Source organism: Geomonas diazotrophica, assembly GCF_018919385.1.
GTDB classification, from domain to species: Bacteria; Desulfobacterota; Desulfuromonadia; order Geobacterales; family Geobacteraceae; genus Geomonas; species Geomonas diazotrophica.
Map to the genome: position 1 here is coordinate 115,344 of NZ_JAHLMF010000004.1, position 57,531 is coordinate 172,874.

At 61.9% G+C, this 57,531-nt stretch carries 49 protein-coding genes and 1 tRNA gene (2 of these 50 running past the window's edge); 20 read left to right on the top strand and 30 right to left on the bottom strand.

The annotated features are described in order from the left end of the window. The 7 genes from KOM00_RS05340 to secA all read right to left on the bottom strand — a co-directional run. Positions 1-291 carry the start of a prepilin peptidase gene (locus KOM00_RS05340; RefSeq protein ID WP_216497805.1) on the bottom strand. Its footprint begins 534 nt before the window's first position, so 291 of the gene's 825 nt are visible here — the first part of the coding sequence; the start codon lies at positions 289-291; the stop codon falls past the left edge of the window. Positions 292-414: 123 nt separating this feature from the next. Beyond that, positions 415-3,081, bottom strand: a complete 2,667-nt coding sequence (locus KOM00_RS05345) for a valine--tRNA ligase (protein ID WP_216497806.1) — start codon at positions 3,079-3,081, stop codon at positions 415-417. Positions 3,082-3,376: 295 nt separating this feature from the next. Continuing rightward, positions 3,377-4,657 (bottom strand): response regulator, encoded by a 1,281-nt coding sequence (locus KOM00_RS05350; protein ID WP_216497807.1) that lies wholly within the window; start codon positions 4,655-4,657, stop codon positions 3,377-3,379. Positions 4,658-4,894: 237 nt separating this feature from the next. Continuing rightward, the gene (locus KOM00_RS05355) at positions 4,895-6,043 is read right to left on the bottom strand and encodes a serine hydrolase domain-containing protein (protein ID WP_236026757.1); all 1,149 of its coding nucleotides are present in this window, start codon (positions 6,041-6,043) and stop codon (positions 4,895-4,897) included. Positions 6,044-6,109: 66 nt separating this feature from the next. Beyond that, positions 6,110-6,517, bottom strand: a complete 408-nt coding sequence (locus KOM00_RS05360; protein WP_216497809.1) for a DUF2914 domain-containing protein — start codon at positions 6,515-6,517, stop codon at positions 6,110-6,112. Between the two features lie 86 nt (positions 6,518-6,603). Then, positions 6,604-7,779 carry a bifunctional glutamate N-acetyltransferase/amino-acid acetyltransferase ArgJ gene (gene argJ / locus KOM00_RS05365; RefSeq protein WP_216497810.1) on the bottom strand — a complete coding sequence of 392 codons (1,176 nt, stop codon included), beginning with the start codon at positions 7,777-7,779 and terminating at the stop codon, positions 6,604-6,606. A 110-nt stretch (positions 7,780-7,889) separates the two neighbouring features. Beyond that, positions 7,890-10,769 carry a preprotein translocase subunit SecA gene (gene secA / locus KOM00_RS05370; RefSeq protein WP_216497811.1) on the bottom strand — a complete coding sequence of 960 codons (2,880 nt, stop codon included), beginning with the start codon at positions 10,767-10,769 and terminating at the stop codon, positions 7,890-7,892. A gap of 229 nt (positions 10,770-10,998) precedes the next feature. Between secA and mnmH the strand changes: the two genes are divergently transcribed. Beyond that, complete coding sequence (mnmH, locus tag KOM00_RS05375) at positions 10,999-12,024, top strand: tRNA 2-selenouridine(34) synthase MnmH (RefSeq protein ID WP_216497812.1); 1,026 nt, start codon at positions 10,999-11,001, stop codon at positions 12,022-12,024. Between the two features lie 270 nt (positions 12,025-12,294). Here mnmH and KOM00_RS05380 read toward each other — a convergent pair whose 3' ends face one another. Continuing rightward, entirely contained in the window at positions 12,295-13,200 is a 906-nt protein-coding gene (locus KOM00_RS05380) for a DUF2156 domain-containing protein (protein WP_216497813.1), read from the bottom strand. 237 nt (positions 13,201-13,437) lie between these two features. Between KOM00_RS05380 and KOM00_RS05385 the strand changes: the two genes are divergently transcribed. The 12 genes from KOM00_RS05385 (at position 13,438) to KOM00_RS05440 (ending at position 27,559) form a co-directional block, all read left to right on the top strand. Further along, a complete protein-coding gene (locus tag KOM00_RS05385) occupies positions 13,438-15,408 on the top strand; it encodes a cache domain-containing protein (protein WP_216497814.1) in 1,971 nt (656 codons plus the stop codon). Between the two features lie 39 nt (positions 15,409-15,447). Then, complete coding sequence (locus KOM00_RS05390) at positions 15,448-16,830, top strand: sigma-54-dependent transcriptional regulator (RefSeq protein WP_216497815.1); 1,383 nt, start codon at positions 15,448-15,450, stop codon at positions 16,828-16,830. Positions 16,831-17,206: 376 nt separating this feature from the next. After that, complete coding sequence (locus tag KOM00_RS05395) at positions 17,207-17,404, top strand: hypothetical protein (RefSeq protein ID WP_216497816.1); 198 nt, start codon at positions 17,207-17,209, stop codon at positions 17,402-17,404. A 72-nt stretch (positions 17,405-17,476) separates the two neighbouring features. After that, a complete protein-coding gene (locus tag KOM00_RS05400) occupies positions 17,477-17,728 on the top strand; it encodes a hypothetical protein (RefSeq protein ID WP_012529954.1) in 252 nt (83 codons plus the stop codon). Positions 17,729-17,760: 32 nt separating this feature from the next. Continuing rightward, on the top strand, positions 17,761-18,807 hold the full coding sequence (locus KOM00_RS05405; protein WP_216497817.1) for a hypothetical protein: 1,047 nt from the start codon (positions 17,761-17,763) through the stop codon (positions 18,805-18,807). Positions 18,808-19,687: 880 nt separating this feature from the next. Continuing rightward, positions 19,688-19,999, top strand: coding sequence for a DUF485 domain-containing protein (locus KOM00_RS05410; RefSeq protein ID WP_216497818.1), 312 nt, complete (start codon positions 19,688-19,690; stop codon positions 19,997-19,999). 16 nt (positions 20,000-20,015) lie between these two features. Further along, positions 20,016-22,010: a solute symporter family protein gene (locus KOM00_RS05415; protein WP_216497819.1), complete on the top strand. Its 1,995-nt coding sequence runs from the start codon at positions 20,016-20,018 to the stop codon at positions 22,008-22,010. Between the two features lie 206 nt (positions 22,011-22,216). Continuing rightward, positions 22,217-23,434, top strand: a complete 1,218-nt coding sequence (locus KOM00_RS05420) for a putative nucleotidyltransferase substrate binding domain-containing protein (protein WP_216497820.1) — start codon at positions 22,217-22,219, stop codon at positions 23,432-23,434. Positions 23,435-23,492: 58 nt separating this feature from the next. Next, positions 23,493-23,816: a DUF4212 domain-containing protein gene (locus KOM00_RS05425; RefSeq protein ID WP_216497821.1), complete on the top strand. Its 324-nt coding sequence runs from the start codon at positions 23,493-23,495 to the stop codon at positions 23,814-23,816. Further along, positions 23,809-25,329 carry a VC_2705 family sodium/solute symporter gene (locus KOM00_RS05430; protein WP_216497822.1) on the top strand — a complete coding sequence of 507 codons (1,521 nt, stop codon included), beginning with the start codon at positions 23,809-23,811 and terminating at the stop codon, positions 25,327-25,329. Before KOM00_RS05425 ends, KOM00_RS05430 begins: the two co-directional genes overlap by 8 nt. A 161-nt stretch (positions 25,330-25,490) precedes the next feature. Beyond that, the gene (locus KOM00_RS05435; protein WP_216497823.1) at positions 25,491-26,756 is read left to right on the top strand and encodes a putative nucleotidyltransferase substrate binding domain-containing protein; all 1,266 of its coding nucleotides are present in this window, start codon (positions 25,491-25,493) and stop codon (positions 26,754-26,756) included. 8 nt (positions 26,757-26,764) lie between these two features. Further along, positions 26,765-27,559 carry a sugar phosphate isomerase/epimerase family protein gene (locus tag KOM00_RS05440; protein WP_216497824.1) on the top strand — a complete coding sequence of 265 codons (795 nt, stop codon included), beginning with the start codon at positions 26,765-26,767 and terminating at the stop codon, positions 27,557-27,559. On the opposite strand, the gene KOM00_RS05445 is transcribed toward KOM00_RS05440, so the two are convergent. The 12 genes from KOM00_RS05445 to KOM00_RS05500 form a co-directional block, all read right to left on the bottom strand. Continuing rightward, positions 27,549-28,004 carry a universal stress protein gene (locus KOM00_RS05445; RefSeq protein WP_216497825.1) on the bottom strand — a complete coding sequence of 152 codons (456 nt, stop codon included), beginning with the start codon at positions 28,002-28,004 and terminating at the stop codon, positions 27,549-27,551. The genes KOM00_RS05440 and KOM00_RS05445 overlap by 11 nt on opposite strands. A 123-nt stretch (positions 28,005-28,127) precedes the next feature. Continuing rightward, the gene (locus KOM00_RS05450) at positions 28,128-28,940 is read right to left on the bottom strand and encodes an inositol monophosphatase family protein (RefSeq protein WP_216497826.1); all 813 of its coding nucleotides are present in this window, start codon (positions 28,938-28,940) and stop codon (positions 28,128-28,130) included. Continuing rightward, positions 28,930-29,373, bottom strand: a complete 444-nt coding sequence (locus KOM00_RS05455) for a ferritin family protein (protein WP_216497827.1) — start codon at positions 29,371-29,373, stop codon at positions 28,930-28,932. Before KOM00_RS05455 ends, KOM00_RS05450 begins: the two co-directional genes overlap by 11 nt. Positions 29,374-29,529: 156 nt before the next feature. Further along, positions 29,530-31,053 (bottom strand): ammonium transporter, encoded by a 1,524-nt coding sequence (locus tag KOM00_RS05460; protein WP_328758058.1) that lies wholly within the window; start codon positions 31,051-31,053, stop codon positions 29,530-29,532. Positions 31,054-31,105: 52 nt separating this feature from the next. Beyond that, positions 31,106-31,444 (bottom strand): P-II family nitrogen regulator, encoded by a 339-nt coding sequence (locus KOM00_RS05465; RefSeq protein WP_183346759.1) that lies wholly within the window; start codon positions 31,442-31,444, stop codon positions 31,106-31,108. Positions 31,445-31,945: 501 nt separating this feature from the next. Further along, positions 31,946-34,195, bottom strand: coding sequence for a putative bifunctional diguanylate cyclase/phosphodiesterase (locus tag KOM00_RS05470; RefSeq protein ID WP_236026759.1), 2,250 nt, complete (start codon positions 34,193-34,195; stop codon positions 31,946-31,948). Further along, positions 34,189-36,639: a response regulator gene (locus tag KOM00_RS05475; protein WP_216497828.1), complete on the bottom strand. Its 2,451-nt coding sequence runs from the start codon at positions 36,637-36,639 to the stop codon at positions 34,189-34,191. Before KOM00_RS05475 ends, KOM00_RS05470 begins: the two co-directional genes overlap by 7 nt. A 117-nt stretch (positions 36,640-36,756) precedes the next feature. Further along, a complete protein-coding gene (locus tag KOM00_RS05480; RefSeq protein WP_216497829.1) occupies positions 36,757-37,443 on the bottom strand; it encodes a type 1 glutamine amidotransferase in 687 nt (228 codons plus the stop codon). A gap of 148 nt (positions 37,444-37,591) precedes the next feature. After that, a complete protein-coding gene (locus KOM00_RS05485; protein ID WP_216497830.1) occupies positions 37,592-38,545 on the bottom strand; it encodes a CapA family protein in 954 nt (317 codons plus the stop codon). A 248-nt stretch (positions 38,546-38,793) separates the two neighbouring features. Continuing rightward, the gene (locus KOM00_RS05490; RefSeq protein WP_216497831.1) at positions 38,794-40,785 is read right to left on the bottom strand and encodes a heterodisulfide reductase-related iron-sulfur binding cluster; all 1,992 of its coding nucleotides are present in this window, start codon (positions 40,783-40,785) and stop codon (positions 38,794-38,796) included. 55 nt (positions 40,786-40,840) lie between these two features. Beyond that, positions 40,841-42,169, bottom strand: coding sequence for an electron transfer flavoprotein subunit alpha (locus KOM00_RS05495; protein WP_216497832.1), 1,329 nt, complete (start codon positions 42,167-42,169; stop codon positions 40,841-40,843). Positions 42,170-42,192: 23 nt separating this feature from the next. Then, positions 42,193-43,005, bottom strand: coding sequence for an electron transfer flavoprotein subunit beta/FixA family protein (locus KOM00_RS05500; protein WP_216497833.1), 813 nt, complete (start codon positions 43,003-43,005; stop codon positions 42,193-42,195). A 219-nt stretch (positions 43,006-43,224) separates the two neighbouring features. Between KOM00_RS05500 and KOM00_RS05505 the strand changes: the two genes are divergently transcribed. After that, on the top strand, positions 43,225-44,082 hold the full coding sequence (locus KOM00_RS05505; protein WP_216497834.1) for an energy transducer TonB: 858 nt from the start codon (positions 43,225-43,227) through the stop codon (positions 44,080-44,082). Here KOM00_RS05505 and galU read toward each other — a convergent pair. From galU to KOM00_RS05540, 7 genes are all read right to left on the bottom strand, one after another. Then, entirely contained in the window at positions 44,079-44,945 is an 867-nt protein-coding gene (galU, locus tag KOM00_RS05510) for a UTP--glucose-1-phosphate uridylyltransferase GalU (protein WP_216497835.1), read from the bottom strand. The genes KOM00_RS05505 and galU overlap by 4 nt on opposite strands. A gap of 280 nt (positions 44,946-45,225) precedes the next feature. Beyond that, the gene (gene folD / locus KOM00_RS05515; protein WP_216497836.1) at positions 45,226-46,071 is read right to left on the bottom strand and encodes a bifunctional methylenetetrahydrofolate dehydrogenase/methenyltetrahydrofolate cyclohydrolase FolD; all 846 of its coding nucleotides are present in this window, start codon (positions 46,069-46,071) and stop codon (positions 45,226-45,228) included. A 174-nt stretch (positions 46,072-46,245) separates the two neighbouring features. Next, entirely contained in the window at positions 46,246-46,485 is a 240-nt protein-coding gene (locus KOM00_RS05520) for an FmdB family zinc ribbon protein (protein WP_216497837.1), read from the bottom strand. An 85-nt stretch (positions 46,486-46,570) separates the two neighbouring features. After that, positions 46,571-47,029: a CBS domain-containing protein gene (locus tag KOM00_RS05525; protein WP_216497838.1), complete on the bottom strand. Its 459-nt coding sequence runs from the start codon at positions 47,027-47,029 to the stop codon at positions 46,571-46,573. After that, a complete protein-coding gene (locus KOM00_RS05530; RefSeq protein ID WP_216497839.1) occupies positions 47,026-47,337 on the bottom strand; it encodes a DUF167 domain-containing protein in 312 nt (103 codons plus the stop codon). Before KOM00_RS05530 ends, KOM00_RS05525 begins: the two co-directional genes overlap by 4 nt. Beyond that, positions 47,334-47,780 (bottom strand): DivIVA domain-containing protein, encoded by a 447-nt coding sequence (locus KOM00_RS05535; protein WP_216497840.1) that lies wholly within the window; start codon positions 47,778-47,780, stop codon positions 47,334-47,336. The genes KOM00_RS05530 and KOM00_RS05535 overlap by 4 nt, the downstream gene beginning before the upstream one ends. Beyond that, on the bottom strand, positions 47,777-48,109 hold the full coding sequence (locus tag KOM00_RS05540) for a YggT family protein (protein ID WP_216497841.1): 333 nt from the start codon (positions 48,107-48,109) through the stop codon (positions 47,777-47,779). Before KOM00_RS05540 ends, KOM00_RS05535 begins: the two co-directional genes overlap by 4 nt. Positions 48,110-48,353: 244 nt before the next feature. Here KOM00_RS05540 and KOM00_RS05545 point away from each other — a divergent pair. Continuing rightward, positions 48,354-48,451, top strand: a tRNA-Sec gene (locus KOM00_RS05545). A 154-nt stretch (positions 48,452-48,605) separates the two neighbouring features. Here the strand turns inward: KOM00_RS05545 and KOM00_RS05550 are convergent. Next, the gene (locus tag KOM00_RS05550) at positions 48,606-48,824 is read right to left on the bottom strand and encodes a VF530 family protein (RefSeq protein ID WP_216497842.1); all 219 of its coding nucleotides are present in this window, start codon (positions 48,822-48,824) and stop codon (positions 48,606-48,608) included. Positions 48,825-48,954: 130 nt separating this feature from the next. Between KOM00_RS05550 and KOM00_RS05555 the strand changes: the two genes are divergently transcribed. After that, positions 48,955-49,665 (top strand): fatty acid desaturase CarF family protein, encoded by a 711-nt coding sequence (locus tag KOM00_RS05555; RefSeq protein WP_216497843.1) that lies wholly within the window; start codon positions 48,955-48,957, stop codon positions 49,663-49,665. Between the two features lie 816 nt (positions 49,666-50,481). Here the strand turns inward: KOM00_RS05555 and KOM00_RS05560 are convergent. After that, entirely contained in the window at positions 50,482-50,913 is a 432-nt protein-coding gene (locus KOM00_RS05560; protein ID WP_216497844.1) for a hypothetical protein, read from the bottom strand. Between the two features lie 319 nt (positions 50,914-51,232). Continuing rightward, a complete protein-coding gene (locus KOM00_RS05565) occupies positions 51,233-53,047 on the bottom strand; it encodes an alpha-amylase family glycosyl hydrolase (RefSeq protein ID WP_216497845.1) in 1,815 nt (604 codons plus the stop codon). A 974-nt stretch (positions 53,048-54,021) separates the two neighbouring features. Here KOM00_RS05565 and KOM00_RS05570 point away from each other — a divergent pair. The 4 genes from KOM00_RS05570 to KOM00_RS05585 all read left to right on the top strand — a co-directional run. Beyond that, entirely contained in the window at positions 54,022-54,336 is a 315-nt protein-coding gene (locus tag KOM00_RS05570) for a BON domain-containing protein (RefSeq protein ID WP_216497846.1), read from the top strand. A 95-nt stretch (positions 54,337-54,431) separates the two neighbouring features. After that, positions 54,432-54,581, top strand: coding sequence for a lmo0937 family membrane protein (locus KOM00_RS05575; RefSeq protein ID WP_216497847.1), 150 nt, complete (start codon positions 54,432-54,434; stop codon positions 54,579-54,581). A 127-nt stretch (positions 54,582-54,708) separates the two neighbouring features. Further along, the gene (locus KOM00_RS05580) at positions 54,709-55,131 is read left to right on the top strand and encodes a hypothetical protein (protein WP_216497848.1); all 423 of its coding nucleotides are present in this window, start codon (positions 54,709-54,711) and stop codon (positions 55,129-55,131) included. 764 nt (positions 55,132-55,895) lie between these two features. Then, positions 55,896-57,531 carry the 5' portion of a sigma 54-interacting transcriptional regulator gene (locus tag KOM00_RS05585; protein WP_236026761.1) on the top strand. It continues 128 nt past the right edge of the window, so the window shows 1,636 of its 1,764 coding nt (coding positions 1-1,636); its start codon is at positions 55,896-55,898; its stop codon lies off the right edge, out of view.

Sequence of the window (57,531 nt, forward strand, 5' to 3'; positions counted from 1 at the left end):
GAAGAACTTGAAGAAAAGGGCCAGGGAAAGTAGGCCGTTCAGGAGCTCGACCAGCGGGTACTGGATCGAGATGCGTGCGCCGCAGGAGCGGCACTTTCCCCCGAGCAGCAGGTAGCTCAGGATCGGGATGTTGTCGTACCAGCGGATCTGGTAGTCGCACTTGGGGCAGTGCGACGGGGGTGACACCACCGACTCGTCGTGCGGCATCCGGCAGATGCAGACGTTCAGGAAGGAGCCTACCACGGCCCCCAGCAGGAAAGCGAATACGGCGTAGATGATGTAAGGAGTCAAGGAAACCTCTTAACGGCCGTTCTAGGTTCTACGTTCTAAGTTCTACGTGAAAAGCCCTCCTAACTGCTCCTGTGACAGCGGCAAGGACAACTTAGAACATAGAACGTAGAACCGGTTTTTGGTCTACTTGAGCCTCAGGATCTTCTCCAGGCTCTCCTGGAGGAGCTTCTTCTTGTTGCCGAACTCGGCGATCTTCTCGCGCTCCTTCTCGACCACGTCGGCGGGCGCACGCTCGATGAAGCTCGGGTTCTCCAGTTTCTTGGAGAGGAACTCGATGTCCTTCTCGATCTTGGCGATCTCCTTGTTGAGACGCTTCTCTTCTTCCTCGACGTTCACGAGCCCCTTGAGCGGCACGATGATCTCGACGTCGCCTGCCACCTGCAGCGAGGCCTCGGCGGGACGCTCGATCCCCTGCCCGATGGCAAGGTCGGAAAGACGGGCGAGGCTCATCACGTAGACCTCGTTCTTCTTGAGCAGCTTGAGGCTCGACTCGGACTTGCAGTCGAGGATGGCGGCGATCTGCTTGCTCGGGGCAACTTCCATCTCGCCCCTGATGTTCCTGATCCCCTTGATGACTTCCATCACCAGTTCCATCTCGACGGCGGCGGAGGCGTAGCCCGCCCACTCCTCGCGCGGGGTCGGGAAGTCGGAGATCATGATGGAATCGGCGGCGCCTTTCTTCTTGGGCAGGGCCTGCCAGATCTCCTCGGTGATGAAGGGCATGAACGGATGCAAAAGGCGCAGGAGGTTCTCCAACACCAGCCAGAGCACGTATTTCGCCGCCGCCTGGCGCTCGGCGTCACCCTTGTAGAGATCGTCCTTGGCCAACTCGATGTACCAGTCGCAGAACTCGCTCCAGGTGAAGCGGTACAACTCGCTGGCCGCCTCGTTGAAACGGAACCCGGTCAGCGCCGAGTCCAATGAACCTGCAGCCTCGTTGAGGCGGTACAGGATCCAGCGGTCCGCGTTGGAGAGCTTGAGCGACTCGACATCGACCTGATCCGGATCGAACCCTTCCAGGTTCATCATGGCGAAACGCGATGCGTTCCAGATCTTGTTGGCGAAGTTGCGGTAGCCGGCGATCCTCTCCTCGGCGAGCTTGATGTCGCGCCCCTGCGCGGCGAAGGCAGCCAGGGTGAAGCGGAAGGCGTCGGTGCCGTAGGCGTCGATGACGGTCAGCGGATCGATCACGTTCCCCTTGGACTTGGACATCTTCTGCCCCTGCGCGTCGCGCACCAGGGCGTGGATGTAGACGTCGGTGAAGGGGACCTCGTCCATGAAGTGCAGCCCCATCATCATCATGCGGGCCACCCAGAAGAAGAGGATGTCGAAGCCGGTAACCAGGCAGGAGGTCGGGTAGAAGGCGGACAGCTCCGGGGTCTTTTCCGGCCACCCCATGGTGGAGAAGGGCCAGAGGGCCGAGGAGAACCAGGTGTCGAGCACGTCGGTTTCCTGGCGGATCTCGTCGGAGCCGCACTGGCTGCACGCGGTCGGGTCTTCCTTGGCCACGGTGATGTGACCGCAGTGGTCGCAGTACCAGGCGGGAATCCGGTGTCCCCACCAGATCTGGCGCGAGATGCACCAGTCGCGGATGTTCTCCATCCAGTCGTAGTAGGTGTTTTCCCACTGCTGCGGCACGATCTTGGTGCGCCCGTCCTTGACGGCGCCAAGGGCGCGCTCGGCAAGCGGTCCCACCTTCACGTACCACTGCAGGGACATGTACGGCTCGACGACGGTCTTGCAGCGGTAGCAGCCGCCGACGGAGAGGGCGTGATCCTGGATCTTCTCGAGAAGTCCGGCAGCCTCGAGGTCGGCCACGACCTGTTTCCTGGCGGCGAAGCGGTCCATCCCCTCGTACTGCTTGCCGGCGGCGTTCACCACGCCGGACTCGTCGAAGACGTTGATGCGGTCGAGGTTGTGCCTGAGGCCCATCTCGAAGTCGTTGAAGTCGTGCGCCGGGGTGATCTTCACCACGCCGGTGCCGAACTCGCGGTCGACGTAGTCGTCGGCGATGACCGGGATCTCGCGGTTCACCAAGGGGAGCATGACCTTCTTCCCGATCAGGTGGCTGTAGCGCTCGTCCTCGGGGTGCACGGCCACGGCGGTGTCCCCCAGCATGGTCTCGGGACGGGTGGTGGCGACCACCACGTACTCGTCGCTCCCCACCACCGGGTAGCGCAGGTGCCAGAGGTTCCCCGCCTTGTCCTCGTGCTCGACCTCGATGTCGGAGAGCGCGGTGTGGCAGCGCGGGCACCAGTTGATCAGGCGGTTGTCGCGGTAGATCAGTTTCTCCTGGTACAGGCGCACGAACACCTCGCGCACCGCCTTGGAAAGCCCGGCGTCCATGGTGAAGCGTTCGCGCTCCCAGTCGCAGGAGGCGCCGAGACGCTTCAACTGTCCGATGATCTGCCCGCCCGACTCACCCTTCCACTGCCAGACCCGCTCGATGAACCCTTCGCGGCCCAGTTCGAAACGATCCTTCCCTTCGGCGGCGAGCTGGCGCTCGACCACGTTCTGGGTGGCGATCCCGGCGTGGTCGGTGCCCGGCATCCAGAGCACGTTGTAGCCGCTCATCCGCTTCCAGCGGCACAGGATGTCCTGCAGGGTATTGTTCAGGGCGTGCCCCATGTGCAGCACGCCGGTGATGTTCGGGGGGGGGATGACGATGGAGTAGCTCGGCTTGTCGGAGGGGACGACGGCATGGAAGTACCCCTTCCCTTCCCACTCCTGGTACCACTTCTGCTCAACGCTTTTCGGCTCGTAAACCTTTTCCAGCTCTTTGTTTGCCATCTAATCTACCTCATTTTAAAAATGCTCTAGCAGGGTTGGCCCTGCACAGCTTGAAATCTTCGTTAGCGCCTGCGCGCCAGCCCGCCCGAGGTCCCCTCCTCCCTCCGGGAGAGGGTGACCGAAGGCCGGGTGAGGGAGACGCCGCCAGGGACATCGCCTATCGCATCGCCCTCACCCCGTCCCTCTCCCGGGGGGAGAGGGTGGCTAGGCCATTAACGGTGGGAGTGCCCCAGTATGAAAAAAGGGGATCGTAAAATCCCCTGTTTCATAAGCGGATGCGCGTAAGACGTCCGCCTTAGTCGCGTACGCCGCTCTTCAGTTTTCTGATTTCTTCCTTGATGATCACCTCGGCCAGATCGGGGACCACTTCCCAGACGATTCGCTCGATCACCTCGCGGGACACCTTGGAGAGTGCGGCCACCAGTTGGTCCTCGGTCAGTTCGGCAACGGCCGCGGGCTGCGGGGCTGCGGCCTGAACGGGCGTCACTGCGGCGGGGGCCGCAAAGACGGGTTCGGGCTGTGCCGCTGCAGCAGGCGCTGCGGCCTGCGGCGCGGGTTCCTCCGCCTCGAACTCGAAGGGCTCGTACTCCGGCACCCCGAACGCCTCGGCCTCGGCCTCGGTCTCGGCCTGCGCGGGTACCGCCACCGCGGCTTCCGGCTCCTCGCTGAAAGCGAAGAACTCCTCCTCGCTGACGGTGAGCGAGGAATCAACGGCCGGCTCCTCCAGGTCGAGCGCCGGGCCGGTCTCTTCGATCTCTTCGGTTTCGTCGAAGTTGAAAATCTCTTCAGCCTCGAACTCGGACTCGTCCGCCGCCTCCGGCTCCACCACTCCGAACAGCTCGGACGGCGCCTCAACGGCAGCGGCGGGAGTCTCCTCCTCCAGCTCGAAGGCACCCCACAGGTCGTCTTCCATGCTCGCCTCGACCGGCTCCACCTGCGCGGCAGGAGCGGCGGCTGCAACCGGGGCCTCCCAGGCCGGCTCTGGCGGAGCGGCGGGGGCCTCCCAGGCGGGCTCGGTTTCGATGCCGACGCTCTCCCAGATGTCTTCCTCGGCGGCAGCCGGAGCAGCGGCGGCCGGTGCTGCGGCTACCGGGGCGGCTGCGGCCGGGGCCATGGCGTCCAGGGAGGAGAGATCGCCCCAGATTTCCTCGGCTGCGGGAGCCGGGGCTGCCGGCTGTGCCACCGGGGGAGCGGTCTTTCTGGTCTTGCCCAGTTCCAGCATCTCCTTGACCCTGTCGATCAACTGCTGCGATTCGAAGGGCTTGGAGATGGTGGCATCGGCACCGCATTCCCGCGCCTTCTCCTCGTCCAGCGGCTCGAAGGCGCCGATCAGGAGGATGATGGGGACCGCGCCGAGCACGGGGTCGCGACGGATCTCGGCGCAGACCTCGTAGCCGGTCTTGCCGGGCATCAGCGCGTCGACCAGCATCACGTCCGGCTTGGTCTCCCGCGCCTTCTCAAGGGCAGCAGTACCGTTGTCGACAACGGTCAGCTCAAACTCCTCATTGGCGAAGATGATCGCCACGACCTTCTGAATGGTGATGCTGTCATCGGCGAGGAGCAGTCTATTGCCCATCTATCCCCCCTCTACTTAGGAAGCTTACTTCAGGAGTTATTGTTGCCACGACAAATTCGAGTCGTCCGGCTGATACAGAGCTGATCCGGGAAGTGCTCACAGGATTTCTCGTGCGTAGGACAGACAGAAATGGCAGTTCGTAATCAGGCGCAAATACATCCAGTATGACACTAAAAATGGTAAAAAAAGCTAGCATAAAGGGCGTAGGGTGTCAAGGTTTTTGCCCTTTCTTATTAATCACTCGTCATTGAAACGGGCCATGTCTCCGAACTCAACGGGAATGCCGAAGATCTGGGCGGCCAGCGTCGAGATATCGCCACGCAACTTGTTGATCTCGTGCACCTTTTTGTATTCAAGACGCGAAGTGAGCAGAATGACGAAGGTGTCGGTGGCCGGGTCGATCCAGATCGACGACCCCGAGTACCCGGTGTGGCCGAAGGAGACCCGGGAGAATCCCTGCCCGCGGGGCGCGGAGAAGGGAGAGGAGATGTCCCACCCAAGCCCCCTGACCACGGTGCCGCCGCGCGAGAAGTAAGGCGCAGTCATCTGGTCCACGGTGCGCTGCGCGAGAACGCGCCTCCCCTCCAGGGTCCCGCCGGAGAGCATCATCCGGCAGAAGCGGGAGAGGTCCCGGGCGGTGGCGAAGAGCCCGGCATGCCCGGCCACGCCTCCCAACTGGCGGCAAAGGTAGTCCTGGGGTTCGCCGAAGAGGACGCGCTCGTCGCTGATCGTTCCGGAACAGCGCCCCGTCTCCTTGGGATGGAAGGCGGTGTCGGCCATCCCCAGCGGACGGTAGAAGGAGACCTGGGCGTAGAGGTCGAGCGGAGCGCCGGTGGCGCGGCGCACCAGCTCCGCGAGCAGGATGAAGTTCAGGTCGGCATAGCGGAAGCGGCTTCCCACCTCCCCCTTGAGCTTCTGGGCGGCGGCGCCCTCGATGGCGCTTTGCATGGGATTCACGCTGGAGAGCGGGATGTCGTCCAGTCCGGAGGTATGGGTCAAAAGGTTCATCACCAGGACCGCATCCTTCCCCTTCCCTGCCAGCTCCGGAAACCACCTGGTTACGGGGTCGAGCAGCGAGATCCTGCCCTCTTCCGCCAGCTTCAGGATGGAGGGGGTGGTGGCGATGACCTTGGTCAGCGAGGCGACGTCGAAGATGGCGTCGGCCGCCATGGGAGGTGCGTCGGGGAACGGGGAGAGGCGTCCGTACGCCTTCTCGAAGAGGATCTTGTCGCGGTTGCCTATGAGGACGACCCCGCCGGCGATGAGGTTGCGTCCCATCGCCTCATTCATCAGCGAGTCGATGCGGGGCTGGTCGGCGGCGCGGCAGGCGGTGGCGAGGAAGATGGCCAACAGACAGCCGCAGATACTGCTCAGCAGGGGGCGCAAGCGCACCCTAAAATACGTGTTCAATCTCAATGTGACTCTCTCGGTCCTTGCGGGGTACTGCCGTGGTTAATTCATCTTGAAGGTGACCGACTTGAGGACCTTCCCCTCGCTGTCCACCGCATCGCAGCGCCAATCGCCGGAGAGCCCCTTTTCGACCACCTTGCGGCTGTAGGTGCGCCAGTGTGCCCCCTTGACCGGCAGCTCGTATTCCGCCACTGCCTCGTCGTTTATGTACCAGATCTGCTTGATGGTGGTGTTGGTATCTTCGGGGGCCGAGAACCTGGTGAAGCAGTAGAGCGCCTTGACCGAGGTGGACGAGATGCGACGGACCGAGTCGATCGGGTTGCCTTTTACGATCTTGGTGGTGACCGCCATCTCGGTGATTTTCAGGTCGCCCGCCCACGACTGGCTCCAGCCGGCGAGGGTTGCCAACAGTACAGCGGTTGCGATCGAAACAATCGTGGTACGGCTCATTGTGCCTCCAGCAGCGTTTGCGGAGAGTGTAGATACCGGCGTTGTGCCGGTGCCGCCCCGGGCGGAAAGCGGCAGCGTCAATAGTATCAGGTCCTGTAGTCGGCGTTGATGCGGACGTAGTCGTAGGAGAGATCGCTGGTGTAGACCACGGCCTCTCCGCCGCCGATCTTGAGGTCGATGGCGACCTTGAATTCCTTTTGCTGCAGCACGCGGGTACCGGCCGCCTCGGCGTCGCCGCCGGCGAAAATGCCGCCGGTGGCCATCAGCACGTCGTCGAAGCGGATCTCCACCCGCTCCTGCTCCACCTGCGCCCCGGAGTACCCGATCGCCGCGATGATCCTGCCCCAGTTGGCGTCCTGGCCGAAGAAGGCGGTCTTGACCAGCATGGAGTTGGCGACGGCGAGCGCGGCCTTCTTGGCGTCCGCCTGGGTCGCGCCACCTTTCACCCTGATTTCGACGAACTTGGTCGCCCCCTCGCCGTCCTTCACGATCAGCTTGGCCAGGGAGAGAAGCAGGTCGTGCAGGAGAGCTGCGAAATCGGCCCCTTCCGGAGTCCCCCCCTTGATGACCGGGTTCCCCGCCGCGCCGTTGGCGAAGATGAGGGCCGTGTCGTTGGTGGAGGTGTCGTTGTCCACCGTGATGGCGTTGAAGGAACCGTCCACCGCCTGGGCGAAAGCGCTCTTCAGGAAGGCGCCATCCACCTCGGCATCGGTTACCAGGAAGGAGAGCATGGTGGCCATGTTGGGATGGATCATCCCGGCCCCCTTGGCGATTCCCCAGATGCTGTAGGGCTTGCCGCCGGCCTCGCCGCTGCGCCTCTCGATCTTCTCGAAGGTGTCCGTGGTCATGATCGCCTTGGCCACGTCGTCCAGCGTGCCATGGTCGAGGCCGTCCACCAGGGGCTGGATCCCCTTCCTGAAGCGTTCCATGGGGAGGGGCTGGCCGATGACGCCGGTCGAGGCGATCAGGAGTTCCTCGTCGGAGAGACCGAGCGCCTCGGCTGTTTTCCTGCCGCACTCGAGCGCGTCCGTCATCCCCTGTTGGCCGGTGCAGGCGTTGGCGTTGCCGCTGTTGACCAGGAGCGCGCGGCACTTGCCGTTATGCGAGCGCTGGCGCGAGATGATCACCGGTGCCGCCTGCACCTTGTTGGTGGTATAGACCGCCGCCACCTGGGCGGGGAAATCCGAAAATATCAGCGCCAGGTCGAGCCGTCCCGGCTTCTTTATGGCCGCCTCGACGGCCGAAAAGCGAAAACCTTTCATAGTTGAACCTCAGGTTTAAGGTTAAGGTTGAGGTTAAGAGAAGCTTTAAACGCGGGTTTTTCTCGACCTCAGCCTGTGAGCGAAGCGAACGGAAACCTCAACCTCGCTTTTTACTTGCCGCAGCACTTCTTGTACTTCTTGCCGCTGCCGCAGGGGCACGGCTCGTTGCGGCCGGCGCTCCGCGCACTCTTGGCGGGGGAGTGGCCCACCGCTTCTTCTTCGTTTTCCTCCACCAGGTTGAAAACCATCTTCTGCGGGCTGGGCTGCTCCAGTTCGTACTGCTCCAGGTCTTCCTCGGTCCCTACCTGCACCCAGAAGATCTTCTCCACCACTTCCTGACGGATCCTGTTCATCATGTCCATGAAGAGCTGGTAGGCCTCACGCTTGTACTCCTGCTTCGGATCCTTCTGACCGTAGCCGCGCAGGCCGATGCCTTCCTTCAGGTGGTCGATGGAAAGGAGGTGATCCTTCCACTGGGTGTCGATGACCTGGAGCATGATCACCTTGATCAGGTGATCCATGAGCTCGTCGCCGAACTCGGTCACCTTCTGGTTGAAACGATCGCGGGTGCCGCTTCTCAGCGTCTCCTCGAAGTTGACCGGGGTGATGCGGTCGAAGAGCTCCGGGGTGAGGTCGAGGTTGAAGCCGAACAGCTTGAACACGGTGTCGGTGATCCCCTGCCAGTCCCACTCGCGCGCCGGGGTGCGGTCGATCACGAAGGCCTGGACCACGTCGGTCACGGTCTCGTCCAGCATGCCGACGAAGCTCTTCCTGATCTCGTTGCCGGCGAGGATCTCCTTCCTCTGGGTGTAGATCACCTCGCGCTGCTTGTTCATGACGTCGTCGTACTCGATCAGGTGCTTCCTGATCTCGAAGTTGTGCGCCTCGACCTTTTTCTGGGCGTTCTCGATGGCCCGGGTGATCAGGCCGTGGGTGATCGCCTCCCCCTCTTCGATGCCGAGTTTGTCCATGATCATGGAGACGCGCTCGGAACCGAAGATGCGCAAAAGGTCGTCCTCGAGCGAGAGGTAGAAGCGCGAGGAGCCCGGGTCGCCCTGGCGGCCGGAACGGCCGCGCAACTGGTTGTCGATGCGGCGCGACTCGTGGCGCTCGGTGCCCAGGATGTGCAGGCCGCCCAGGGCCACCACCTCGTCGTGCTCTGCGGCGCAGATCGGCTTGTGTTTGTCGACGATGGCGTCGAACTGCTTCTTGAATACGGGGAGCACCAGTTCCTGCAGCTCCTCGAAGTCGATTTCGTCATGCTGGTCCAGATACCCGGCGACGGCGGCGGAACTCCCGGGGAAATCCCGCTCCAGTGCCTGGAGCAGTTCCTTGTCTGCCGCCCCCTCACCCTGCGCCTTGGCGAAGGCTTCCACGAAGGCCTCGGCCTTCACCTCCGGCGTGCCGCCGAACTCCTGGCGCGCCAGACCGTCGGGGTTCCCCCCAAGGACGATGTCGGTACCGCGGCCGGCCATGTTGGTGGCGATGGTGACCATCCCCTTGCGCCCGGCTTGGGCCACGATCTCGGCCTCGCGCTCATGCTGCTTCGCGTTGAGGACGAAGTGCGGGATCCCCTCGCGTTTCATAAGCTCGGCGAGCTGCTCGGACTTCTCGATGGAGATGGTGCCGACCAGGATCGGCTGCCCCTTGGCGTGCAGTTCCTTGATCTCGGCGATGACCGCGTTGAACTTCTCGCGTTCGGTCTTGTAGATCACGTCCGGGAAGTCCGGGCGCAGAAGCGGGCGGTTGGTCGGGATGACCACGACGTCCAGCTTGTAGATCTTGTGGAACTCCTCCGCCTCGGTGTCCGCGGTACCGGTCATGCCCGAGAGCCTCTCGTACATGCGGAAGTAGTTCTGGAAGGTGATGGTGGCGAGGGTCTGGTTCTCGTTCTCGATCTTCGCCCCTTCCTTGGCCTCGATGGCCTGGTGCAGGCCGTCGGACCAGCGGCGCCCCGGCATGAGGCGGCCGGTGAACTCGTCGACGATGAGGACCTCGTTGTCGCGCACCACGTAATCCACGTCGCGCTTGAACAGGGCGTGCGCCCTGAGCGCCTGCTGGGTGTGGTGCAGGATCTCCATGTTCCTCGGATCGTAGAGGTTGTCTATCTTGAGGAGCTTCTCGACCTTGAGCACCCCTTCCTCGGTCAGCGCCGCGCTCTTCGCCTTTTCGTCGACGGTGAAGTCGCCGGTGTAGGTCTTGCGCTTGCCGGAGAGGGTGTTGGCCTCGACCTCGATCACCTCGCCCTTCTTGAGCATCGGGATGATCCGGTCGATGATGTAGTACTTGTCCGTGGAGTCCTCGGTCGGACCGGAGATGATGAGCGGGGTCCTCGCCTCGTCGATGAGGATGGAGTCCACCTCGTCGACGACCGCGAAGTTGAACGGGCGCTGGACGTAGTCGGCCAGGTCGAACTTCATGTTGTCGCGCAGGTAGTCGAAGCCGAACTCGTTGTTGGTGCCGTAGGTGACGTCGGCTGCGTATGCCTCGCGGCGCTCCCAGTCCTCCAGCCCGTGCACGATCACCCCTACCGACAGCCCCAGGAATTTATGGATGCGCCCCATCCAGTCGGCGTCGCGCTTGGCCAGGTAGTCGTTGACCGTGACCACGTGCACGCCCTTGCCGGAGATGCCGTTCAGGTAGGACGGAAGAGTCGCCACCAGGGTCTTGCCCTCGCCGGTCTTCATCTCGGCGATCTTGCCGGAGTGGAGCACCATGCCGCCGATCAGCTGCACATCGAAGTGGCGCATCCCGAGCACGCGCTTGCCCGCCTCGCGGCAAACGGCGAACGCCTCGGGGAGCATGGAGTCCAGGCTCTCCCCCTTGGCATAGCGCTCTTTGAACTGGGCGGTCTTGCCGCGCAGCTCGTCGTCGGAGAGCTTGAGCATCTCGGCTTCCAGCTGGTTGATGCGATCCACAATGGGCCAGAGACGCTTCAACTCCCGCTCGTTCTTGCTCCCGACAAACTTCTTTATAAGCGCGCCAAACATCTATGAAATCTCCTTAGCCGTGAAAACAGGATAAAAAAAACAGTGTACGCTACCATAAAAGTGAGAAACCCTCAACTGAAAAGGCGCCTGCTATGGAGGGGATTCCGGGGTTTTAGGAAAAGGTGCAACAGGGGCGGAGGCGACGGCAGGGACGAATAATAATTCGTCCTGATTGTTGCAATCAACGCGGTGCATCTCTATAATGAGCCCGCCAAAGGAGCCAACAGTAGTGGAAACAACACCGTTTAGCGAAGAACTCATCGACAGTCATCTCCTGGTGGACGTCCGCACCCCCCTGGAATTCGAAGAGGACCACATCCCCGGAGCCATCAACGTCCCCCTGCTCACCAACGAGGAGCGGGTCGAGATCGGCATACTGCACAAGGAGTCCGGACCCTACGCCGCGCGCCGGCGCGGTCTCGAGCTGACCGCGCATCGCTTCCCGGAGATGGTGCGGTACATCGCCGACTCCGCCGCGGGGAGGCCCATCCTGGTCTATTGCTGGCGCGGCGGTCTGCGCAGCAAGACGGTCACCTCCATTCTCGACCTGGCCGGGTTGAAGGCCATCCAGCTGATCGGCGGCTACAAGAGCTACCGCCACGTGGTCAGCGAATACTTCACCCCCTACCTCCCCAAGACGCCGCTCATCGTGCTGCACGGCATGACCGGCATCGGCAAGACCACCTTGCTGCAGCTCCTCAAGGAGCGGGGCAACTCGGTGCTCGACCTCGAAGGTCTCGCCTGCCATCGCGGCTCCGCCTTCGGCCAGCTCGGCCTGAACCAGGATCTCACCCAGAAGCGCTTCGAGACGCTTTTGTGGGACGCCTGCCGCAAGGCTCCCGCGGGACAGCCGCTCATCCTGGAAGGGGAGAGCGAGCGCATCGGTCGCGTGTCGCTGCCCGGTGACTTCTACCAGAAGATGGCGCAGGGCATCAGGGTGTGGTGCCACGCCACACTCGAGACCAGGGTGCAGAGACTGATCGACGAGTACGGGCTCCCCGCCTACAAGGATGAGATGGGGGACGCGCTGCAGCGGATCAGAAAGAAGCTCGGGGGGAAACGGTGCGAGGAACTTGCCGGCAACCTCGAGCGCTGGGAGATGGACGAGTTCATGAAGGGGCTGGTCTGCGACTACTACGACAAGGTCTACTACAAGAACCGGACCTGGGAGGCGGACTACCAGCTCGACATGGAGGATTTCGACCATGCCGCCCAAGAACTGGAGCGTTTCCTGGCGCAGCGGTCGGCAGGGTAAGGTCGCGCCGCGATAACCGACCGACGCTGCCGCCGGCGACCAACCGAGGCGGCCGCAGACAACCACCCGAGGCGTCTACCTGTAGGGGCGAATAACCATTCGCCCTGGCGCCCACCGCGGAGCCGCATCTACCTGTAGGGGCGAATAATCATTCGCCCTGGCGCCCGCGGCGCCTCATCTCCCACCGCGGAGCAAGGTGCACCAGCGGCTGGGCAAATGATTATTTGCCCCTACCGGGAACCGCACCCCCTGATCCCTGATCCCTGCCCCCTACAGCCCCTGCCTCTTCACCCTGTACTTCACCACCAGCTCCACCGGGTGGTAGGAGAGCTTCGCCTGCCTGAGCGACTCCTCCCCGAGGTCCTGCTCGCGGTTCAAATAGGTGCAATCGGTGAACAAGAGCCGGGAAAACTCCCGGTCCAGCAGTTGGTACAACCCCTCCATGAAGAGGTCCCCCTTCTCGAAATGGCAGACCGCCGTCTCCCGGTTCAGCCTTTCCCCCAGCGCGAAGCCGCGCACCACGTCATCCACCAGGACCACAACCCCGGAAAGCCCCAGTTCGCGGTACAGCCTGAGCGCCTCCGCGGCCCCCTCGACCTCCCCCTGCACCGAGCCTCCCTGTGCCGCCCCCCGCGGCACGATCTCCGTCCTGACCCGCCCCCACTCCTCGAGCAGGGCCAGCGCACCGGGGAGATGCCCGTCATCGAGGAACTCCACCCGGTGCCGGTGCCGGTTCAGGAAGTAGTTCACCCGGTTTTTCTTCTTGTGGTACTGCTTCCCGTTTAGCTGCGCCATCTCGTCCTTCAGGTGCAGGTAATCGAAGTTGTTGCGGTCCGCAATCGCCTCTACGCCGTCCCCCCCGTCGAGATGGCGCGCGAGGAACAGGTCGTCCGCACCGTACAGGGTAAGTCCAAGGTCCAGCAACTCACGGGTCGCCGCGGCGATGTCGCCGCCGAAGGGTGGAAGGAAATAGGCGGAGCCGTCGTAGCCGCGCCCGAGCGCGACGACCGCGTCCCCCAGGTGCGTCAGCCGGTACTCGTGCACCTTGCGAAACAGGTACAGGTTCGCGAAGGTCAGCTCCGAGATGCGGGGCTGCAACTCGGCAAAGAGCCGGTCCAACAGGGGCTTGTCTTCCAGGGCGATGCCCCGGGTCTGCGGGTAGCGCGGGATCTCCATGTCTCTCTCCAGAAAAAAAACTGTCTCAGTATACTCATTTTTTTGCAGAATTGCGAAAAAATGACTGGCATTTCCCATACCGTATACGGTAGTATCGCGCTTACTCTACCGGTAGTGTTTGCAAAAAGCTGTTTGGCTAAGCTCAAAGCCAGTAATGACAGAGAGAATGCACCTCTCACTCGGATAGAGAATCAGTATGAATGTAGCAAAAAGAAAACGGATTTTCCCGGGGGAGCCGTGCAGAGATATCTCTTCGACTTCATAAAGAACCTGAAACTGCGCTGGAAGATGGTGATCCTGGTGCTCCCCCTGGTGATCATCCCCATCTTCCTGGTCGGCGGCATCATCGGCTACATCTCCACCAAACAGGCCTACCTCGGCATCACCCAGACCAGCAAGGACGACCTGCAGCACATGGCCTCCTTCACCGTCGACCTTTTGAACTCTCATTACCAGCAGTTCCAGGTCTACAAGCAGGACAAGGAAAAGACCTTTCACGAAGAGCTGAAGACGGTGAGCGAGCTGGCCTACAACGTGGTAAAAAGCCAGCACAACCTGCAGAAATCCGGGCGCACCGACGTGGCCGGCGCCATGCGCGAGGCGAGAAACGCGCTCTTGAAGGTGAACGTCGGCAAGACCGGCTACATCTACGCCATGAACAGCCGCGGCGAACTGAAGGTCCACGTGGCCCAGGAGGGCGCCAACGTCTCCGAAAGCCGGGACGAGACCGGCCGCTACTTCATCAAGGAGATGATCGAGAAGGCGCACCGCGCCAAGCCGGGAGAGGTCCTCTACATCGTCTATCCCTGGAAGAACGCAGCCTTAGGCGACAAGTCCCTCAGGAAGAAGGTGGTGGCCTACCGCTACTTCAAGGAATGGGACTGGATCATCGCCGCCGGTGGCTACCTCGAGGAGACCTACGAGGACTCGGCCTTCGAGCGCCGCTCCTTCGAGGCGCTCAAAGAGAAGATCAAGAGCAAGAAGGTGGGCAAGACCGGCTACATCTACGCCATGGACACCTCCGGCAACTTCATGATCCACCCCACCGGCGAGGGAAGGAACTTCCTCAACGCCGTGGACTTCAACGGCCAGCACTTCATCAAGGAGATGTGCGAGAGGAAAAACGGCTGGATCCGCTACCCCTGGAAGAACAAGGGGGAAGAGGCGCCGCGCATGAAGATCGTGCGCTACGAGTACTTCGAACCCTGGAACTGGATCGTCGCCGTCGGCTCCTACGAGGAGGAATTCTACCAGGAGGCTAACGCCATCAAGGGGCGCATCCTGGAAAGCATGGTGGTCCTCACCATCCTGGTCTCGGTGCTGTCGGTGTTCATGGTGCTGCTCGCCTCGCGGGTGATGACCGAGCCGATCAGCCGGATGATCGAGGTGATCCGCCAGGTCAAACAGGGACGGCTGGATGAGACCATGCCGGTCGAATCCGAGGACGAACTGGGCGAACTCGCCAACGCCTTCAACCGGATGACCAGGATCATCAAGCACAACAAGGAGCTGGAGGCCAACCTCGCCCAGCAGGGGAAGATGGCCTCGCTGGGGGTGCTCTCCTCCGGGGTCGCCCACGAGATCAACAACCCGCTGGGGGTCATCCTGGGCTACGCCGCCTACATCGAAAAGAAGCTGCCCCCGGAGGACCCCAACTACAAGTTCATCCACGAGATAAAGCGCGAAAGCAAGCGCTGCAAGAAGATCGTCCAGGACCTCCTCTCCTACGCGCGGACCCCGCAGCCGGTCCTGGAGGAGACCGACATCAACGACCTCCTGGAACAGATCGTAGACTTCGCCGCGAACCACACCGACATGCACCATGTCAGCGTGAAGAAGAGCTTCGACCGCAGCCTGCCGCCTATCATGGTGGACGGCGACCAGCTGCGCCAGGTGGCCATCAACCTGATCCTCAACGCCGGGGCCGCCATGCAGAAGGGGGGAGAGCTGGTGGTGAGCACCGAGCCCGGCGGCGAGGAGTGGGTGAGCCTCAAGTTCCGCGACAACGGCGCCGGGATCTCCCCCGAGCACATGGAGAAGATCTTCGAGCCGTTCTTCACCACCAAGGTGAAGGGGACGGGGCTGGGACTCGCCATCACCAAGCAGATCGTGGAGCAGCATCACGGCAAGATCGGCATAGAGAGCGAGATCGGCGCCGGAACCACGGTCGAGGTGCGCCTCCCCCTGAAAAGGGAAGAGTACTACTAAACAAAACTGCCCGCCCTGCGCGGTTGACGGAGTAGGTCCATGACCAAGAAACGAGTGATGCTGGTAGACAACGAGGAGGGACTCTGCCGGATGATGGAGGCGGTCCTCTCGGACAACGGCTACGCGGTCTCCGCGTTCACCAGGAGCTTCGAGGCCGCCGAGAGCTTCCAGGCCGGCCAGTGGGACCTTTTGGTCACCGACATCAAGATGCCCGGGATGGACGGGCTGGAGCTTTTGCAGCGGGTGAAGCAGAAGGACCCCGCCATACCGGTCATCATGGTGACCGCCTATGCCACCGTGGAGATGTCCATCCAGGCCCTGAGGAAAGGGGCCTACGACATGCTCACCAAGCCCTTCGAGCCCGAGGAGCTCCTGTACCGGGTCAAGAACGCGCTGCAGCACACACGCCTCATGGAGGAGAACCGCGAGCTGCGCGAGGAGCTGGTGGGGCGCTTCAACTTCGGCAACATCATCGGCGCCTCCACCGCGCTCAAGGAGGTGCTGGAGCGGGTGGAGAAGCTTGCCGTGCGCGACACCTCGGTGCTCATCACCGGCGAGTCCGGGACGGGGAAGGAGCTGATCGCCCAGGCGGTGCACTACAACTCCCCCAGGAAGGAGAAGAAGTTCGTCGCCATCAACTGCGGCGCCCTCCCCGCCTCCCTCCTGGAGAGCGAGCTCTTCGGCTACAAGAAGGGGGCCTTCACCGGCGCCACCGAGAACCGGCGCGGCCTGTTGGAGACCGCCGACGGGGGGACCCTGTTTTTGGACGAGGTGGGCAACCTCCCCATGACGGTGCAAAAGACCCTGCTGCGCTTTCTCCAGGAACAAGAGTTCAACCGACTGGGGGACCCCACCCCCACCAAGGTCGACGTCCGCCTCCTGTCGGCCACCAACGCCGACATGAAACAGGCGGTGAAGGCCGGGGAGTTCCGCGAGGACCTCTACTACCGCCTGAACGTGGTCAACCTCCACCTCCCGCCGCTACGGGAAAGAAGGGACGACATCGCCCTGCTGGCGGCGCACTTCATCTCGCTGCAGAACTCGAAGTTCGGCACCCACATCAAGGGGCTCACCCATGACGCCATGGAGGCCGCCGTGGAGTTTTCCTGGCCGGGCAACATCCGGCAGCTCAAAAACGTGATCGAGGCGTGCATCGCCATGGAGAGCAGCGACTACATCACCCTGCCGGTGCTCTCCCAGTTCATCGAGGTGGTCCCCACCGAAACCGCCGGGGAGGCGATCGCCGAGGAGGGTGAATACTCCAAGGCGCTGATGCGCTTCGAGACCGAGTACCTGAGGGGGCTTTTGCGCAAGAACCAGGGGAACGTGGAGGCCGCCGCCAAGGAAGCGGGCACCAACATGGCCACCATCTACCGAAAGATCAAGAAATACGGCATCAGGAAGGACGAGTACAACATCTGAGCCGGTCGGCCGCAGGGACGGCCCCTTTTGCAGCATTGCAAAAAAGGGGGCTGCCCCACTTGCAGGCTTGCAAATTCAGCCCCCCCACCCGCTTCACGCACGCCAACCACCCGTTTTCACGCAGCTTTAAACCGGCACCCCCGAATACCGGCCGCGCGGGAAACGTTAACTCCCGCTGCGCCACCCGTTAATCTTTCTTTGCGATTTTGCGAAAGCCCCCCCTCTCTCCTCCGGCCAACCGCTCCCCGTCAGCGCGCCAACCATTTGAAATTACGTATATATCATGCTAATAAGTCGGTAAACGGCAAATTGGTACGCCAGTTGCTAACACTGTTTACGTCACCCTTTCTTTACGTAGTAAAAGGTATGAGGTCATATGCAGGAAGCTACGGTCTGCCCCTTCTTCGGCAAAAACGATGATTACTGCGACGTGGGCTGCGGGTACATCTCGCCGCACGACGTCAAGCAGATCATCACCTTCTGCAGCTGCCGTTACAGGGAGTGCCTCAAATACCAGGAGCTGTCCGACCGGGTGCCGGCCGGGCAACTCGATTCCCACCTCTGCCTGGTGTAGCCGACGGGTGAAACCGGGCGGGGGCGAATCAAACACTGCAGGGCTGCATTTTCATGGAAAAGGAGAACGGCGATGAGTGAAAAAGAACTTGAACTGCTCTCGAGGCTTGAGGAGTTGGAGCGGCATACCTGGCGCAACTCAGCGATCCTGCGCGCCGTCGCCATGGTAGCCTTCACCGCCATGATCGGAATCGTGATCGCCTCCGGCGTGGTCGGCGGCGGGCGCGGCAGCCACTGGTCCGGGCCGGCCTGGAACACCATGTGGCTCTACGGCCTTTTCGCCGCCAACGCGGTCTCCATGTTCTGGACCACCCACAAGGAATAACAGCGCCTGGCGCCGATTAGGAGGAACGTCACATGCCGATGAGACTGTCAAACGTGATTCTTCTTTTAGTCGTCGTCGTCCTCTGCGCGACCTTTTCGCTGCGGATTTTCCAGGGGCTCGACGAGATGATGGGGGACCAGTACTGGGTGGTGGACACCGCACAGGGCGACCATGGCTGGTACGGCATGGGACTCCTCCCTTACGTGAAGAAGATCCCCAAGGAAGTGGTACAGGCGGTCAACACCGACCCGGACAGCGACGAGAAGTACATCATCTACGCGCAAAACGGGGACTTCGCCGGCAACTCGGTGTACGGCATCTGCCTGGGCATCCCGCTCATCATGTACCTGATCTGGTTCGCCTTCATCCTCGGCTTTCCGGACCGTATCGACCCGTACCTGCTGCCGCGGCGCATCTTCACCCTGACGGTGATCATCATGTGCTCGGTGATCGTTAACCTGTTCCTGATGCGGATCGCCGCCGACTTCGCCCGCGACCCCATGTCCCGCATCGCCAACGTGGCCGGCAACCACGCCTCGCTTTTGTTCCACAACGCGGGGATCTGGTTCGCCATCCTCTTCTCCGCGCTTGGGACGCCGAACCACTCCATGCGCGAGACCGCCGCTCCGGACAGCCGCAACTGGCAGACCCAGGCCAACGAGAAGTTCAACTGGATGTTCGTGCTGCTCTTCGCGGTCACCATCCTCGAGGTGGCCCTGGTCAAGAACAAGCTTGCCCTTCCCGACGCCGCGGTTGACTACTCGGTCTGGATCATCCTGGTGGTAATATTCATGAGGATGTTCGGCTTCTCCCCCAAGTATTGGGTGAAGCGCGGACGCGGCATCGCTATCATGTTCGCCGGGACCCTGATCACCCTCCCCGTCTTCTACCTCTTGGAACGGGCCACCGGGACCCTGGGCGCCGGCTTCGCCTCCCCCATCCTGAGCAAAGCCCTGGGGCCTGAGAACGCGAACATCGGGCTCTCCCTGATGGTTTCCATCTACCTCATCTTCTGGATGGAGTTCGCTGCCGCGATAAGGATGAACGGACCGTCGCGCCGACTGTCAATGGAGAAATAAGCCACGCTACTTCGCGAAATCCATCAGTTCCATGAGGGAAAGCCGACTCAGGCTTTCCCTTTCTTTTTGCAACCGTCGTTGCGATTTACAGTATATATAAAACGCCGTCACATATTATTCCCTATTTAACCCGCTACCGATCCCACCATATCCAGAAATCTCCCCTCACATACCAGCCTTTCACATCACCATCGTCGCCCCTTATCGGTAATCCCTGTCATTAGCAGCTGCATCAACCGAATCTGAAAGCCGTACGCCCCCCCCCCCCGCCCCGTCTCTAAGCTGTCTGCCCTTAGGAAAAGCAGGCGATCCGCTACGGAATACTGCCGCTGCCGACCCGGCGTGCAACGAGAATGAGTAACCAGAATGTCTGACACAATTATGCGACAGCGTTTGAGCGGTTGACAAAACACCACCACGAAACCCCTCAAAAACGGCGTCCCGCCGCCGCCACCGAACAATAATAAAAAATAATTTACCGTACCCTTTTCTTTTTTACGGTGTCATTTAAAATAGTTGCAGCTAACCAGATGATAAAACTAGCCACATCCGGAACGTCATTTTCTTTAGAACGCTGTTTATTTTTATTGTACATTTGAAAATCATGTGATACAACATTCTCACGTATACGGAAATTTCGGAGACGGTTGGAAAGAGGCAGAGACGAACCGACGGGCAAACCGAATCAAACATTCCTTATAATACAGTGACTTGCAAAGCAGCGCTTCTAAACAGAACGCTTTAACAATTTTCAGCAAAACAACACCGACAGTTTTAGAAACAAAATTTGCGAAAACGGGAAAGGGGGATTTATCGGGAACTGAAACCAGAGGGGCGGGACGCCGCCGCAACGCATCTTACTGAGAAAGGAGTGACAACCATGGCAGAAAGACAGTACGACTGGAAAGCTATCGCAAAAAATCCCAAGTTCGTGGAGCTACATCACAAGAAGACGGCCTTCCTTTTCGGATGGTGGATTTTCTCCTGTGTGTACTATTTCCTGCTTCCCATCGGGGCGGCCTACACACCGGGAATCTTCAAGGTCAAGATCATTGGCGTAATCAATTTCGGGTACATCTTCGCACTCTCCCAGTTCTTCGTCTCCTGGGGGATTGCACTCTACTACTCGCACGTCGCCAACAAGGACTTTGACCGGTTGACCAGGGAACTGATCGACGAATTACATCTCTAGGAAGGGAGGACAGGACATGACCATCAAGAAGATATTCATAGCAGCCACCTTGGCCCTCTCGGTAGCCGCAGCAGCCTACGCTGAAGAGCAGAAGGCCCCGGCAGCCGGCGCGGCGCCTGCGATGAGCGCCCCGGCAGCCCAGGGAGCACCGGCCGCGACCGCAGCGGCACCAGCACCCAACGCGGCCGCTTCCGTGGCCACCCCTGCCCCCGCGGCACCCGCACCGGTCAAGAAGGAACTGAAGGCCAACAAGACCATCACCATCGGCATGTTCATGATCATCATCGCCATTACCATGGGGGTCGTGGTATGGGCCGCCAAGCAGACCAAGTCCGCAGCCGACTTCTACGCTGCGGGCGGCGGCATCACCGGCACCCAGAACGGCTGGGCCATCGCCGGCGACTACATGTCTGCGGCGTCCTTCCTGGGTATTTCCGGCCTCATCTCGCTCTACGGCTATGACGGCTTCATGTACTCGGTCGGCTGGCTGGTGGCCTACATCACCGTGCTCCTGATCGTGGCGGAACCGTGCCGCAACGCGGGCAAGTACACCCTGGGGGACATCCTCTCCTTCCGTACCTCGCCCAAGCCGGTGCGCGCCTTCGCCGCCATTTCCACCGTCGCCGTTTCCACCTTCTACCTCACCGCGCAAATGGTTGGTGCAGGCAAGCTGATGGCGCTTCTGATCGGCATCCCCTACAAGATGTCCATCATCGGCGTCGGCGTGCTCATGGTCGGCTACGTCGTCTTCGGCGGCATGGTCGCCACCACCTGGGTACAGATCATCAAGGCGGGCCTGCTCATGTCGGGCGCCTTCCTGCTCTCCTTCCTGGTCATGATCAAGTCAGGCTTCAACCCGATCGGCTTCTTCAACACCATCGTGAGCAGCCCTGAGATCCAGGACCACGTTTCCAAGCTGGTGCTGAAAGACGGTGTCATCCTTTCCGGCATGGACGCCGGCCAGCGCTTCCTCGAGCCCGGCCTGTACCTCAAGAACCCGCTCGACCAGATCTCCCTGGGTATGGCCCTCGTGCTCGGCACCGCCGGCATGCCGCACATCCTGATGCGCTTCTTCACCGTGCCGACCGCACAGGCCGCACGTAAGTCTGTCATCATCGCGATGTTCATCATCGGCGGTTTCTACGTCCTGACCACCCTGCTCGGCTTCGGCGCCGCCATCCACCTGACCCCGCAGGGGATCACCTCGGTCGACCCGGGCGGCAACATGGCTACCCTGATGCTGGCACAGCAGATGGGCGCCGACATCGCACCGATCATCGGCGACCTCTTCCTCGCCTTCCTGTGCGCCGTCGCCTTCGCCACCATCCTCGCCGTGGTCTCCGGCCTGGTACTGGCGGCCTCCGCTGCCATCGCACACGACATCTACGTGAACGTGATCAAGGACGGCCACGCCGACCAGCACGAGCAGGTCTTCGCAGCCCGCGCCACGTCCTTCGTGGTAGGCGCCTGCGGCATTCTGATCGGTATCGCCGCCGAGAAGCAGAACGTCGCCCACCTGGTGGCGCTGGCCTTCGCGGTCGCCGCCTCCGGCAACCTCCCGGTCGTTGTCCTCTCCCTCTTCTGGAGGAAGTTCAACACCGCCGGCGTCATCTCCGGCCTCGTGGTCGGCACCGTAGCCTCCATCGCCCTGGTGATGGTATCCCCCAACATGACCTACCCGAAAGTGATCGCCGAAGGCGCCAAGAAGGTGGTCGTGGCCATGGAGAAGAAGCAGGCGGCACTCCCCGCCGGCCAGAGCCTCTCCGAGAAAGACGCCAAGGCGCTTGCCAAGGCGAAGGTTGACGCACAGCAGACCGGCACCTCCATGGTCGGCCTGGAGAAGCCGCTCTTCACCCTGAAGAACCCGGGCATCATCTCCATCCCGCTGGGCTTCATGGCCGCCATCCTGGGCGCCCTGGCCTTCCCGAGCAGGCGCTCCGAGGAGATGTTCGACGAGGTCTACGTCCGCCAGAACACCGGTTTGGGTATGGCCAAGGCCGTCGAGCACTAGCACGCAGCACAGCAGCAGCATGGAATTGGGGAAGGGAAACCTTCCCCAATTTTTTTGTCCAGCGCCCCGTTCTTTCCTCCCCTTCTGGGCCCGGGTCCCAGCAAAAAAGTCAAGAAAACGCCCCTCTTAGCAGCAAAACAGTTTTACATCCCCGTATTTTTCTGTAGAATCAACGCCACGAGCAGATTGAAAAGAGGTGGCCGCGCATGCCCCATCAGATCTACCCACCCGAGTCAAGCGACGGGGAACTCCTCTCGGAGTTGCTGGGGGAGGTGCACGCCTATCTTCCGCTTTTGGACCGGAACGAGGGGAAGAGGCTTTTGGAGGGGCTCCTCTGGCAGAGCTCGGAGGAGCTCGGCAAGCTGCGCCTGTACTCGGGACGTGAAGAGACGATCATCGACCGGGTGCGGACAGAGACCGACTACCCGGCGCTGCTGAAGCTCCACGAGGAGCTGAACCTCCTGGAGATGGAGCGTTTCCTCAACTTCTACTCGGTAACCGCCCTGCACGAGAACTGCACTTGGTACCGCGACGCCCTGGCCGGGCGCGCGCTGGAACTGGTGGCGGCGGAGATGCCCTCCCCCCCGCCGGTCCCCTTCGCCCTGGTCAGCATGGGGAGCGACGGTCGCGAGGAGCAGACCCTCATCACCGACCAGGACTACCTCATCGTCTACAGCGACGACGGGGGCGCGGAGGCCGACGCTTACTTCCAGGAGTACAGCCGCATACTGGTGGAGCGGCTGGCCGAAATCGGCTTCAAGAAGTGCACCGGCGGCATCATGCCCATAAACGACAACTGGCGCGGTTCCCTGTCGCAGTGGCAGCGCCGGCTGCACGCCATCGTGCGCTACGAGACCGAGGACTACGGCAAGAACATGATGGACCTGATCGTCCTCTCCGACGCCCGCTTCGTCGCCGGCGACGCGGAGCTGGCCGGCAGGCTGGTGTCACTGATCCGCTCCCTTTTGCAGGACTACTTCATGGCCCTTTGGGGCATGGCCAAGGCGGCCACCGAGATGAAGCTGGCGCTTGGTTTCCTGAAGCGGTTCTGGACCGAGGGAAGCGGCGAGCACAAGGGCTCCTTCAACCTGAAGCTCTTGGCCTGGGCCCCCCTGGTGATGAACGTGCGCATACTGGCCATCAACCAGGGCATTCCGGCCACCTCCACGGTGCAAAGGATCGAACTTCTCGAGAAGGAGCACAGCTTCTCCGCCAACATGGCGCGCGGGCTCGTCGCCGCCTACCGCATCCTCACCAAGCACCGCATCCTGCTCCAGATCAAGGTGATCAAGGGGATCCAGAACGACGCCTACTACCTCAACCCCTACTCTCTTCCCAGCGACGAGAGGGAACGCATGAGGCAGGCGCTGCTCCTCATCGAGGATTTGCAAAAGACCATCCACACCAACTTCTCCATTGTCTAGGAGCGAGGTTGCGGTCCCCCCCGGGCTCTCCCGCCCGGGCGCCGTTAGCGGAGGAGACATGAGCCGACCCGAAAAGCCCTACAAGGTAAACCTGTTGCGCCCCAAGGAGGGGCACATGCGGGACGAGGTGCGCATCATCCTCGCCATCCTCTTCGGCTGGGGAGTCTGCACCTTCGGTTTCCAATTCCTGGTCTACGCCTGCCGGGGCACCGGCGCCGGCAGCCTCCTGACCCGGCTCACCCTGTTCAACCTGCCGCTGCACTTTTGGTTCACCGGGCAGTTCCTCCCCCTGTGGTTCATCGTCCTGTGCGTCATCTTCAACATCTACGTGGACCGGATCACCGAGTACCACAGCCGCCGGAGAGACAGAAGCTATGAATGACTCGTCCTGGTCCATCTTCGTCGTTCTGCTGGTGCTGCTTTCCTTCATCCTGGTCGGCCTCAGGCAAAAGTCGCGCGAGAGCCAGGAGTACGGCTTCGGCGGCCGTTACACCGGCAGGATCGGCGGAGGTGCTGCCATCGCCAGCAACTGGATGAGCGCCGCGAGCCTCATGGGACTGGCCGGCATCATCTACCTGCGGGGCTACCAGGGGCTCGCCTACGTGATCGGCTGGACCGGGGGGTACGTCCTCCTGCTGGTGCTGCTGGCCAGCCAGATCCGCCGCTTCGGCAAGTTCACCACCCCCGAGTTCGTGGGCGAGCGTTACGGTTCCCCGGCCGCGAGGCTCTTGGCCGCGGTGATCGCCATCGCCATCTCGGTGATCTACTGCGTGGCCCAGTTCAAGGGGATCGGGCTCATCTTCGCCTTCATGTTCGGCATCGGCTACGAGCAGGGGGTGACCTACGGGGCCCTCGCCGTGGTCTCCTACCTGGTGGTCTCCGGCGCGCTCGGGGTCCCGCGCAACCAGCAGCTGCAGTACTTGGTCATCTGCGTCGCGTTCATCGTCCCGCTCATGTGGCTGGCCCGCAAGCTCGGCTACTTCTGGCTGCTGCCGCAGTTCGGCTACGGCCGGGCCCTGACCGACCTGGCCCGGGAGTTCCGCATAGACTTCACCCTCCCCTTCGCCGGGGACTCGCTCTTCGAATGGTGCGCGCTCTGCTTCACCCTCATGGTGGGGACCGGCGGGCTCCCCCACGTGCTGTCGCGCTTCTACACCGTACCCAACGTCCGTGACGCCCGCTGGAGCGTGGTATGGGGGCTCTTCTTCATCGCCCTCATCTACTGGTCCGCCCCCGCCTTCGCCGTTTTCGGCAGGCTCCTCGAGGCGCGCCAGGGGATCGCCTTCACCCCGGTGACGGCCCGCGCCTCGGCCGACGTGATAGCCTTGAAGACCGCACTCATGGCCGGGCTACCGGGATGGCTGGTGGGGGTGCTGGCCGCCGGCGCTCTGTCGGCCGCCTTCTTCACCGTCGCTGGGCTGTTGATGACCGGGGCCGCCTCCATCTCCCACGACATCTACTACAGCTTCATGAACCCAAAGGCCAGCGAGAGGGCGCGCATGCAGGTGGCCAAGGGGGGAACCCTGGTGCTGGCCGCGCTGGTACTCCTGGTGGCACTGAACCCGCCCGGCCTGATCGCCGAGATCACCGCGGTCGCCTTCGCATTGGCGGGGAACACCATCTTCCCTTTGTTCCTGTTGGGGATCTGGTGGGACCGGGCCAACCGTTACGGTGCCATCGCCGGCATGTTCACCGGCGTCCTCTGTACCGTCGCCCAGCCGCTTTTGGGGGGCGTGCTCCCGGCCCTCGCCTCCTACTTCCCGGTCACCGCCTCGGCCCTTTGCGGCGCACCGCTGGTCATCTGTGTCATGATCGCCGTCTCGCTGGCGACCCCCGCCCCGCCCGAGGAGATGAGGCGTTTCCTGGAGCAGGAGGTGCACGGGCATCTGGACTAACAACGAGAGGACCTTCTAAGCTCTAAGTTCTATGTTCTATGTTGAGGGTTATTCGTTGTCGGCGGCGTAGATGCGGCAGCCGCGCGGCACCATGAGAGGTTTTAACGTAGAACATAGAACATAGAACGTAAAAAGTACGTAGAACCTGTTTTGGAGCTTTTATGCCCATGCTTTTGGGAACCAAGGGAGACGACATCCTCAAGTGGCGCGCCAGCACCGAGCTGGTGCAGAGCCTCAAGAAGCGCCTGGAGGGCAAGTGGGGGAGCAGTTCCTCGCGCGAGGCGGAAGCCTTCCTCGGCACGCTGATCGACACGTTCAAGGAGGAGTTGGCCTACGAGGGGCAGCTCGACGAGGAACTGGCGGCGCTCAACCTTGCGATAGCAGAGGCACCCGTCCCCGCGGCACTGGTGCCGCTCCAGGCGCGCTACCGGGAACTGGTCTCCGCCCATTTCCGGCGCCGCAACTCCCCCCTCGCCCTGTGCGGCGCCTGCAACGCCCTGCACGACATGGTGCTGCAACGGACGGCACAACTGGCCGAGGAGCGCATGCGCGACCTGGGACAGGGAACGGCGCCGGTCTACGCCCTGCTGGTCTCCGGGGACCGCGGCCGTGGCGAGCAGACCCTCTACGGCCGCAACCGCTACCTCCTGCTGCACCAGCTCGACTCGCAGCGCTTCTACCTGTTCGGCCGCCAGCTCACCCAGGCGCTCCACGAGGCGGGGCTGCTCGCCGAAGGGGAGACCCCCTGGCACGGCTCCCTCTCCGAGTGGCGCTCCCTGTTGAAAAACGGCGACCGCGGTCAGCCCCCTCCCCCCGAACTGGAGCCGGTGCTCCCCTTCGCCGCCGCGCAGAAGCAGACGGCGCAGCCGCTTCCCGAGTGGCGCTGGCGCCTGGAGTCGATGGCCGACCTCTGCCACGTCGCCGGCTTCGAACCGCTTGCCGAACAGGCGATGAGCGCTGCGGCCGCCGCCCTCAGGGAGCAGCGCGGGCGCGATCCATTCTTCCAGCTGGCGCGCCGGGTGATCAACCTGCCGCTCGCCCTCGGGCACTTCGGTCGCTGGCGGCTGGAACGCGGCGGGGAACACCAGGGGGAGATCGACATCGAGACGCTGGGGCTCTCCCCCCTGGTGCAGTTGGTCCGCATCCTGGCGCTGCAGGCGGAGGTGCACGAAGGGGGGACACTCGAGCGGGTTCGTCAGCTCTTGTACCGGGGGGCGCTGGACGTGGAGCTGGCCGAGCGGCTTTTGAAGGCGCTGCAGTGCCTGATGCAGTTGAGGATCGAGGGTGAGATCCGCAGCGAAGGGGCGACAGCCTTCGCCAATCCGGAGGAGTTCAGCACGGCGCTGGACGAACGCCTCAGGGCCGCACTGGAGGCGGTGCTCAGCCTGCAGAAGATCGCCTACCAGAGACTGGTGGGACAGGTATAGGACCGGGCATGCGCATATCCATCTCCGCAGGAACGCTGTTCACCTTCCCCCTCCCCAAGGCCTTCGCCATGGCCCGGGAAGCCGGTTTCGACGGCATGGAACTGGTGATCAACCAGGAGTTCCAGAAGGTGAACGCGCGGCGGCTGGTGAAAGAGCTCGCGCAGATCATGCCGATCTTCTCGATCCACGCCCCTTTCCTGCAGCTGGACGGCTGGGGGAGCCCGGTCGACTCTTTGAAACGTTGTGTGGAGATCGCCGCGGACTGCGGCATCGGGCTGGTGAACTTCCATCCCCCCTCCTGGCTGGGACTGGAGTTCGCGTACTGGCGCTGGCTGTACCGGATGCAGGACTTCCAGAAGGAGATCGGGGGGAACCAGGTGGCGGTCACCCTGGAGAACATGCCCTGGACCGGCAAGTACCGGATCAACGGTTACATCCTCTCCGACACCCAGAAGCTGATCGAGTTCCTCCAGGAGAGGAACCTCTACCTCACCTTCGACTGCACCCACATGGGGAGCGGGCGGGCAAACTTCATCAACGACTTCTACCTCTGCTACAACAGCGGCCGGATCAGGAACATCCACTTCTCCGACTACGGGCACGGCCGGCAGCACCTGCTGCCGGGGCACGGCATCCTGCCGCTCACCCGCTTCTTGAACCACCTGCGCAACACCGCCTACAACGACATCCTGACCCTGGAGCTTTCCCCCCACGAGTTCCCCAAGGGGGAGGGGATCATCCTGGAAAGCCTCAAGGAGATCCTCGCCTACCTGAGGCAGGAGACCGCCAAGACTACCCTCTGACCACGTAGACCGAGCACTTGGCGTCCCGCACCACCTTGTGCGACACGCTCCCCAGAAGCTTCCGCTTCAAAAACCCCTTGCCGGTGCTCCCGATCACGATGACGTCGATCTCCTCCTTCTGCGAGAACCGGATCAGCTCGTCGGCGGGATCCCCGTACACCACCGCGGTCTCAAGCGGCACCTCCAGTTCGGCGGCGAGTTTCTCCACGACGTAGAAGATGCGCTCCTTGAGCTCGCTCCACTGGTCCTGCTCGGTTATGGGGCGCGCGGGGACGAAATCGGTGAAGGTGTTGCGCGGCGCGTTGGGGAGCACCAGGAGCCCGTAGACCTTGCTCTTAAACTGGCTCGGGATGCCCGCCGCGAAGCGAACCGCCTCCTCGGCGGCCTTGTCCGACAGCGGCGACCCGTCGATGGCCACCAGGATCTTCTTGCGCAGGTTGAGCATCTTTCCTCCGGAGTGCGGATGGGGGGTGAAAGGCTGCACAACTATATAACATCGCCGTGCTTTTTCCTACAGGATTTTAAGGAGCTGAAGCGTGTCGCGGGTGCGGGTAGGCGGGAAAAAAGTTCACAGCACCGGCTCGGCCTTTCCCGCCCGCTCCAGTAGGGACTCGATCTCGTCGTGTATGAGACCGTTGGTGGCCAGGATGCGGTGGTCGTCGATCCGGTGCGGCTCCCCCATGTGGTTGGTCACCGTCCCCCCCGCCTCCCTGACCAACAGCGCCCCGGCGGCCACGTCCCAGGGTTTCAGTTTGCACTCCCAGTAGCCGTCAAGCCTCCCCGCCGCCACGTAGGCCAGGTCGAGCGCCGCGGCCCCGGCCCGGCGCACCCCGCGCGCCGCGAGCTGCAGCTCGAAGAAGTTGCGGAAGTTGTTCTCGTTGCCGCGCGCGGCGTCATAGGGAAAGCCGGTGGCGATCAGGGACTGCCTCAGGGGCGCGCGGGAGGAGACGCGGATGGGGGCTCCGTTCAAGAAGGCCCCCCTCCCGAGTGTTGTCGTGAACAGTTCGTCCATCATGCAGTGGTAGATCACCCCGAGGGTGAGCTCGCCTTCCCGCTCCAGGGCGATGGAAACGCAGAACCAGGGGAAGCCGTGGGCGTAATTCGTGGTGCCGTCCAGCGGGTCGATGATCCAGCGCCAGGCGGGGTCGCCGTCGGCGTAGAGGTTCTCTTCTGCCAGGAAGCTGTGGCCGGGAAAGGCGCTCCGGATCCGGTTCACGATCATCTCCTCGCAGGCCCGGTCCACCTCGGTCACGATGTCGACCTCACCCTTGAAGGAGAAGGTGAAATCCCCCCAGAGTCTCTGCTTCTGGAGAGCCCCCGCCTCGCGTGCGGCCGAGACCGCAACCTCGAGCATCTGCTGCAGCCCGACCTCACTGGACATCAGTTTCCTCCAGAAGTTCCTGCATCTCCTCGAGCAGAGTGAAGTGGATCTCGTCCTCCTCGGCCATGGTCTGGAACATCTCGCGCTCCCAGGGGTGCAGCGCCTCGCGGGCCAGTTCGGAGCAGGTTCGCGCCGAAAGCGCCTCGAACCGCATGGCGTTCCGGTACACCCCGAGGTCGCCCCGGTAGCGGGAGAGTTCCTGGGCCGAGAGCCGGCGCAGGATGCTCCTCGCCCCCTCCAGCGTGGCGGATTGGCGGAGGTCCACCCTTCCCCCCTCCCTAAGCGCCCGTAGCGCCCCCGCGTGACGCAGCTCGTCGTCGCTGAACATCCTGAAGATGGTGGAGAGCCCCGCCACCCCCGCCTCGGCGCTGCAGCGCTCGTAGTACCCTATGCCGTCCCCTTCCTTCCGGAGCACCATGTCCCTGGAATCCATATCTCCCTCCCGAGATGTCTTTTTCTGGCTGGAAAACATTAACAGGAAATCTCTATATTTCAAAAGGGTAGACGTTTTTTTCCCGACGCGGAAAGGCCCAACAAGAAAAGGGGGACCTCGCGGTCCCCCCTCTCGTCGCATGCTGTGCTGTCTGTGCTAGTTGTATGCGGTCTCGGAGTGCTGGGTCTGGTCGAGGCCCATGATCTCGTCTTCCTTCTCGACGCGCAGGCCGATGGTCTTGTGCAGGACGAAGGCGATCACCAGGGTCACCACCACCGCGTAGGCGCCTGCCGCGCCGACGGCGATCAGCTGGGTGACGAACTGCTTCATGTTGCCGGAGGTGAGGCCGGTGGCGCCGACGGTGGCGAAGACGCCGGTCAGGATGGCGCCGGTGGTGCCGCCCACGCCGTGCACGCCAAAGGCATCCAGGGAGTCGTCGTACTTGAGCTTCGCCTTGAGCAGCACGCCGCCGTAGCAGACCAGGCCACCGGCTACGCCCATGAGCAGGGCTGCACCAGGCTGTACGAAACCGGCAGCGGGGGTGATCACGACCAGGCCGGCCACCACGCCGGAGCCGAAGCCCAGGGCGGAAGGCTTGCCGGCATGGATCCACTCGGCGATCATCCAGGTCAGGCCGGCAGCGGCCGGTGCGATGGTGGTGGTCATGAAGGCGAGGCCGGCCAAGCCGCCCGCCGCGTCGGAGCAGCCGGCGCCCACGATGGCGGAACCCGCGTTGAAACCGAACCAGCCGAACCAGAGCAGACCGACGCCGAGCAGGGTCAGCGGCAGGTTATGCGGAGCCATGCGCTCAGTCGGGAAGCCGTGACGCTTGCCGAGGAAGAAGAGAACCACCAGTGCCGAGATACCGGAAGAGAGGTGAACGACGGTGCCGCCTGCGAAGTCGAGTGCGCCCATCTTGAAGAGCCAGCCGTCGGACATCCAGACCCAGTGTGCCAGCGGATCGTAGACCAGGGTGGTCCAGAGCAGTACGAACAGGCAGTAGGCGGAGAACTTGATCCTCTCGGCCAGGGCACCCGAGATCAGGGCCACGGTGATGATGGCGAACATGGCCTGGTACATGGCGAACACGTACTCGGGGATGGCGCCCGGCTCGGTCGGGACGTTCTGGAACAGCGCGTAGATCGCGTTGCCGTCCTTGAAGGTGATCAGCCCGTTCATAAGGGCCTTGCTGAAGTCGCCCACCAGGCCGTGCCCCATGTCGGGACCGAAGGCGAGAGAGTAGCCGATGATGGCCCACTGCACGCCGACGATGCCCATGGCCACCAGGGAGTGCATCATGGTGGAGAGGACGTTTTTCTGGCGGACCATGCCGCCGTAGAACAGGGCGAGGCCCGGGGTCATGAAGAGGACCATTGCCGCGGAGACCAGCATCCAGGCGGTGTCGCCGGTGTTGAGGACCGGGGCGACGTTTTTGGCTGCGGGGGCGGCGGCCGGTGCTGCGGCCGGAGCAGGTGCCGCGGCGGGGGTAGCGGCCGCCGGGGCTGCGGTGGCGGTAGCGGCAGCCGGTGCCGCGGCGGAATCGGCCGCCTTCTCCTCGGCTATGGCGAGGACCGGTACCAGCATCAGGCTGGCCAGGAGGGCCAGCTTCCCGAGTTTCATGGTGAGGCAGCTGGAAGCGGGCTTAGCTGCATCCTTTACCTTTTTAATGTCACGCATCATAACACTCTCCGTTGATCGTATTTATGGGTTTGGATTGAAAGAACCTGAAGTCCTAGATCGCCTCGTCGCCCTTCTCGCCGGTCCTGATGCGGACCGCCTCTTCCAGCGACAGGATGAAGATCTTGCCATCGCCGATCCTGCCGGTCTTGGCGGTGTCTTCGATGGTGGTTACGGCTTTTGCCGCGAGCTCGTCGGCCACCACAATTTCCAATTTCACCTTGGGTATGAAGTCCACGACGTACTCTGCGCCACGGTACAGTTCGGTGTGCCCTTTCTGGCGCCCGTACCCCTTCACCTCGCTCACGGTGATCCCCTCGATTCCGATCTCGTTGAGGGCGTCCTTCACCTCGTCCAGCTTGAACGGCTTGATGATTGCTTCTATCAGCTTCATCACTTGCCTCCTTTGTTAGTAATGGCGGTGGATTTGTCGTTTGCACACTGCGTGCATCACAGGTCTTGCAGAACATTCGGCAGGCCGGTTTGATCGGCTTGCAGACATAGCATCCATCGGTTCCAGGTTTCACCCTCTTTTCAGGCCCCTGAAGGCTTCGATGCCCTTGCCTTTTGTTCAACTTTGAATAAACAGATCTTTGCAGCCTTGAAAACAGTCCCCCTTTCCCAATAATGATGCCCTCCACCACGACCTGCACCATTGCCTAAACGGGCGGGAAAGCCTTCTGCGGCACACCCTCGTGCCGTGTAACCATCCCATAGCACAGGCTGTGCCAGCACGCACAACGCCACGCAACACATCTAAATTTCAGACATTTCAGACGCCACGGCGTAAACGCGGCCATGCAGCGGTCACTTATTGCGGCAGGGATGATCATTTTTTAGGCAAGGAAAAGGAAGGGAGACAGAGGCGGGACGACTGGCCAGCGGGGCGGCGGAATCAGCAGCCGGAATCGGTGGCGGCAGGATCGGTAGCGACAGGATCGGTAGCGACAGGATCGGTAGCGACAGGATCGGTAGCGACAGGATCGGTAGCGGCAGGATCGGTGGCGGCAGGAGCGGCGACGACATGATCGCCGACGGGGGGGAGGAACAGGCGGGGGAACTCCTCGGGTCGCATCGGCTTGCTGAACAGATACCCCTGGTACATGTCGCAGCGGTTCCTGGTGAGGAATTCGAGCTGCGCCTGGGTCTCGACCCCTTCCGCGATCACCTGCAGTTTCAGGGTGTGCGCCATTTCTATGGTGGCCAGGGTGATCGCCGCATCGTCGGGATCGCTGGTGATGTCGTTGATGAAGGTCCGGTCGATCTTCAGCACGTCGAGCGGGAACCGCTTGAGGTAGGAAAGCGAGGAGAAACCGGTGCCGAAGTCGTCTATGGCAAGACGCACCCCCATCCCCTTGAGGGCCTGGAGGGTCTTAACCGTCCGCTCGGTATGCGCCATGAGCACCCCTTCGGTGAGCTCCAGCTCCAGGAGGCCGGGATCGAGGCCGCTCCGCTCGAGGACGGCGGTGACCATGTCCAGCAGCTCGTTCTTCAAGAACTGCTGCCCCGAGATGTTGACCGCGATGGTGACCGGCGGCAGCCCCTGGTCGATCCAGAGCTTGTGCTGGCGGCAGGCCTCTCTCATCACCCATTGGTCGATCTGGATCACCAGCCCGATCTCCTCGGCCAGCGGCAGGAAGCGCCCCGGCTCGACCACCCCCAGCTCCTTGCTGTTCCAGCGCACCAGGGCCTCGATCCCCACCACCTCGCCGGTCCGGCAGCTCACCTGGGGCTGGTAGTACACCTGGAACTCCTCCTCCTTGAGGGCCTTGTGCAGCTGGCTCTCCAGGATGATCCGCTCCAGCGCCTTTGCGTTCATGGACTCGTCGTAGATCTGGTAGCCGTTTCTCCCCTGCTCCTTGGCCTGGTACATGGCGCCGTCCGCGTTCCTGATCAGGTCGCTCGCCGTGGTCGCGTCGAAGGGGTAGAGGCTGATGCCGATGCTGGTGGAGACGAAGACCTCCTGCCCCTCCAGCGAGTAGGGAACCGAGACCGCGTCCAGAATGCGCCGGGCGACCTTGGCCACGTCCTGAAAATGCTCGATGTCCGAAAGCATGATGGTGAACTCGTCCCCGCCCAGGCGCGAGACCAGCGAGGGGGGACAGTCGTCCTCGGCGCGGGCCAGGCAGTCGCTTCTGCGCACGCAGCGCAGCAGGCGGTCGGCGACGTCCTGCAGCAGCCGGTCCCCCACCCCGTGTCCCAGGGTGTCGTTGACGAGCTTGAAGCGGTCCAGGTCGAGGAACAGCACGGCCAGCATGCGGTCGTTGCGGTTGGCGAAGACCAGCGCCTGCTCCAGCTGCTGCTGGAAGAAGCGGCGGTTGGGGAGCCCGGTCAGGGCGTCGTAGTAGGCCAAAAGGCGGATCTGCTCCTCGGCCCGCTTGCGCTCGGTGATGTCCTGGATGGTGCCGGTAAGGCAGACGGCCTCACCCTCCTCGTCCAGCACGGTCACCAGCTCGGCGTGCAGGGTCCGCTCCCCCCCGTCCAGGGTGATGCGGTAATCGAAACTCAGGGGAGCGCGCTGGGCAATGGCGTCGTCGATGGAGCCCTGCACGAAGGCGCGGTCCTGGTGGTGCACCGGGTCGAGTATGGGGTTTCCGTCGCGGTGGCTGGGATCGATGCAGCAGATGCTGTACACCTCTTCCGAGCAGCGGATCTCTCCGGTGGTGAGGTCCCACTCCCAGGAGCCGATGTGGGCGAGGCTTTGGGCATGGGCGAGGCCGGCCCGGCTCTCCCTGAGCTGCTCAAGGGCGCTGCTTGCCCGCAGCATGTAGCTCACCCGGTAACCCAGGATGTGCCAGTTGATCGGCTTGGTGATGAAGTCGGTGGCGCCGACCTCGTAGGCGCAGTCGATGGATTCCAGGTCATCCAGACCGGTCATCATCAGCACCGGCGTGTCGCGCCCCCACTCGGTGCGCCGGATGGCGCTGCAGACGGAAAAGCCGTCCACGCCGGGGAGCATCACGTCCAGGAGCACGAGGTCGGGGGCATGGGCGACGAATTCCTCCAGCGCCTGCTCGCCGGTCTCTGCGTCGCGCACCGCGAACCCAGAGTTCTCCAGGGTCTCCCGGGCCAGCAGACGCACTGCCTGGTCGTCGTCCACCACCATGACCAGCGGGGTGGCGCGCTTGGACTTCCTGGTCAGCATAACGGCCCTCCCCTCAAGGCGTCGCGCACCAGCCGGTACTCCTCCTCGACCTGGTGCAGCAGCGGCAGCGCCCCTTCCGTGGACCCCGCCCGCCCCAGACTCTCAAGTTCCATGCAGACCCCGGCCAGGCGCAGGGCGCCCAGGTTGGCGCTGCTGGACTTGAAGCTGTGCGCGGCCGCCTTGAGTTTCTCCGCGTCCCCACCCGACTCGGCCTCGCGCATGGTCTGCAGCAGCGCCGGGGTGCTGGCCAGGTACAGGTCCACCACCTTGCGCAGGATCTCCACCCCGCGGTTGCCGGGGAGGGTGCGGATCATCTCCAGGGCGCCGCTCATCTTGTCGTGCGAGATCACCTCCAGCGGCTCGTCGGTAGCCGCCTCCCCATCGGTCGCCGGGGCCGGTGCCGTCCCGTCCAGCAGCCGTTCCATCGTCTTGGCGATCTGGTCGCACGTGAAGGGCTTGGAGAGATAATCGTCCGCGCCAGCCTCCAGGCAAGCCACCCGGTCACCCGGCATGGCGTAGGCGGTAAGCGCGACGATGGGGACCCGGTCACCGCTCCCCTGCTCCCACGCCCTGATCCGCCTGGTCGCCTCGAGGCCGTCCAGGACCGGCATCTGGCAGTCCATGAAGACCACGTCGTAGCGGTTTTGCTGCACCTCGCTCACGGCGGCGGCGCCATCCTCCACCACCTTGACCCGGCACCCCAGGCTTTCCAGCATCCCCCTCCCGACCTCCTGGTTCACCGCGTTGTCCTCCACGAGGAGCACCTGGCGCTGGCGCGGTGCAGGGGCACCGCAGCACCCTGCCGCCAGACGATCTTCGTCATCCATACCCAGCGCCGCCATCAGCGCGCGGTACAGCCCCTCCTGCTGCAGCGGCCGCCTGGGGAACGTGGTCGCCTGCAGCTCGGCCAGGCGCGGGTCCGCGGCCTGCTCCTCCCGCTCGGTCAGGAGCAGGATCCGGATCGTGCGTCCGGCGGGTACGGTGCGGATGGTGGCGGCAAGCTCCACCCCGTCGGTGCCGGCCAGGCGGTGGTCCAGGATGGCTACGTCGAAGGGGGCTGTCACGATGCGGCAAAACGCATCGGGGGCATCTGCAACGCATTCCAGGTCCATACCCCAGGAATCAAGCTGTTCCCCGATCCCGTCCCGGGTCTCTTCGTCGTCGCTGGCCAAAAGCACCCGTTTGTCGCGCAGCGCCGTGCAGCAGCGCTCTGGGCGTGGGGTCTCCTCATGAACCTCGAGCCGGGCGGTGAAACTGAAGCGGGAGCCTCGCCCCGGCTCGCTCTCCAACTCCAGGGCGCCCCCCATCAGCTCGGTCAGCTGCCGGGCGATGGCCAGCCCCAGCCCGGTGCCGCCGTACTTGCGGGTCATGGATTCGTCCCCCTGGGTGAACTGGTTGAAGATGCGCTGCTGCGCCTCGGGGGCGATGCCGATGCCGGTGTCCGCGACGCTGACGCGAACCACGGCCGGGGGCTCCGCGACCGCCAGGGAGAGGCGTACCGACCCCTTCAAGGTGAACTTCACGGCGTTCCCCAGCAGGTTCACCATCACCTGGCGCAGCCTCCCCGGGTCCCCCGTAAAGGTGCGCGGCAGTCCCGGCTCCAGCTCCAGGGCGAGCTCCAGCCCCTTCCGGGCCGCGTCCTCGGCGCAGATGGCGATCGCGTCGGAGGCGAGCTGGTGCAGGTCGAAGGGGATCTGCTCCAGCTCCATGCGTCCCGCCTCGATCTTGGAGAAGTCGAGGATGTTGTTGATGATGGAGAGGAGCGCCTCCCCGGAGCGTCGCACCGTGTCCACGTAGCGGGTCTGCTCCCTGGTCAGGTCGGTCCCCAAAAGGAGCTCGGTCATGCCGAGCACGCCGTACATCGGGGTCCTGATCTCGTGGCTCATCTGCGCCAGAAAATCCGACTTGGCTCGGCTGGCCGACTGGGCGCTCTGCATCGCTTCCCGCACGCTCTCAAGGCTCGCCTCCAACTGCCGGTTCACCTCCGACAGTTCCAGGGTCCGTTCCGCCACCTCCATCTCCAATTCCTCAGAGTGCAGCGCGAGGCGCTCGTCCCGGATCGAGATCTCGGCCAGCATGTTGTTGAAGCAGGCGAACAGGACCGCCAGCTCGTCTTCGCCGGCGCGCTCCACCCTGACCCGGTAATCCTGGCTCCTGGAGACGATCTCCATCTTCCTGCTCAGGTCGCGGATCGGCTCGGATATGATCCAGTCTATGCGCTGGGAGAGGAGCGCGGCTACCCCCGCCGAGCCGAGCAGGGCCAGGGTGAGCTGCAAGGAGGCGAAGAGAGACAGCGTGGAGTCCGGGAGTGCGGGGGATACAGCGGGGGAATGGTAGCAGATGAAGCTTAGAGTGAGAGACAGGAGCAGCAGCGTGTTGCAGCCGAGGAGAAGCGTGATCAGTCTGGATTTGAGCGAGCTTTTTCCCGGCCACGAAAGCTTCACGGCACCTCCTTCGTCGCGTTCCGGAGGGGGAATTGACCGGCCGGAGCCCCCGCGGGGGCGCGGTCTCGTGATGCCCGGAAGGCAAACGTTAGAACTTTACAATACAGGGTCGGGATTTCAAGGCAGGCGGGCGGCCGTTGCGAGGGAGATGAAGTTGGCCAGGATGGCGCGGGAGGCGGCGTTGAACTCCGTTTCGGCGGAGATAAAGCCGGAGAGGTAGTCTGCGCGGGGAGTGAACAGGCCGTCCCAGCCATCGACGATGGCGCGGTCGACCTCGGGGTGGAACTGGACCCCGTAGACGCTGCCGGGAAGCCGGAAGGCCTGGGCCGGGCAGGCACCGGATGAGGCGAGTAGCGTGCCCCCCGGCGGAACGGTGAAACTGTCACCGTGGAGCTGGAAGGTTACGAAGGGGGTGGGAACCCCGGCGAAGAGCGGGTCGGCGCTACCCTCGCCGTTCAGTTCCACGCGGCAGATCCCCATCTCGCCGTGGCATGAGGGGGAGCTCACCACCCCGCCGGTCGCGTGGGAGAGGAGCTGCCCCCCAAGGCAGATACCGAGAAGGGGCGTCCCGGCCTTGATGGCGGCTTCGATGAACTCCAGCACGCGGGCCAGGTGCGGGTGCTCAACCGTGTCGTGCACCCCCATCTCCCCGCCGAGCACCACGATCCCCGCAAGCGTCGCCGGGTCGGGGAAGGGCTCGGCAGCGTAGGCGGCCAGGCACCGGTAGGGATGCCCCGACTCCTCGAGGATCCCGACGAGTCCGCCTGCCGGGCAGTGCGGGTCGTTTTGCACGATCAGGAACATGGAATCTCCTTGTCTTTATCTAAAAGCGCCCCCCCTCCCCCCTTCTGGGAGGGTGCCCGAAGGGCGGGTGGAGGACGCCACGAAGCTGCAGAGGGGGGGGGAGAGGAGATGAAGGCCTGCTGCGACAGCTCGGTTTGCGGTTCTCCCCTTATTTCTTGACCGTGATCCGTCCCCCCTCACCAAAGACCAGCGGCGACTCCGGGAAATCCGCGGCGGAAAGCATGCGCATCAGGCGCAGGGCGCGGCGCTTGGGGTCGGGCTTAGGACCCGTGTAGCGGAACTGCCGGAAGGAATCTATGCTCCCCCCGACGAAGGAGCCATCGGCTGCGAGCTCCACGGTGAGCAGCGGCGCGTAGCCGCTCTCGCCGGCGACGCTCACCCCGCCGTAGGTGGCGAAGTTCCCCAGGCTGTAGGCGATGAGCCTGCCCCGGTACAACTCCAGGGCGCGCGGCACGTGCGGCCCGTGGGCGAGCACCAGGTCGGCGCCCCGCTCCACCGCCTCATGGGCGAAGCGGACCAGGTCGCCGCGCGGCTCGTCCAGGAAGCGCTCCTGGCCCGGCGCCACGTGCAGCGCCCCCCTCCCCTCGGCACCGGCGTGGATGGAGAGGATGACCAGGTCGTAGTCGCGGGCGACGCGCTCTATCTCCTGCAGGGGCTGTGCCGGGAAGACGATGGAGCGCGGCGGCGGCCCGTAGGAGAGCGCGATCACGGCGACGCGCACCCCGTGCAGGTCGAAGCGGGCGATCTCCCCCTTCTTGCTGGAAAACTGCAACCCCGCCCCGGAAAGCGCCTGCCTGGTCGCCTCCAGACCGGCCCGCCCGAAATCGACGGCGTGGTTGTTGGCCAGGGAAAGCACCGAGAGTCCGGCATCTTTCAGGTTCTGCGCGTAGGAGGGGGGGGTGCGGAACAGGTAGCGGCGCCCGGCCAGCGGCTCCTTGGTCGGCGTTTGCTCGCTGCACAGAGGCCCTTCCAGGTTCCCCAGGGCGATGTCGGCGTGGCGCAGGTAGGGAGCGACCGCGGCGAAGAGGTCCCGCCCCCCGCGGGGCGGGAGCTTGGCTGTCGGGAAGTCGCTCCCCATCATGATGTCCCCCACGGCCGCCACGGTGACGGTCGGGGCAGAGAAGGCCGGTACAGGCAGGAGCAGCAGAAAAAGGACGAGCGCGCGCCGGAAGGGGAAGACATTTGCGGTGACACGGGCGAAGTGGGACAGGGCGAGCTTCCTTTCTTGCCTATTAAGGGTGCAGATCGGCCGTATTTTTAGGCGGTGTTCGTCGTGTCCGAGGAGGAAGCAGGAGAGGGCGAATGATTATTCGCCCCTACAGCCCCCTCGAAGGCGCCCCCCCTACCCCATTAGGCGTTCTTTCGCAAAAGCCCCTCGGCGAGCACCTCGACCACGTCCCTCACCCGGACCTGGCCCGCCCCCTTGTCCTTGAGGCCGTCCTCCATCATGGTCATGCAGTACGGGCAGGCGACGCAGATGGTGTCCGGCTTCTGGGCGAGCAGCTCGTCGACGCGGGCGTGGTTCACCCTCTCGCCGGTGAACTCCTCCATCCACATGCGCCCGCCGCCGGCACCGCAGCAAAACGAGTTCCTGCCGTGGCGCTCCGTCTCGACGGGAGCGACGCCGGTGGCCGCCTGGACCAGGGTGCGCGGCGCCTCGAAGATGTCGTTGTGGCGCCCGAGGTAGCAGGGGTCGTGGTAGGCGATCTTCCCGAGGCTGTCGTCCTTCTTGTCCAGCTTGATGCGCCCGCTCCGGATCAGGTCCGCGATCAGCTCGCTCTGGTGCACCACCTCGAGCTCCAGCCCGTACTGGCGGTAGTCGTTCTTCAAGGTGGTAAGGCAGTGCGGGCAGAGGGTGATCACCTTGGTCACCCCGCGCTGGCGGAAGAGCTCCACGTTCTCCAGGGCCATCTTCTCGAACAGGTACTCGTTGCCGAGCCTCCTCAGGGAATCGCCGCAGCACTTCTCGTCCTTGCCCAGGATCCCCCAGGAGATCCCCGCCGCGTTCAGCACGGTGGCGAGCGCCACGGTGACCTGCTTGGCGCGGGAGTCAAAGGAACCGGCGCACCCGACGTAGAGAAGGTACTCCGTCTCGCCGGCCACGAAGGGCTTGACCGGCAGGGTGGAGACCCACTTGGCGCGCTCGCCCGGGGCGATGCCCCAGGGGTTGGAGCGCTGCTCCATGTTCTCGAACAGGTTCAGGAGCTCCTCGGGGAAGCGGGACTCGGTCTCCACCAGGTGGCGCCGCATCTTGACGATCTTGGGCATCTGCTCGATCAGCACCGGACAGGCCTCCATGCAGGCGCCGCAGGTGGTGCAGGACCAGATGGCGTCCTCGGTGTTGGTCCCCTCACCCTCGGCGCCGATGAGCGGCAGGGTGCCGCTTCTCCCCTCCCGGAGCGCGTCGCCGTTCTCCAGGAGGTTGGTCTTGATGGCGTGCACGATCTGGCGCGGGTTCAAGGCCTTGCCGGTAATGGTGGCCGGGCAGGCGGCCTGGCAGCGGCCGCACTCGGTGCAGGTGAAGGAGTCGAAGAGGTCCTTCCAGGTGAAGCGCTCCACGGTTCCCACCCCGTAGACCGCCCCCTTCTCGAACTTCTCGCGGGGCTGGGTCGCGGGCCAGGCGAGAGCCCCGAAGTAGCAGTTGGGGATCGCGGTCAGGATGTGCATGTGCTTCGAGTGCGGCAAGAAACAGATGAAGGCGAAGAGCACGAAGGCGTGCAGCCACCAGGAGACGTTGCGCAGCGCCGGGATGAGGTCGGGGTGCGAGCTCAGCCAGGAGCCGACCAGCGAGGAGACCGGCATGGCCGACGGGTCCTCCATCCCCAGCGCGATCAGCGAGCCGTGCAGCCCGAAGTAGGCCAGCATCAAGAGCGCGATGAAGGAGAGGATCAGGAAGGCCTCCGGGCTTCTCCCCTTCACGTAGAGGCTGTCCAGGTGGGGGGGCTTCACCACCAGGCGCCTGATGAAGGAGAAGGCGATGGCGAAGAGCGTGAGCAGCGACACCGCGTCGAAGGCGAGCAGGAGCGCCCGGTGCACCCCTTCGGGGAGCAGGGCGAGGCTCACCGACGGGAACACCCCGTTCACCAGGAACTCGCCGTTGGCAAGCGCCAGGATCATAAAGGACCAGAAGATCACGAAGTGGTTCAGGCCGAAGGGCTTTCTCAGCACGCGCAACTGGGCGAAGGCGTACAGGAACATCTCGGCGAGACGACGAGCCGGCTGGTCCAGCCTCTCTTCGGGCTGGCCGTAGCAGAGCAGCGAGAAGCGGCGGTACACGCTCCAGCAGAAAAAGAGGAGCGAGGCGACCAGGAGCGTCGTGAAGATAGCGGTTTGCGGCATCATAGGTGTACCTCGTTTGGTGTGCGGCGCTGCCGCGCAACTGGGTCTCTGGGGTTGATCACGCCTTGGAGCGGGCGGCCTTGAGCGCCCTGAGCTTGTTGGTCAGCGCCGGGATGATCTTGAACAGGTCGCCCACGATGCCGTAGCTCGCCACCTCGAAGATGGGGGCCTCGGCGTCGCGGTTGATGGCGATCACCACGTCGGAATCCTGCATGCCGACCAGGTGCTGGATCGCGCCGGAGATGCCGCAGGCGATGTAGACCTTCGGGCGCACCGTCTTGCCGGTCTGCCCCACCTGCCGGTCCGGGGGCATCCAGCCGGCGTCGACGGCGCTCCTCGAGGCGCCCACCACGCCGCCCAGAACGTCGGCCAGCTCCTGGAGCATGGCGAAGTTCTCCTTGGCCATCATGCCGCGCCCGCCGGAGACGATGAACTCGGCCCCGGCGATGTCCACCTTGGAGCCGCCGCCGTCCATGAGGATGTCCAGCACCTTGACCAGGACCTGGTCCTCGACCACCGGTACCGGCTCCCGGACGATCTCCCCTTTGGCCTGGGGGTCGAACTCGGGCATGGGCATCACGTGCGGACGCACCGTGGACATCTGGGGGCGGAACTTGTCGCAGACGATGGTGGCCATGATGTTGCCGCCGAAGGCAGGGCGGGTCTGCATCAGGTTCCCCTTGTCGTCGATGGAGAGCCCGGTGCAGTCCGCGGTGAGCCCGGTGGCGAGCACGGTGGCGACCACGCCGGCCAAGTCGCGCCCGAGACCGGTGGCGCCCATCAGGATCACCTCCGGCTTGTACTTCTCGACCAGGGCGCAAAGGCTCTTCTGGTACGCCTCGGTGCGGTAGTGGCGCAGTACCGGCGCGTCCATGAGGTAGACCTTCTCCGCACCGTAGCCGAAGGCCTGGTCGCAGAGCTTCTCCACCCCCTCGCCCATAACCACGGCGCAAAGCGGGCACTTCCTCGCCTGTGCCAGCTCCTTTCCTTTTCCCAAAAGTTCCCAGGAGACCTTGGCGGCCTCCCCCTCGGTCTGCTCCACGAAGACCCACACCCCGGAATAGGCGGCAAGCTTCTTCTTGAGCGCGGCCTCCTCGGCGTCCTCCTCCGAGAGCTCGGCGCCTGCGGAAGAGGCTGCCAGCTCCTGCAGGATGCGCAGCTCCTCCGGGGTGAAGGCCATCTCGATCGCCTGTACCGGGCAGACCTTGACGCACTTGACGCAGCCGATGCAGCGGGAGGCGTCGATGATCGGCTCCCCCGCGTCGTTCATCTGGATGGCGTCGACCGGGCAGGCGCTCTGGCAGCGGGCCCCGCAGGCGATGCACTTGTTTTCCAGCAGCCTTGCCTTGCCGCGCGGTTTCTTGGGTGGTTTCACAGCATCGGTCATTGCTTTTCCCTTGGTGATTTAGATTAGAGAGCCAGGAGATCCTTCTCCAGCATCTTGTCGATGAGCAGCTGCGCCGCCCCTTCCGGGTCGTGCGCCCCGTCCCCCAGCATCTCCCCCTTGGCCCGCTCGGGCGAGAAGATGCGGCTCACCCAGGTGGGGGAGCCCTTGAGGCCGATGCCGTTCACGTCGAGCTGCAGCACCTTGTTGTCCCAGACCTCGACCTGGGCGTCGGCCGACTCGAGACGCATGGCCACGGTCGGGTAGCGCGGGCGGTTCAGCTCGCGCACCACGGTGAGAAGCACCGGCAGCGGGGCCTCCACGTGCTCGTGGCGCCCTTCCAGCTTGCGGCTCACCCGGATCTTCTTGCCGGAGAGGTCGAGCTCGTCGACCCTGTCCACCAGGGTGAGCTGGGAGAAGTTGAGCCGGGTGGCGATGCCGGGGCCGACCTGGGCGGTGTCCCCGTCGATGGTCTGCTTGCCGCAGATCACCACACCCACCTCCTCTTCCTTTGCCAGCTTCTCGATGGCGGCAGCCAGCACCTTGCTGGTGGCCAGCGTGTCGGCGCCGCCGAAGCTGCGGTCGGAGAGGAGCACGGCGCGGTCCACACCCTGGGCCAGCGCCTTTCTGAGCGTCGCCTCGGCGTTGGGGGGGCCCATGGAGATGGCGGCCACGCGGCAGCCGAAGCGGTCCTTGAAGCGGAGCGCCTCCTCGACAGCATGGGTATCGTAGGGGTTGACGATGAAGGGGACACCCTCGCGGATCAGGGTGTTGGTGACGGGATCGATCTGTACCTGGGTTGTATCGGGAACCTGCTTTACGCATACCACTACGAGCATAGGGACCTCGGGTGTTTTGATGCCTTCAGGGTACTAGAGAATTGGGAAAAAAAGTTGACCTAGGTCAAGGAGCGGATGTTTACGGAAGGGTCCGGGGGAGTTAGCTGAGTCACGGTGCCCGGTCGCCCCCCCAAACCCCTTGCTTTTTACCTGATGATCTTCTACCATCACGCGAGTTCAGGTGGCCACTACACACCCGGAACAAGCGGGTGGAGATACATGTCCAACAGATACATCGAAAAAAACTTCCTCTACCTGCTGGCGCTGTCACTGCTGTTCCACGTAGCGGTATATCTAGTTATCATGATAATCCCCCCGGAACAACCCAAAACGGCACCGGAACCTACCATGGTTGACCTGACCGACCTGCCGGACCTGACGCCGCAACCGCAGCCGCAGCCCCCCAGGGAAAAACCGGAGCCCAAGCCCGAGATCAGGCGGTACGCGGAAAAACAGCAGCGTGTTGTCAAGGAGATGGCGCCGAAGGGGCGGGACGAGATGGACCGGATGCTGCCGAAAACGCGGCCGCTGCCGCAGTCGAGCCGCCCGGCGCCGGCGCAGAGGGTGCCGGTACCGCCTCAGGCGGCGCAGCCGACCCAGGAGCCGCTGCCCCCAGGTCAGGGGATCTTCAAGCCCAAGACGGCCCAGGTCCCCGACCGCGCCAAGCTCTTTCCCAGCGCCACCAGGATGGCGCGCCTGGAGGAGAGCTACCGGGAGAAGTACCGCAGCGAGGTCGAGGAGGGGGACACCCGCTTCCTCAACACCGACGACATCATGTTCGGCTCGTTTTTACGCCGCCTGGAGACGGCGATCTACGGGGTGTGGCACTACCCGCAGGCGGCCCTCGTGCGCGGCATCGAAGGGACCACGCCGGTCCGGATCACCTTCAACCGCAGGGGCGAAATCGTCCGCGTCGACATGCTGGAAAGCTCGGGGAGCAAGATCCTCGACGACGAGGTGCTGCGCACCCTGAACGCCCTGGGGCCGATCGGCTCCTTCCCCAAGGGGTACACCGGCGAAACCTTCAAGCTGATCGCCTTCTTCCACTACGGCAGCGGCAGCGGCAGGCTGCACTAGCAGGAAAGCCGCTGCCTCAAAAACGCCTCGAAATCCCCGTTGAACTCGTCGCGCTTGAGCGCCATGTCCACCGTCGCCTTCAAAAAGCCCAGCTTGTCGCCGCAGTCGTGGCGCACGCCGTCGAAACGGCAGCCGTAGATCGGCTCCTTGCGCGATAGCGTCTTGATGGCGTCGGTCAACTGGATCTCTCCCCCCTTGCCCGGTTCCTGGTTCTCCAGGATCGGGAAGATCCCCGGCGTCAGGATATAGCGGCCGATGATGGCCAGGTCCGAGGGAGCCTCCGCGACCGGCGGTTTCTCCACCAGGTCCAGCACCTCGAAGGCGCGGTTGGAGAGGTGGTTCGCCTTGACGCAGCCGTAGGAAGAGATGGTCTCGATGGGGACCTGCTCCAGGGCGAGCACCGGCGAGCGGTAGCTCTCGTAGGTCTGCAGCAGCTGGGCCAGGCAGGGTTCCTGGGCGTCGATGATGTCATCCCCCAGAAGGACGGCGAACGGCTCGTCCCCCACGAAGTCCTTGGCGCAGAGGATGGCGTGGCCAAGCCCCAGCGCCTCCTTCTGCCTCACGAAGAAGATGTTGGCCATCTCCGCGATCTCGCGCACCTGTTGAAGTTCGTGGTCCTTACCCTTCTCGTAGAGAAGCGACTCAAGCTCAAAGGAGATATCGAAGTGGTCCTCGATCGCCCTCTTGCCGCGGCCGGTGACGAAGAGGATCTGTTCGATCCCCGAGGCTACCGCCTCCTCCACCACGTACTGCACCAGCGGCTTGTCGATGAGCGGCAGCATCTCCTTGGGGGTGGACTTGGTGGCCGGCAGGAACCTGGTGCCCAGGCCCGCGACTGGAAAGACCGCCTTCTTAACGCGCATAGCGAACTCCTTGGTCACATAGAAGAAATAGTTGCAGCGGACCTGCACCCGCTATGTATCCCGCGACGCCGCTTCCCTTCCCCTTCGGAAAGGATGTGCCCGGCACGGGACCGTTCATCCTGTAGGGGCGAATAATCATTCGCCCGCCTTTGCTCCCCCTCCCCTTGCGGCAGATTGTGCCGAAACGGTCCGAGGTGCCACGAAGCGCCGCACCTGCCCCAGCGTCCCCCCCTTTGCGAAGGGGGGACAGGGGGGATTTGCTTTTAAGCCTTTTAAGCGCCTACATCCCTCTCTTGGCCGACTCCAGCGTGTTCTGCAACAGCATGGTGATGGTCATCGGCCCCACGCCGCCGGGGACCGGGGTGATGGCCGAGGCGCGCTCGCTGGCAGCCGCGTACTCCACGTCCCCCACCAGCTTCTTCTCGCCCACGCGGTTCACGCCGACGTCGATGACCACCGCCCCCTCCTTGATCCAGGAGCCCTTGATCATCTCGGGAACGCCCACCGCCGCGATGACGACGTCGGCCTGGGCCACCTTGCCGGCGAGATCGCGGGTCTTTGAGTGGCACAGGGTCACCGTGGCATTTTGCTGCAGGCACATGAAGGCGACCGGCTTGCCCACGATGTTGGAGCGCCCGACCACGACCACTTCCTTGCCGGAGAGCTCGACTCCCGCCTCCTTGAGCATCACCATGACGCCGTAGGGGGTGCAGGGCTGGAAGAGCGGCTTGCCGATCACCAGGCGCCCCACGTTGTAGGGGTGGAAGCCGTCGGCATCCTTATCCGGAGAGATCGCCTCCAGGACGCGCTCGGTGTTGATCTGTTTGGGGAGCGGCAGCTGCACCAGGATGCCGTGGATCTTGGGGTCCGCGTTCAGCTTCTCGATCAGCGCCAGAAGCTCCGCCTCGCCGGTCTCGGCCGGGAGCTTGTACTCGTCCGAGAAGATCCCCACATCGGCGCATGCCTTCTCCTTCATGGAGACGTAGACCTTGCTGGCCGGGTCCTCCCCCACCAGTACCACGGCGAGACCGGGGACGATCCCCTTTTCCTTGAGTCGAGCAGCCTCTGCGCTGATCTCAGCGCGGATCTTCGCCGCGATGGCCTTCCCGTCGATGATTTTCGCCATTAACGTGCACCCCTTTTTTCACTGGAATATGCAGGCGCGGTGCGGGCGCGCGGCCCCACCGGCGTCAGGTTTTAAGCTGTCGATAATAAGTAAAGAGAGATTTTTTGTAAAGGACTTTGCCGGAAAAACGGGACAAAAAAAGCCCCCCGCGAACGGGGGGCTGGTGGGTCTGGATCAGGAGGCCGAGGGGCAGCCGGCGCAGCTTCCGCCGGAGGGGCAGGAAGGTGCCGCCTTGGAGCCGCCGTAACCGTCTCCGTACCATCCTCCCCCTTTCAGCGAAAAGCCGGACTGGGAGATCAGCTTCTCGACCGGGCCGCCGCAGGCGGGGCACTCGGAAGCGGGCGCGTCGGAGAACTTCTGGCGCAACTCAAAGGTATTATTGCAGCTTTTGCATTGATACTCGTAAAGTGGCATTTCTCTACTACCTCCTAATAAACTGTGACACCGGCCAAAAGACGGCTAAGGGCAGAATTAATATAAGGACCCGGCACCATATTTGTCAAGGGGCAAGCTGGAGGCTCTGGGAAATTGCGAAGAGCAGGCGCGAGCGGTAGATGATGCCGACCACCTTCTTGCCGTCCACGACCGGCACCCTCTGGAAGCGGTGGGTGAGGAAGAGACGGGCCACGTCGCTTACGCTGGCGTCCTGGGTTACCGAGATGGGCTGGTGTTCCATGATGGCGGAGATGGGAAGATCCTTGATGCGGTCGCACAGGGAGCCGAAGAAAGCGGGGTCGGATTTTCCTTCCGGCGCGCCGTCCATGATGGCCGTGATGATGCTGAGGGGCGTCAGGATCCCGGCCAGCCCTCCCCTGTCGTTGACCACGATCAGGCCCGGCGCCGCGTTCAGAAAACTCTCGTCGCCGAAGTTGCTCTTCATGATCCGGACCGCCTCTGCCACCGTGGTCCTGGTGGTGATGGACGGCACGTCCGTTACCATAATGTCTTTCGCCTTCATGGATGCTCCTTGTTTATTTTGAATAGGGAGAGAAGATCATCCTGCTCCACCCCCTCCACCCTCACTACCTTGTGCCGGGACTTGGCCCCGGACTTGATGCTCACCTTGGACTTGGCGATGCCGAGGCTCTTGGCGATCAGCTCGACGCACTGCTTGTTGGCCGCGTCGTCCACCGGCGGCGAGGTGAGCCTGACGCGCAGCTCGCCGTCCTTGGGGCCGCAGATCTCGCTGCGCGAGGCGCGCGGCTGCACGTGCACCGTAAAGAGAAACCCCTCCGGCGTCTGCGTTACCCTTACCTCCTCGCTCATTTATCCAGAGCGAGCAGCTTGTAGTAGGTGTCCAGGAGGTTCTTGAAGCCGGACTCGAACTGGAGCTTGTCCCGTTTGAGATCCTGGATCTGGTTGTTCAACTGCACCAGCTTGTTCTCGGCGTCGGCGATGATGCGCTCCCCCTTGAGCTCCGCCTCGGAGATCATGAGGTGCGCCTCCTTCTGGGCGTTGGCCTTCATCTCCTCGGTGATGCGCTGGGCCGCCAGCATGGTCTCGCGCAACTGCACCTCGCGGGCCTCCATCTCGGCCATCGCGGTGGCGTTGCGGTTGAGGCGCTCCTTCAGGTCGTTGTTCTCCCTCATGAGCTCTTCCATCTCGCCGGCCACCATCTGCAGGAAGGCGTCGACATCCTCGGGGTCGAGCCCCCCGAGCATCTTGCCCTTGAACTGCTGTTGCTGGATGTCCATCGGAGTTATTTTCACAGAGTGCCTCCTCCCTTGAGCTGGTTGCTGAAGATCATAAGGTAGGTGTAGGCGGTATCGAAGACGATGATCTGCACCAGGTAGATGAGGGCGAAGAGGACCAGCGGCGAGAGGTCGAGCATCCCGGTGTTGGGCATGTAGCGGCGGATGCGGCGCAGTGCGGGCTCGGTCACGCGGTAGATGAAGCTGACGATGGGGTTGTAGGGGTCGGCGTTGACCCAGGAGATGATGACGCTGGCGAGCAGGATGTACTTGTAGATGGTTAACAGACCGCTGGCCAACTCGACAATCTTCGCAAGGGCCAAGAGGATGTTGGCAAGCAGGATCATTTATCCCCCTCTGAGCATGGTGGTAAAGCAAGCCAAGCTATACAGAAATCACGATGGTTTGTCAAGCTTCCCGGGTACAGTGGGCGCATCGCAACTATCGGCAAAGAAAGAACTTTTATGATGAGGCAACAAATTAAGGGGACGCTTGTGCGGGTATTGCCGGCGGCGGGGTGGGGGCGCATATTCAATATTACATATTGACTAAAAGTTGGCGATGCTTTACAAACGTGCGAACAGTAAATGAGGAAGCACCACCGTCGCTGGTGGGCGGCCTGGTCTTCAAAACCAGTGAGGGGGGTGAGAAACTTCCCTGGTGGGTTCGATTCCCATGTGCTTCCGCCATTATCTTTCCGCATCATTTTCGGTAGGGGCGAATAAACATTCGTCCCTTCTTTCGTATGGGGTAACAAGGGGAGGCCCATATGATCATAAGTTTCATCGAGAATCTTATGAACTTATGGGCGGCCCTCTGGCTCCCGGGAGGCGCTGTTACGCTCTACATCTTCAACCGCAGGTACATCTCCTCGACCTTGTCTCTGGCCCAGGGCGTCCTTCTTAGGAACTTGAGGCTGGAGGAAATGCTGGGGGTGTGGGTAAAACAGCGAATGTCGATCCGCCTTCCCAGCTCTTCCCAGCCAAGTTCCTCCACCAATTCGGTGAGAATCATCTTCAAAGTGACGCCGTGGAGCGGATCGGTCGGCGATTGAGTGGTCATCGTTTCTTCCTGTGGCTGTTAGCTGCAAGTCTGAACAAGGGGCGTGCTGTTGATATGGCCCATTTGCTCAAATAAGTCAACGGAATCAGTCGGCTCAGGGTAGAGCCATGATGAGGAGACGGTAGTGGGGTTGGAAGAGAAACAGAGACAGTTCAATGCAGCCATGGAGTTGTATAACACACGGAAGGGTTATAAGCGTTTCGGCCTGTTGGTTTCGTTCGCCAACGTGAGCCTGCAGACCTGGCTAGTCTGGTGCATCCTGCCGCTGCCCATAGGCATCGCCGGAGAGCTGACCGCACTACTGGTCGCGTGGATTCTTGCCGACTTTCTGAATGGCCTGGTGCATCTGTTCATGGACCACAATGATGACTACGACTCGCTCTACGGACCGCTGATCGCCAGTTTTCACCTGCACCACAAGATGCCTCGTTACGGGCAGAAGTGTTTGCCGGCTGTCTACTTCCTCGAGTCCGGCTCCAAAATCTGGCTTGTCCCCTGCCTGGCTTTACTGGCGGTAGCAGCAGGATTCTTTCGGCTACATCCGCTGTTATTTCATACCCTCGTCTATGCCGGAATCCTTTCCTCCGTGGCTGAGGTCTCCCACTACCTCTGCCACAACTCGATGTCGCCCGCCGTGGTTTTCCTGGGCAACTGCCGAATTCTCCTGTCCAAGCGGCATCACGCTATTCACCACATGCAGGACAACGTGAACTACGCATTCCTGAACGGCGTCACAGATCCTGTCATAAACCTCATAGCCGCCAGATTTCCCCAGGGGTACAAGCACAACACCGACCTCCATTACGCCACCTATTCAGGCGAAACCGGCTCGCACCAGTGACACAAGGGCAGATGACAAGCGTAAGCCGCACCCTTATTTACGTTTATCGCCTTATGCGTAAATAGCGTCAAACCACTTCAGCTGACCGTTAAGCGACCGGGACATTCCAGGGCAACGGCTCAAAAGTGCCTCACCTCACCCTCCTCCGGGTCTTCACACAAGACCGACGGATGCAACGACTGACGAAAACCCGTTGCCTAGGAACATTAGCCACTATGAGGACTGCTGATTAAACGAAAAAACAAAAAAGAAATGGTACCTTACGTGTGACAACTTCTAAATCGCCATTTATATCTCGTAAATCACTATTTATCTTATACAAGTCCCAGCTCATAACTTCTACATCGTGATTTACAACTTCTGAATACTGGTTGATAAGTTGTAAATCCCAATTTATAACTTATCAATAACGGTTTACAACTTATATATCGCGAGTGAGAAGTTATACATCCCGATTGATAACTTCTCACTCACGATGCATAAGTTATGCATCGCGGTTTAGAAAAAGTATATCGGGGCTTATAAATCAGGGAGCGCGGTTCGGAACTTTCAAATAGCTGCTTACAAAACACCACCCGCAGATGACAACTTATACACAGCTATTTAGAAGATATAACTCGCGGTTTACAAGTTGTGCATCGTAATGGACGGATTATCTGGAGCAGGAAAGAGGGCTTAGGCGGGTGACAGCCCGCGGCTGTCAGGCATTAAGGAGAGTAATAAAGGCTTGCAACGAAAATCCTCCGGGGTGCCTGGCTGCACCACGGAGGATTTTTTGTTAGGGCTTGGCCCTTGACCTGGAAATGGTGAGCCGGATCAGGTCGGCGTACCGCCCTCCTCCCCTTCCTTTGCGGCACGCGCTGCACTGAGAGCTGCGTTAGCGGCCTTGGTCCTTGCGCGCCCCCTTTTCTCTTTGGCGAGGGTGAACCCCGAGGCGAGAAGGATTTCAGGATTGCGCACAGCAGCCATTTCCAGGATGGAGGCGACCTCGTCCAGGTTGAGGACCAGTTGTGCCTGAAGAAGCTCGCGTTCCGCAATCACCACCCTGCTCCCCAGCATCGACTCGTGATACACCGCATCGTGCTTGGCCGATGCGGCAAGATAGTATTCCACCAGGGTCGGATGCACCCCCCAGAACGAATCCGGAAACCTGGTCTTGTCAGCCAGGGAACTCACTACCCCCTGGTTGAACTCATGAAACTTCGTTGGCGGCATGTTGTGATAGTCCCGAACAATTCTGGAGCCCACGTCGCACCTCCTTTCCTTCGCCTGAGCGCAAGGCTTAACCTTAATTTATTTTAATAATTTCCCTGCCCCCATCAGATTACAACCTGGAGCAAGTAAAGCAAGCGCCCGGTGGCCAGATAATTCATTTCCACCGTCTCCCGGCCATCATAGGGATACTGGCCGCGATCGCCGTGCCCCAATCAGTCCTCGTTCAGAATGTGTCTCACGAGGTGCTGGCACTTTGGAAACTCACGAGCAAGAAGTCGAAGTTGTTTCGTTTCCAGGCGATTTTTCCCACGGGTCGACGCATCTACTGGAAACGCTGATACAAGCGGAGCCATCACTGGGAAAAGATCAGCACGCTGTAGGGCCCCAGAGAAACTGTGGCGTGACAGGGGAGTCCGTCGCACTCGCCCGTTTCGGCACCGGCGTCGCTGCTCGGATGATCAGAGAAGGCTTCGCTGTACCCCTGCCAATCGCTGTTGAAGCGCAACCTCCAGATCCCTTCGGCCGGAAAGCCGACAACGTATCCCTCCTGCGGTTCTCTGAAGAAATTGGCGACCACAACGACGTCGTCTCCAGCTCCTCCCTGGTCCCAGCGGTGGAAGGCGATGACCTTGGCCTCCTCGTTCAAGTGGTGCACTTGGGTGAACTGCCCGCACAGGCCGCGGGTGAAACCGGCGCGGTTGAGTCGCAGATGGATAAGGTCCCGGTAGAGCCGGACGATGCCGCAGAACTCGTCGCGCTGATCCCAGTCCAGCGGGACCGTGTCGCGGAACCATTCCCCTTCGAGAAACTCCTGCCCCTGGAACAGCATCGGTATGCCGGGAGCCGTAAAGACTAGGGCGGCGGCCAGGGTAGAGCGTTTCTGGGCGTACCATCCCTTGGGGTCCCCGGGATTTATCTCCTGAGGCACGCGGGCCTTGCCGTTGGCCACCTCGTCGTGGCTTTCGCTGTAGATGACCCGATCGAAGGCGTCGTCGTTGTAGCGGTAACAAATGGCGTCCCGGACGGAGGCAAGCGAGCGTGCTTGGTCATCGGGGGTTATCACCGCCTGGCGTATGGGATGCACGAACATGGCGTCCCACTGCGATCCGAAGCCGGCGCCCCCGGCACCCACGGCCTTGGTGAGCCAGCTGTTGTTCTGCAGATCCTCGGCTATGGTGATACGGCCGGGGAACTGCTGGGCGACCTGTTCGTTCAGCCACTGCAAAAGACTCCACCCCTCCGGAAGGTCGTTTTCTGTCGACCCGTCGACACTCCTGATGAACTGGGTGCAGTCGTAGCGCAACCCGTCCACATGGTATTCCTTAAGCCACATGAACACGTTGTCGGATATGAACTGGCGCACCTCGCCCTGGCCGTAATTGGGGCGTGTCTCCCCCCATGGGGTGTGGGACCGGCCGTCGTTGTAGAAGTAGATGCCGCCCAGCCCGTTTTCGGACCAGCCGTCGAACTGCCACAGATCGAGATCGTTTGGGCCCAGGTGGTTGTACACCACGTCGAGGATCACCGCGACCCCTTGGCTATGGGCACGTTTGACGAAACGTTTGAAGGCCAGAGGGCCTCCGTAGCTCAGTTCGACGGAGAAGATATGGGCAGGGTTGTACCCCCAGGACCGGTCGCCGGCAAACTCGCCCACCGGCATGATCTGGATGGCATTGACTCCCAGTTTTTTCAGATGCCCCAGGCGGGCCGCGATCGAGTCGAACTGGGCAGCCGCGTTGTCATCCTCCTGGTCATTGAAAGTCCCGACATGCAGCTCGTAGATGACCAACTCGTTCCAGGGAGCCAGGTGGAAGTCGTCGCCCCAGTCAAAGCTCGGATCGTGGACCACTGCATCGCCAGTGGAACCGGTCACCTCGCGGGCATAGGGGTCGATGCGCTTGAGCTCCCCCTTTTCGGTAGTGAGCAGGAACTTGTAGGCGTCGCCGACTTTGGCCCCAGGCACATCGGCAAACCAGTTGCCGTTCTCCTCGGCCTGCAGGGGGTTCTTGGCGCCATCCCAGTCATTGAACGTCCCGATGACCGATACCCGAGTGGCATGCGGGGCCCAGACGCGGAATCCGACTCCCCCAGCGTGCGGGGTTGCCCCCATCCCCCCGCCCCTATCCCCTTTGAGCTCTTTCTCCTTGACAGTGATCTCTTTGCTCATGGTCACAGTCCTCCGGCAGCCCTATCTGAGCAGCCCACTTCGCGTACCAGGAAACCAGGCTCCACTCACCCAGAAGCCATCAAAGGCCACAAGGCCGCAAGAATGCCGGTGGTAGTCATGGTTCTTCCTTTATGGGACGATACACCTTTATGTGACGGAAAACCTCTTCCCTGCCGAGTTTCCCAAACTTCAGAAATCCTCTGTCCAAAATCTTCATTGCCCATCTCCTTAATGGTGATTTCATCCTGGTTTAGCCAGCGCAGGAGGCCGGATTCCTCTTAATTTGCTACTAGCGTGCCGAGTTAATCCAAGCAACCTTGAGAACACAAGAGTCTGAATGCACGAGGAATAATTGGAGGGGCAAGGATGAGTGCGGGGAGAAACCGCAAGGGGTACCCGTCATTTATGGCATAACCGCCATATGCGGTGGGTATGGCTTGGTACGCCCCAGGTCGCCGTTGCGCAGGTATTCGGGTATTTTAAAAAACGGGAGCAAGCCACAGCCGCGGACCATCTCTGGCGCACTAACGGCCCTGCCTTCCCCCCCCCTGTTGCGGCCCTATAGATAAAAGCATGACCTCGAGCTGAAACAAAGGACAACCTGTGACACGATCGATGTGGGTGTCAGACCCGACGCCGGCAGCTACAACTGCTCGGATCCCGAAATGGAGGTGGATAATAGCAGCGGAAAGGCTCTTCCTGCAGAAGAGTACCCCGTCCCGACGCGGGCGTGACTCGGCCGAACTGGAGACCGCAGTGGAACGATGCTGAAGCGACCTGCCACATATCAAAGTTCCGCCACATGTGGCGGCCGCCCACCTTTTGCCGGGCATCCCGTGGCTTCACTCGGCAGCTAACGATCAGCTATGACAGGTTATTATTACGGCCGTACTCGAATCCGGCAATTGGCTTGCCAATTGCAAATAAAGGGTACCGCAGCGTATTCAAACCGTTTATTAAAAGGAGACGACATCATGCTAAAACTGCAGCGTATCTTGAGGCTACTGGTTTGTGCCGGGCTGGTAACAACGTCCTTTGGCTGTGCGTCCACCAGGACCCATGAAAGCCCCGGCGAGTACGTCGACAACACAGTCATCACAACCAAGGTAAAAGCAGCCATCTTCAACGAGTCTTCGCTGAAAACCATGCAGATAAGCGTCAAGACCTACAAGGATGAGGTTCAATTAAGCGGTTTCGTTGATTCGGCAGAAAGCGTTGCCAAGGCGGGAGAAATCGCCAGGCGCGTTCCTGGCGTCGGGTCTGTAAAAAATAACCTGTTAGTAAAATAGCCGCCGGGACAGTAATTCCCCGGGCAGGTTGCAAATCTTGACCTTGAGAACCGATACAGGCTAAGGCTGACGCAGTCAGACCTGGGGAGGTTAGTATGCTTTGGACTATATGCGCGATCTTGATAGTACTTTGGCTGGTTGGGCTGGTTACCTCCTATACCATGGGTGGCCTGATTCACATTCTTCTCGTGATTGCCATCATTGTAGTAGTGGTACAGCTCATCCAGGGACGCAGATCCATTTAGGACGCACCCCCCATAAGCCAGTAAGGGCTGCGCTCCCTTTCTGACAGGGGGCGGTCCAAAGGTGCGAGGTACCCTTCCTTGTCGGGCATGACAGACAAGGAGGGGTACGAGGCGCCAGGGAGGTAACATGAGGGTTTCAAGCACCATTATCGCGGCGGTGTGCATGATATTACTGGTCAATGCTGGAGCCTGCCTGGCCATCGACCAATCGATTTGTACTCCCGGCGAGATCGCCTACTATCCTGGCGGGCAATTGAAATCCTGCACACTGAAGGATGATGTCATCGTAAGTGGCGTTAAATGCAAGCAGTATGCGTCCGTCACCCTGTATCAGTCAGGAACCCTTCAAAGTTGCGTCACAAGCGACTATTTCAATTACGGAGATATTACCTGCAACCAGTACGGCCTGGTCAGTTTCCATGCAAACGGCAAACTGGACACCTGCAATCTTTCCAAATCGCTGACCATCGACGGCAAGACCTGCGCCGCATTCGAAAACATCTCGCTTTTCGAAAACGGGAAACTGAAGTCCTGCAGCGCCCCTCATTGACCGGCGCCGGCCACCTGTGACAGGAGGCGGGAAGAGGCCGTAGCGTAGCGCTCCGGAACCGTTACAGCAAGCGCAGGAACCGATCGATAAACCACTCCCCCACCCTGTGGACAAGGGACCTTCTTTCCCCCTCTTCAAGCAGAATCGGCTTGGAACCGGCCAGATCCTTTGGAAACATATGCCTTGAGTGCGAGGTCCTTGTTAAGACAACCGCATTCACCTCGTCATTGCTTAACAGGCTCAGGTAGTCCAAGTAGTTGCCCCCCGTGGACGATACTCCTTCTATAACCTTAGCTTCACTCGTAAAAAGGAGTTGCTGGGCCCGCCCCTGCCTTAAAAAGTCCCCAATAATGCTACCGTTGTGGGTGCCAGCTTGGAATCGGTGACGCCGGACCTCCGACCCCGGGTGCACGTTAACCTACGGGATCAGGTCCTATGCAAGGAGCCGATGGGGAACCTACATGCCGAAGCATGTCGCTTTATAAGAATATGTGCATAAAACTGAATTTATATTAAAAGGGAAAATGCAGCCGATCCTTGAGTAGGGAACGAGTCACAGAGTGCAGCCACCTTAAGTATAACTGTCATATGTAGCAGCATAAAATTTTGGCATTAGTCATATACGGAAATGGGTGTTATCATAAAATGCGAATCCAAAAACCATCCTACTATTTAATGTACACAAACAAATGTTAGATTTGTTTTAATAATTTAAACATCTGTGTAAATTTTTGCCCTGAGTATTGGGACACAAGAGGTGACAGATGGGCATTGACAAAAACAAAGGCCTTTTGAATACGATCGCCAAAAAACGCCCCACCGGACAGCACCGGTTAAGTGCCCAATCGGTTGCATCGCCCCCGCTGACAAAGGAGGCGATGCTGAGGCTTGTTCAGCAGCTTGAAATCCACCAGATCGAACTTGAATCGCAGAACGAGGAGTTGCGCCGGGCCAGAGAAGCGCTTGAGGTCTCGCGCAACAGCTACGCAGAACTCTACGACTTTGCCCCCGCAGGCTATTTCACCTTCGATGTCAACGGGGTGATTCGGCAGGTAAACCTTACCGGCGCCAATCTATTGGGGGTGGAACGGCACCTGCTGGTAGACACGCCCTTCACCCGGTATATCGCCGACGCACAAGGAAGGGAGCTTTTCCCCCGGCACCTGGCAAATGTCGCCCAGAATTCGAGTCTACAGCAGTGTGAAATCAGGCTCAAAGGGAAAGGCGATTCTATCGTCTACACCCAGTTTCGCAGCGTCAGGGTCGACGACAGCAGCAGCTCGCATATCCGTATCTTTTGCTCGGTGGTTGACGGTACCATTGCCAGGCGCCTGAAGGAGGACCTGCAAAAGTCTCATGACAATTTCGAGTCAACCGTGTCGGAGAGGACCGGAGAACTGGCGAGGGCAAATCAGATGCTCGCACGGGAAGTTGAGGAACGCAAGAAGACGGAGGAGTCGCTCCAAGATGCCTGTTCCGAGATAAAGCGTCTGAAGGACCGGCTCCAGGCCGAAAACATCTACCTGCAGCAAGAGGTTGCCCGGCAGTACAACAGCTGCGAGATTATCGGACAAAGCGAAGCCCTTTCGCAGGTAATGGCCCGTATAGAACAGGTAGCCCCCATGGATGCGACGGTTCTCCTGCAGGGCGAGACCGGTACCGGCAAGGGAATGGCGGCGCGGGCCATCCACAGAAGCTCTGCCCGCAGAGAGCGCCCCATGATAACGGTCAACTGCACTACGCTGCCGGCTACCCTTGTAGAGAGCGAGCTTTTCGGGCGGGAAAAGGGGGCTTTCACTGGGGCTTTTGCAAGGCAGATCGGGCGCTTCGAACTGGCCGACGGCGGCACCATATTCCTTGACGAAATCGGCGATTTGCCGCTTGAGTTGCAAAGCAAACTGCTCAGGGTCATCCAGGACGGGGAGTTCGAGCGATTGGGCGCCAACCATACCATTAAGACCGATGTACGTATCATCGCGGCTACCAACCGAAATCTGGAACAGGAAATCCGGACCGGCAGGTTCCGGGAAGACCTCTACTACCGGCTCAACGTATTTCCGATCTCGATGCCACCACTTAGGCAGCGCAGTGAAGACATACCGCTGCTGGTTGATTTTTTCCTCGCCAAGTTCAACAAGAAAATCGGCAGGGAGATCACAACCGTACCGAGTGAGACCATGCGTACCTTGCAGAAATACCACTGGCCCGGCAACGTGCGGGAATTGGAGAGTGTAATCGAGCGGGCGGTAATCACAAGCCAAGGGAGCACGCTGCAGGTACTGGACCAGTTCAACAATTTCCGCATGAAAGAGGATGCAGCAAATAACACAGGGCAGACATCGAATGAAGAGAGGGAGGGGGGGGAAGATATCAAAACCCTCGTCGATCTGGAACGCGACT

Coding starts and splice junctions, on each gene's coding strand:
- KOM00_RS05390 (WP_216497815.1), top strand. CDS start 15,448: ATGACCAAGAAACGAGTGATGCTGGTAGACAACGAGGAGGGACTCTGC.
- secA (WP_216497811.1), bottom strand. CDS start 10,769: ATGTTTGGCGCGCTTATAAAGAAGTTTGTCGGGAGCAAGAACGAGCGG.
- KOM00_RS05470 (WP_236026759.1), bottom strand. CDS start 34,195: ATGCTGACCAGGAAGTCCAAGCGCGCCACCCCGCTGGTCATGGTGGTG.
- KOM00_RS05490 (WP_216497831.1), bottom strand. CDS start 40,785: ATGATGCCGCAAACCGCTATCTTCACGACGCTCCTGGTCGCCTCGCTC.
- KOM00_RS05415 (WP_216497819.1), top strand. CDS start 20,016: ATGACCATCAAGAAGATATTCATAGCAGCCACCTTGGCCCTCTCGGTA.
- KOM00_RS05460 (WP_328758058.1), bottom strand. CDS start 31,053: ATGATGCGTGACATTAAAAAGGTAAAGGATGCAGCTAAGCCCGCTTCC.
- KOM00_RS05500 (WP_216497833.1), bottom strand. CDS start 43,005: ATGCTCGTAGTGGTATGCGTAAAGCAGGTTCCCGATACAACCCAGGTA.
- KOM00_RS05425 (WP_216497821.1), top strand. CDS start 23,493: ATGAGCCGACCCGAAAAGCCCTACAAGGTAAACCTGTTGCGCCCCAAG.
- KOM00_RS05525 (WP_216497838.1), bottom strand. CDS start 47,029: ATGAAGGCGAAAGACATTATGGTAACGGACGTGCCGTCCATCACCACC.
- KOM00_RS05480 (WP_216497829.1), bottom strand. CDS start 37,443: ATGTTCCTGATCGTGCAAAACGACCCGCACTGCCCGGCAGGCGGACTC.
- KOM00_RS05505 (WP_216497834.1), top strand. CDS start 43,225: ATGTCCAACAGATACATCGAAAAAAACTTCCTCTACCTGCTGGCGCTG.
- KOM00_RS05440 (WP_216497824.1), top strand. CDS start 26,765: ATGCGCATATCCATCTCCGCAGGAACGCTGTTCACCTTCCCCCTCCCC.
- KOM00_RS05380 (WP_216497813.1), bottom strand. CDS start 13,200: ATGGAGATCCCGCGCTACCCGCAGACCCGGGGCATCGCCCTGGAAGAC.
- KOM00_RS05410 (WP_216497818.1), top strand. CDS start 19,688: ATGGCAGAAAGACAGTACGACTGGAAAGCTATCGCAAAAAATCCCAAG.
- galU (WP_216497835.1), bottom strand. CDS start 44,945: ATGCGCGTTAAGAAGGCGGTCTTTCCAGTCGCGGGCCTGGGCACCAGG.
- KOM00_RS05350 (WP_216497807.1), bottom strand. CDS start 4,657: ATGGGCAATAGACTGCTCCTCGCCGATGACAGCATCACCATTCAGAAG.
- KOM00_RS05345 (WP_216497806.1), bottom strand. CDS start 3,081: ATGGCAAACAAAGAGCTGGAAAAGGTTTACGAGCCGAAAAGCGTTGAG.
- KOM00_RS05360 (WP_216497809.1), bottom strand. CDS start 6,517: ATGAGCCGTACCACGATTGTTTCGATCGCAACCGCTGTACTGTTGGCA.
- KOM00_RS05575 (WP_216497847.1), top strand. CDS start 54,432: ATGCTTTGGACTATATGCGCGATCTTGATAGTACTTTGGCTGGTTGGG.
- KOM00_RS05435 (WP_216497823.1), top strand. CDS start 25,491: ATGCCCATGCTTTTGGGAACCAAGGGAGACGACATCCTCAAGTGGCGC.
- KOM00_RS05570 (WP_216497846.1), top strand. CDS start 54,022: ATGCTAAAACTGCAGCGTATCTTGAGGCTACTGGTTTGTGCCGGGCTG.
- KOM00_RS05565 (WP_216497845.1), bottom strand. CDS start 53,047: ATGAGCAAAGAGATCACTGTCAAGGAGAAAGAGCTCAAAGGGGATAGG.
- KOM00_RS05445 (WP_216497825.1), bottom strand. CDS start 28,004: ATGCTCAACCTGCGCAAGAAGATCCTGGTGGCCATCGACGGGTCGCCG.
- argJ (WP_216497810.1), bottom strand. CDS start 7,779: ATGAAAGGTTTTCGCTTTTCGGCCGTCGAGGCGGCCATAAAGAAGCCG.
- KOM00_RS05540 (WP_216497841.1), bottom strand. CDS start 48,109: ATGATCCTGCTTGCCAACATCCTCTTGGCCCTTGCGAAGATTGTCGAG.
- KOM00_RS05495 (WP_216497832.1), bottom strand. CDS start 42,169: ATGACCGATGCTGTGAAACCACCCAAGAAACCGCGCGGCAAGGCAAGG.
- KOM00_RS05400 (WP_012529954.1), top strand. CDS start 17,477: ATGAGTGAAAAAGAACTTGAACTGCTCTCGAGGCTTGAGGAGTTGGAG.
- KOM00_RS05395 (WP_216497816.1), top strand. CDS start 17,207: ATGCAGGAAGCTACGGTCTGCCCCTTCTTCGGCAAAAACGATGATTAC.
- KOM00_RS05465 (WP_183346759.1), bottom strand. CDS start 31,444: ATGAAGCTGATAGAAGCAATCATCAAGCCGTTCAAGCTGGACGAGGTG.
- KOM00_RS05450 (WP_216497826.1), bottom strand. CDS start 28,940: ATGTCCAGTGAGGTCGGGCTGCAGCAGATGCTCGAGGTTGCGGTCTCG.
- KOM00_RS05520 (WP_216497837.1), bottom strand. CDS start 46,485: ATGCCACTTTACGAGTATCAATGCAAAAGCTGCAATAATACCTTTGAG.
- folD (WP_216497836.1), bottom strand. CDS start 46,071: ATGGCGAAAATCATCGACGGGAAGGCCATCGCGGCGAAGATCCGCGCT.
- KOM00_RS05455 (WP_216497827.1), bottom strand. CDS start 29,373: ATGGATTCCAGGGACATGGTGCTCCGGAAGGAAGGGGACGGCATAGGG.
- KOM00_RS05530 (WP_216497839.1), bottom strand. CDS start 47,337: ATGAGCGAGGAGGTAAGGGTAACGCAGACGCCGGAGGGGTTTCTCTTT.
- KOM00_RS05405 (WP_216497817.1), top strand. CDS start 17,761: ATGCCGATGAGACTGTCAAACGTGATTCTTCTTTTAGTCGTCGTCGTC.
- KOM00_RS05580 (WP_216497848.1), top strand. CDS start 54,709: ATGAGGGTTTCAAGCACCATTATCGCGGCGGTGTGCATGATATTACTG.
- KOM00_RS05420 (WP_216497820.1), top strand. CDS start 22,217: ATGCCCCATCAGATCTACCCACCCGAGTCAAGCGACGGGGAACTCCTC.
- KOM00_RS05430 (WP_216497822.1), top strand. CDS start 23,809: ATGAATGACTCGTCCTGGTCCATCTTCGTCGTTCTGCTGGTGCTGCTT.
- KOM00_RS05550 (WP_216497842.1), bottom strand. CDS start 48,824: ATGACCACTCAATCGCCGACCGATCCGCTCCACGGCGTCACTTTGAAG.